Genomic DNA, 57,671 nt, shown 5'->3' with positions numbered 1-57,671 from the left:
CTACAGTCTTGCTTACTTCAACGAGAAACAAAATACTTGGGAAACTTTACCAACCAATCCTATAATCAACTCTATCTTATGGATATTCCCACCAGAAAATCCAACTCATAGGCAGACAATAGAACTATATTCCTCTGAGGTTCCAAACCGTCCCGGCAGGTACCGCATTTACAAATCGTTTAATCGTAATACTCGCACGGCTTACGCAGAGTTTGAACTTGTTGACATGAAAGGGGTAAAAAGAATCCGTAAACGGATTGATGATTATTGTGAAAGCAACAGAAAGTCACCCAATGACACTACAGCGTATAATATCCATTCCACTTGGATTGAAGGTGATGATGGGGATACCATTTATGTAGGCCTGATGAACAACACTCCCCACTTTCAAGAAATGTTCAGAAGGAAAGTTGTGAGCTATTCGGCTGTCACTCATGGCATCGTACATCAAGATGTACCTTTCTTCCAATCTGCGCCTTCTGATACATTACATGTAACCATGAAAACCGAACGGCCTGTTTATCCGGTAGGAACAGAAACGATATCCGTAGAACTGGTTAACGGAAATTCTCATAATCTGTTTTTTGGAGACCCATATAATGTAGTGCGCAAAGAGGGGAACCGTTGGATATTACTCCATGATGGTGGTGCTTGGAACGACATCGGTCATGGATTGGCTCAAGGAGGAACATTCCATTTTACGGCAAGACTTCATCCTCTTGTCAATGACAACAAGCCGGGTATTTACAAAGTTGTCAAACGTATCAAATTTAACGGTTCTATTCAAGAGTGGTATATGGGTGCCGAATTTAGAATTGAATAAAAGCCCAATCATGGAATCAATACAATCTATATTTCTTCTGTGCTTGTTTGTAATCACAAGCTATTCAAGCAAGCAACTGTTATTGGTGGAAACCGGGAACTCTGTCATGGCACCTCATTGTAACAATGAACTATCTGCCATCATTGAGAAACTTAATAGCGAGACAGACATTTCCCGTCAAGACAGCTTGAGAAAATTGGTCAACAAAAGACTTTGGACAGAGGCAAAAACTATCGAAGCGAGCCTTACTGATACGACATTCCTGAAAACAAAAGAAGAAATATCTTATTCTGCCATCGCCCCTATGAATAGGAATGGCTTTAATCCGTATTATGCCTATAATCAAGTGATTTATCTGAAAGCTTTGGACAGAGCCAAAAAAAGATTATCCGTTAAAGATAACCGCTTGCATTTCCCTTATAAAAACGGTATAGAACTGAATATATCGCATGACCTTTATCTTTTTATCTGTTCCTTATTCAAGGAGTGTAACCACTGGCTGGATTCCGGTAAATATGAAATAATCAAAGACGAGCAAGGCTTATATACGGTTGCTCTGAGTGGGAAAAAATCCGATTGACAGCAATAAACTTGATTTTTTAGTATTTTACAGCGACATTTTACATAGCAGACAAAACAGTTTATGCGTATGAAAGTTTTTTTTACTATCCTACTTTGGCTTGTTGTTCTACCAGTAAAGGCTACAGGACAGTGGGGCGATATAATTCGCTTGGAAGGAAAAGAATGGGTTCTGTTGGTAAAACCAATAGAAAGTGATACTATGCTGGGTAACCGGGTGAGAGCTTTCCTGCCAGATAATATCAGTTATTCAACTGGAAACTATAGTTGCTATACGGCTTCATGGGAAATACGTAACGGTTATCTTTGCCTACGACAGATAGAAGCCGATGTCTACGATGAAGCCAGCAATAAAGATTCTACACTAGTGTATGAGGGGAAAGATTTGCAGTCGCTTTTCCCTTCTTATTATAAAGATGGAGAAATTCAAGCCCGTTGGTTCAGTGGGGAGCTTCGAGCCGGAAAAGGAAATTTGGTGAGATACGTGCATGACGGTTTCGACCGTAACATGGAAACGGAACAGGTACTGACCGTCCGGAACGGTAAAGTGTTGAAAACAGAAACTTATCATAATTACCGGAGACCCGGTTTGAATTTGAAGAAAGCGCAAAAGGAGATTGCCTGTCGTTTTCCCTGGAAACGGTTTCCTGAATACCGAGGAGAACAGATCATTTTTGTAATAGGTGATTTCCAAATGACGGATGACGGTCACTTCGTGGATTGTGATGTGCATTTTTTCTTTCTGCGTTCTTCACGAAAAACGATAGAAGACAGGAATCATCCGCTGGCTCTCGCTTTTAAAGAAACGCTGAAATCCATTTATCCGTGGGAGGAGCTCTTTATCAACGGGAAGTACACTATGGAATATCGGAGTTTTACTATGCCTTTGAGGGGGGATATAACGCATGATAAGGGTGATTCTGCAAAATACACGATTGTGGGTCGGGTGTATGGTGAATCCGTCCGTCAACGTCCTCCTTATGATGTGGTACATGCTGTGCTTGTTGGCTCCAATTTGAGCATGGTTGAACAACCGTTTCAAGGATGGCTGACAGATTCCACCGGCTGCTTCCGGATAAAGGGGCTGGAGGCCGGAACTTATCATCTGAAAGCGGAATATGTGGGACTGGATCCTTGTGATACGGTAATAACTCTCCCTTCACAGCATAATGACACGCTGCGTATGGTACTTCCCTTATGGTATGATTATATTTTAAAATATGACTGTTCGCCGGAGTTGTCGAAAGAAAATATCCTCAAGGGGCATCCCAAGCTGCGCCTGGTAATACCGGAAGAACAGGAACAAAAAATCCGCACACACTTTTTCTGGAAAAAGTACGGCGTGAGTTATGACGTTTTTTATCCATTGAAGAAAGATGGGACACTGGACTGTTATCTGGGTGTTCCCAATCATCTGCTGACGACTTATAATCAGGTGGTTTTTGATTATCTAGATAAGAAGTTTGGCACTTCATGGCGCAAGGAGGCTCCGAAAGGAATATTTGGTCTGGATAAATCTTTAGATGAATTTCGTGACTATAAATGGTTTATCAATACTTTACATAAGGAAAGCAAGTATCCGGTAAAGTTGCTGAACAAGGGAAAAGAGTGTCTGCTACGCATTGAATATGCCGTGGACAGTAACGGATATATCGTGCAACCGAAAATCATTTCTTGCAGCAACTGCTCGTTTCGGAAAACAGTGTTGGATGCTTTTAAAAAGGTGATGAATGTTCCTACTTTATTGAAGGCAGGTAAAGATACACTTGTAGTTCAATATAAACTGGATTCTTCTGCTACTGTTAATCCAGATACTGATGTGCTGGTTATCGGCTATACACCGTGTGATAAACCGATACTGATGAAATAGATAAAAGGAATAATTGTTTTCATTAAAATGGAATGAATATGAGAAAAGAGATTGCATGTGTCATATTAATTTTGCTGGCGGCCTGTGTAAATAAGCCCGGACAGCCTGTACAGGAGGCTACCTCTACAGCTGTTATCGGAGGTGCGGACAGCATGACATCCATTGTGGTTGCTGATACTTGTGCTTCATTTCAAGATACAGTAACATACGAATTACGTCAGTGCCAACTTTGGTATACAAAAGATTTACCTGAAGAATATAACGGAGAAACCCGTCTGTGGACAGAATATGAAGTATATACAGAAAATGTGCCCGTGATTAATGTATTTGTAAGCAATCCGACGGACATTCCGTTGGAGTTCGGACGGGATATGCGTTTCTATTTGTGGAAAAATGATAAATGGTGTCCGCCGGAGCAAAGGGATACCTCCTATACGATTGTATGGAATAGTGATGCGTTTATGATAGAGAAGGCTCCTTTGCTGTATTGCTTCCGTTATAAACTGAATGAATATTGCATTCCAAAAGGGAAATACCGTGTTCAGAAATCATTTAGCAGAGGTGATGAGGATATTCTTTTGACAGACAGTTTTGAGGTTAAATAAAAATGTGTGGAGTATGAAAAGCTGGTATATTTATTTCGTGGCGATGATGGCAATATGCGGACTGGGATGCAATCGCACGGCATCAAAAAAGCAGGTTATGCAGATTGGACCTGCCGATGCACAATGCCTGAACTGTGATACGTTAGGGAATACTATGCGGATGAATATGATACAGAACCATTATCCGCTTGATACGAAGAATGTGTATGCTATCTTATTGAATCCTAAGCGTAAGTCGCTGATTTTTGGTGGTGACTGGACATTGCAGAAATGGGAAAACGGCTCGTGGATGGGGGCAAAGATGAATGGAATGTATGGCTTTGGAGATGTAGGTATGCAGTTAAACTTTGCTCCTGATTATTATTGTTTTAGTTATCCTGTCAGTTGCTATAGAATTACATCCGGAAAATATCGGATTATTCAATCATTCCATGACGGGAGGGAAGAAATTACAGTAAGTGCCGAGTTCTGGATTGATAGCATACCATAAAAACGACAATACGATAAAAAATAGCATCTTAAAAAGATAGGAATAAATGGATTTTAGATACTTTAGAAAACTTAGAAAAAAAATGTATACTTTTTTTTCTGCATCGCATCAAACCTCTTAATTTCCAAAGAAAGTGATTTCTTCAACTGACCAGCCATGAAGTCCAAGAATGGCTGATTGGTTTCCTCTTCTTGTGATTGTCGTAAGGCAGAAATATACTCTTCCCTATCTTCCTTAAATATCTTAGTCGGAAAGAGGTTATGGCAAAACTGGATGTAATTCATCAGCAGACGGGCAGTTCTTCCGTTGCCATCTACCCACGGATGAATAGTCACCAAGTTAAGATGAACATTGAAACTTAGTTCGTATCGTTCCCGAAATGTTCCCACTGTCTTTTGCTTTTCCTGTAATAAGGTGCAAAATTCATCTATTTTGGCAGGGACTTTCTGATAACTCATATAAGATCGTCCACCAATACCAGCCGTCACGCCACACAAGCGAAATTCACCTTTGGAAGAATCAAAAGAGCCACCCATAACATTATAAATACTGCCTGTCGTACGCATCAATGTCGAATTCAACTTTTGCAAAAACGCTGAATTAATTGGCTTCTTACATTTGGCTTCCTCTTTGGCAAACTCATAAGCTTTCTTTAAGTCCTCATTCATCAAATGATATACCAAAGGTTTCCCTTTAGCTGTCAATCCCTCATCGAAAAGCATTTGTGCCTCCGCTTCGGTGAGTGTAGAACCCTCAATTGCTGTAGAATGGGTAATAAGAGAATAGAGGTAGTACTTTTCAAAGTCCATCGCTTCACTAATACCAAGTTGCTGAAACTTCTGGTATAACTGTTCAATCTCTTGCCAAACACCTTGTTCCATTGACGTTTATTTAATTGGATTTATTTCTTTTCAAAGGTAGTGTATTTGTATTGTGTAGCCAAAGAAAATAATGATTTACTACTATATTTTTTGCGCCTGTGGGGAAAATGTGGGGAAAAATCAGGCAAACAAAAAGGCTAAGCGATTAATTGTTAATCGCTTAGCCTTTCATTCAGTACCCAGACCCGGTACAAGGCATAGAAATCATAGGAAGACAAAAGAACTTATCTCCTTTATTATCAATAGTTTGCATATTTCCTATTTTCTCCATTTTTGCCATATTTTGCCCGTTTTCTGTTATTCAGTACACTTTTAGTACACTTTGAAATATAATTTTCTTTTATACCTTTGCAATATCGGAAAACAAAAGAAAATCAACTATTTAGTAATTTTACCCGGTTACGGTACCTAAATCGGGATAAAACCTCTAAACAATGGCAAAGTTAGAAAATAAAACGAAAGAAAATCCGAAACTGGAACAAAATAAGCTTTCGGATGGTAGAATCAGCCTTTACTTGGAGTATTATTTAGGTAGAGAGGAAAAGCCCGTATTGGATGAAAGCGGCAATCAGGTGTATTACGAAAGCGGTAAGATGCAAGGAAAACCAAAGTTTACTGTCAAACATCACAGGCGAAAAGAAAACCTTAGCCTGTATCTGATAGACAAACCACGTACTCCTGCGGAACGACAACAGAACAAGGAAACATTAGAGCTTGCCACAAAGATACGTGCAGAACGTGAACAGGAATTTAAGGAAAGTATGCTTGGTTACCGCTTGAAGAAAGACAGAACGGTTAATTTCTTAGATTATTATCAAGCCTACATTAACAGCTACACGAAGAAAGACATTCGTATGGTGCAAATTGCGCTTAGTCGTTTCAAGGACTTTTTGAAAGAACAATATCCTGTGAATGAATTTAGCATCAAGCCCGAACTCATTACCAAAGAAATGATGGAACAATTTGTTGCTTACCTGCAATCCCGAAGTGTGGGCGAGGGTGCAAAAAGCATTTTCCAACGATTCAAGAAAGTTGTTCGATATGCCATAGACCATGATGTCATGCTGAAAGACCCATGTAAGGGTGTTACATGCAAAGTAGATAGCCAAATACTCCGGAAAGATGTACTTTCCCCCGAAGAAATACAGAAACTGATAGCTTGCCATTACGACAATGAAAATCCGACAGTCAGACGGGCTTTCATCTTCTGTCTGTACTGCGGCTTACGCTTCTGTGATGTGAAAGACCTTACTTATAAAAATGTGGACTATGCCAACCGACTATTGAAATTCGAGCAAAGCAAGACAAAAGGACATTCAGCCAGCAGCGGTGTAGTTATTCCACTGAACGATGGTTTGCTGTCTATCATTGGCGAAGCTCCGGCAGACAAGAATTGTCTGATATTCGATTTGCCCTCATACGAAAGTTGCTGTAAATCAGTAAAGCGTTGGGTTAAAAGAGCCGGAATAGACAAGCACATAAGCTGGCATTGTGCAAGACACTCCTTTGCCGTGAATATTTTGAACAATGGTGCGAATATCAAGACAGTAGCCAGTCTTTTAGGGCATAGCGGATTGAAGCATACGGAGAAATACACTCGTGCGGTGGATAAATTGAAAGAGGAAGCAATAAACAGCTTACCCGAATTAAAGTTTTAACCATAAAAGACTTATCTTTGTAACTATGGACTTTGAATCATTAGTAGAACATATCAGTACGATACAGAACACGTTGCAGGCACAAGCCGCACACGCAGTAAACCTCGCCCTTACCGCCCGTAACTGGCTTATGGGGTGCTATATCGTGGAGTTTGAGCAGAACGGAGAAGACCGTGCCGCATACGGCGAACAACTGTTGAAGAAGCTGGAACAACGGCTGAAAACAAAAGGTCTGAATGAACGTAGATTTCGTGAGTTTAGGCGGCTGTACCTTGTTTATCCACAACTGAAAGAACAAGTATTACACTATATCATGTCGGGAAATGAAATTCAGCACACACTGTCCGCCGAATTCACAGAGCCAATTCGGCACTCAGTGTGTGCCGAATTACAAACATCAGAAATACAACATAATAAATGGAGTATTCCTTCAGAAAGATTATTCAACAAGCTGCCATATTCTCACTTAAAATTCATATCTAAAATCGAAAGTCCTATAAAGCGTGCTTTCTATGAAATGGAAGCAATACGTGGCTGTTGGTCTGCAAGAGAACTGGAACGGCAAATAGCGTCTTTATACTATGAACGTAGCGGACTATCCAAAAACAAGGAAGCTCTTTCCGATTTAGTCCGGCAACAAGCAGCCTTATTGCAGCCTAAAGATGTTATCAACACCCCTGTTACTTTAGAATTTTTAGGATTGAATGAACGTGCCTTAGTAACAGAAAGCGACTTGGAGCAATCCATTCTTGACAACCTGCAACACTTCCTGCTGGAAATGGGACATGGATTCTGCTTTGAAGCCCGGCAAAAACGTATCCTGATTGATGAGGATTATTTCTTTGCTGACCTTGTATTCTATCACCGCATTTTGAAGTGCCATGTCATTGTGGAATTGAAGATAGACAAGTTTCGCCATGAGTATGCTTCACAACTCAATATGTACCTTAACCACTTTAAAGCGGAAGTGATGCAGCCGGACGATAATCCACCTATCGGAATCTTGCTTTGTACCGAAAAGGGAGATACATTAGTAAAATATGCCACTGCCGGATTAGACCCGAACATCTTCGTGCAGAAGTACATGATAGAACTTCCAAGTGAGGAAGAAATAAAGGAGTTTATCACTTCTGCAAACTGCCAATAATTCAATCAAACAAATACTGGCGAAAAGAAAAAGACTATTTCTCTTTTCGCCAGCATAAATATTTTGCTGCTAATAGAAATAGGTTTAGTTTGTTTTGGATATATACAAAGCCATAAACTAACCTTATTATAAAAAGCTAAAAGACATTCCGTATAGAAATTGACTTTAAGTAAATACATATTTCTTGCTGATTAGCCTATTGGTTTCAATTTATTTCACAGCATGAACATTATTTATGGTATTTCCAGATTCATTTTCTTCATATAGGCAGTATCAAGCTCCGCGCCTTTCCAGTTTATGTCAGGAGGAAACTGTTTCCATCCGTCTATGGGTGGCGCAAGTACCCATTTGGGAACAATGGTACTTAAGACATTCGCATTGCCCGGAAATACCGCAGAGAACATTATCAATGCGTATTTATGAGACACATCTGTATTATTAAATTTACTTGTTGTTGCGACATGTCTAATACTATCAACATAATAAATGAATCCTTTTTCTTGACTTGAACTTGAATTGATAACAAATCCATCTTTATAGTAAGTTCCAATTGTATAACGAATATTATTGTCATTAAAATAATAGAACTTATCCATAAAGTAGAATATAGGCAATTGCAATAAAACACAAATGCAAATAATCCTAAATATCCATTTCTTTTTTTGTGAGAGATTTATTTCCATAAATTTGATGAATAGCTTTGCCAAGTTAATGTTAATGAATTGCAAAAGAATGCCATTTAAGGATAGACCTCCCTTGCTAATAATGTTTTTTTACAAGATGCGAAATGACCATTGACAAAAACAAATAAATGAACACACAGCCTTGCATTAATATAAAGATGTCCGGTGCTATGGGTTTGCTGTTTGTGTAATATATGTATCCGAAACTGAATAAACAGGTCGCTACCAACATAATTACAGCCATTATACGAATTGCGTTGCAGTGCAACCATAAATCAGTTATGATAAACAAAAAAGAAACAAACAATTGCAAAATAAAGACACCAAGGAACATGCCAGAGATATATTCCGATTTTGGTATTGACTTTAAATAAAAACATGATAAATATATGTTTACACTAAATGCTGTAAAGAACAATATAATTGTTACTAATTGTCCTATTTGTTTTAACTTATTTCGCAACATGAACATTATTTAGGTATTTCCAGATTCATTTTCTTCATATAGGCGGTATCAAGCTCCGCGCCTTTCCAGTTTATGTCGGGAGGGAACTGTTTCCATCCGTCTTTGGGTGGAGCCAGAACCCATTTAGGAACAACTGTTTTTACAACAACTCCTGCTCCATGCATCTTTGTTGAATACTTAATAAGTAGTCTGTCTTCCTCAAGATTGTAATTGCTAAGAGTTGCTCTTGTGTAAGTATTATAGCTGTTTCCATTCACTTCATAAGAAAAATCATATTGTGTTTTTGGACTTTTTCCTACCAGAAAACTTGTATCCTTATACTTGGCTATGGTATAGCGTACATTTTCGGAATTATAAAAGTAATATTTATCAGAGAAATAGACGTAAATAATATTCATAGCCAGTAAGATACCAACTATTTTCCAACCGTTCTTTTTTATCCAATGTATAAATTTACCTGTCATACCACTTGATGCTTTTATTGCTTACCTGATAGTTTGAGGATAGTACAATTTTTCTTCCTTATTTAATTGAAAAATAGCCAATTGCTATTCCCAAGATAATGGCACATACAAGAATCCCCAATGCTATAAAGAGATAGTTGGGATAATGAAACTCAAGGTCCATATAAGGTATATGTTTTCGTTTCACATATTTACTCCATAGCCAAATAATATATTTGCCTATACTTTCCAGTCCTACAATATCAATCATTATTATCGTTTTTGAATATTCATTCCATAATTCGTTTTAGAAACAAACCGACCATTCATCGGTTTTCCGTTGGTCTCATAGGTCTTTGGTCAGTCTGAATAATGTATATCCTATTATGATGAATAATATTCCTACAATAATGCCAACTATCCAGAATAGTTTTATTGGATATTGAAATATAATATCTTCATATTTTATCTTTTTTTTCTGTGTATGATTATGCCAAATCCAAACTAAGAATTTCCCAATATGATAATATATACCTGGTGCACTCATTATTACTTATTGCTTTTGTTGTTTAATGTATCTATTGAAGTTTCATACCACTTAAAAATGTTCTTCTGAGGTATCATTCCAAAAGTTGAAAGTTTCTACCATGTCAATAAATGATTTACCTTCTTCACTCATTTTGAAACGTTGTTTAGCCTGCTGAAACATTTTTCCAGCCTCTTTTTGCCATCCGTGTCCTTTAGGCTTATAAAGATTTTGTTTATACATTGGAGATTTGACATAAGCATTATAGCCATTAAGACCACTTGTTATTTGACTGCAAGGTCCTAAAATTCTTAGTGCTCCTCCAATGAATGCAGTGGGAGCAAAGTCCATGAATGCTTGAGTTCTTTCTTGTGGTGTTTGAGAAAAACCTCCAAGTGTATGTCCTGTAATCCAAATTACAGGGGCATTAACCCCATCATAAAAGAATTTTGTGAATAACCTTAGCCCTTCTCCTAAAATGTTTGAAGAAGGAGAGTTTATGTCCATCTCAAAAGCTGCTAATCCTTTCAATTCTTTAATTTCACCATGGTAGACCTGTTCTGGTATATCTATAATTCTTCTTTCCGTTATGTCAATTATTAATAATCTTTGTCCTGTGGATATAGAATACTCACTTGACAGATCATTCCATCTTTTTAATTCCTCAACAGTAACGTCAAACATTTCTGCAATATATGCTAAGGTATCTCCTTCACAAACGACATACCTTGCGCATCCGTTTTTGTCAAACAGCCCTCTAAGGCTTTTTTTTATCATTTCCTTTGAGGTATCAATGCATTGGATTTGAACAATGTTAGGTATGCATATCTGGTATGATGGTATATTGTCGTTTATATCCATGACCGTTCCCTCCGTGTCCTCATAATAATTCTGATATTGCACAAAAGCATACCCTTCTCCTATGACAAATCCGGTATATGGGATTCCTTTTGCTTTATAATCCAGAAAATCGTCTCTGCTTATAAAAATATTATTGTATTGGCTCATAGATGGATATAATTAGAATTATGGTGTATTATTTCAAACGAATCTAATAAATTATTCGCAAATATCAAATAATTTTAGGTATTTTCTTACTATTTATTGTTATCAACCAAATGCAAGCTAAAACATCCCCCCCAGTCCATATATGATACTTCTAAACACTTTCCCTTTGTATTGCAAAACTTATATAGAAAATTGTTATGTTTTTTTTCAAATTTCTCCGATTCTATTTTATTCAGAGAGCATCTTAATACATTAACACTTAATTCATCAAAAGTACCAAGATAAACAGCACAACTGTCTGTATAAGATTTCATCTGCAAATCACAGTTGTTTCTTTCTAACAAAAACAAACTGACAAATAAGAACTTATCTGTTTTATCATGGTGCTTTTTAAAATACAATAAATCACTTGTCCCATTAGTATAAACTGATCCATCTGAATAACTTGCAGATTCTTCGTTCGTTATAAAAGAATTGACAGGATATTTACTATTATTCAATTCTTCTAATATCGAATGCAAGAGCATTTCATTATCAACAAAATTATTTATCAAGTAGGTGCAGCAACTATCTACACCTACATTATATATCTTAATATTATTGGTCGTTTGGATATTTTTTTCAATGACAACAAATCCAATAAGCACAATTGCAATTATAATAAATAATCGTTTTCGCATTTTACCTTGTTTCATAATATACATTCTATACACAATTCAACTTAGTATCAAGTTATTATGGAATTATATATTTATTAAAAAACAATTGGTCTGAATCTCTACTGTGTTTATCAAACATTGGAACAGGAACAGATAGTGTACCATAAATAGGAGCTAAATAACCAAGAAAAAACAGCCTAAAATAAAGTATATTATAATGTTGTAGCCTCTCTATGGATTCATTATCATTTTGGAATAAAGCAATATAATCATATCTATTAGTTTTTTTACTTGGATATATATAAATACTCTCAAGAACAGAATCTTTTCCTATTTCTAAAATAGACTGATAGCCTTTTCTTTCTATAAAAGGAGATAAAAAAGCTATTTTTGGAGCACGAGAAAAATCCTCCAATTTTTTATCTGAATTAAATTCTAATACATATACTGGATAATTTTTGTTATATGGTATTATACTATGAATTTCATCAGCATTAACTTGTCTAAATGAAAGCGGGATAATACGTGGTATTTGACATGTTCGATAATAGTTGTAAAGTTCATTTGCTGAATACAATAAAACTATCAAAACAACAATAATCCATAAGAAATGATATTTTCTTGTTTTAACTACATACCCAATAATACAAATAGAAGTAATACCAACAATCAAAAGACTAAATATAAGATATAAAATGCCCATATCCTTGACTAAATTTGCCAAAGCACATCACCTACTTTTACATTTTGATAATGCTTTGATTGAATGTAATGGACAATATTTATTTGGAAACACCTCATCAGCTACCTCTACATTAACCTTAGTGTACTCTTTATTAAATCTGAAAGAAAGAAAAATTTCTTCACTTTCATATAAATACTCTATAACAAGGTACATCTCACCATCTTCATTGAAATCCATTTCTGAGCCATAATCAGATGAGTATTTATTTTCAGCTACACCATTTACTCTCTTAATTTCATTTTTTAACTTATTATACGAGGTTAGTTCAAAATCAATTTTTATATCGTCTATTCGCTGAAAAACAAGAGTTTGACTTAATGTATCACAATTATAACAAAAAACTAATGTGTCTTTTGTTTTAGATTTTATATTCGTACTATCAATATTCAGGCAATTAGCATAAAATGGCATGAATATAAAGCCTAATATTGTCATGCTTATGTATAAAATAAATTTGCTCATAAAAATGATTATTATCGCGTTGATGAAACATCCAAACTTCTTCCTTTAAGATGATATTTAGGAAGATTATAATCAGGTGTAAACCCAATTGGATATCTATATGACTTCACTAATTTTGAAGAATTTGGAGATAAAGTAACAGCATCCCCTTGATTCCCTCCTAATAAGATAATTCGATGGTCGTCATTGATTCCTGCCACAAATCCAACATGAGAATAATTCATAATTGCTATTGCCCCATAAGCTGGTTTATTTAATTCTATTCCATAATGCAACCAAGAATATGCTAATGCGTTATTTGTCCCCACAATTCCAACTTGATATAAACACCAATTAACAAAACTGGAACACCAAGGTATCTCATCTTTATCAAAATTTGAATTAGTAACACTATGATATTCTATAATTCTTTCATTATGTTTCTTCCCTCTTACTTCTTGAACACCTAATTCTCCGATAGCAATATCCATCCAAGGAATTTTGTTGATCATTGGCATAGAAGCGATTATAGGAGTTTCTTGAAAATACCCAAATCCATTCGAAATGCCACAACATAGTTTTATTTCTTTTTGGGACAATAAACTCTTATAATCATAAGACTGTTTTAAACAAACTTCTAAATAATTTTGCATTTGGAAAAAATAAGCAGGAATTATATTTTTCAACATATCTAAGAATATTACCTCTTCAAAGTCCTCCTGTTTTAAAAATATCTTTAATAGGACATTGTAAGCCCAATATTCTTCAATATATAATCTTACCGTAGAGCCAAAATACCCTTTGTCTATTTTATTACCATCCTCATCTGCCCAATATGCTTTTAAATGAACTTTATTTAAAGTAGCACTTTTTTCTGAGTCTTTATAAAGACCAATAACCTTAACCATATAAAAATCCTCCAATTATAACAATTTTACATTTTTCACTTCTACTATACCTCTTGAATCAACGACACCTGAAAACCGTTTGAAAGTGCCATCATCAAATTCAAGTATAAAATTAACCTTATCACCTTCAGTTGCATGTTTTACTACAGCACATAAGGTAGCTATACCATTATGAGGAAATTCATTTATTCTTTGATGAGAATTTGCATCTTTCCAATAAACTTCAACAATTTCACCTACTGAACCCTCTTCTAAAACACGAGTAATTACTTTAAAGTTTTCTTCCTCCTTATATTCCTCCCACCAAAAGCCGTAAGTCGTGCTGACTCTCCTGTCCATTCTAACGGTTCTGTTTATATCCAACCGTGTAGGAGATATGAGGAAACGAGTAATCATAGGAGCATTTCCCTCCGCACTCATACTCTCCTCGTGAAAATAAAGGTACGCTTCATCAAAAGCGATTTCACGAAACATCATGTCATCCTTGGTATGAATTATCCGTCCGAACACAGGTATGGGTTCAGACCTTAAAAAGAAACTTTGAAGCGGTCTGTCCATATCGGCAAGCAGCATTTCCAATACATCATTACTGCTATCAGATTCCATCTCTACATAGATGTCTCCACCCAATATCCCAGTAGTAGGTCTACCTTTCCAATCAATGTTACGACAAAAGCCATATTCATACCTTAATATATTATGCTTGTAACTATTTATTTCTAAGGTTATTTCAGAATTCATACTCTTTACTTTTATATGTTTAACATCATCAATCCCAAATATATAAAAAATCAGGAAGAATGATATTATCTGAGCGGATTATCTCTGTTTATCTGTTCAAGAACATAAATATCTTTCTTCCTGATTATCAGTATTAACGGTTCTTCATCTTGTCAGCTTCCTTTTTCAACTGCTCGGCTTGTTCGTTGAGCAGTCTTGCACGCTCCAACGCTTCCGCCTGTTTCCGCAAGCGGTATTCAAAATCAATCACCGAATCCGTCAGGCTTCGGATAAAACGCTCATTTCTCTGCCATTTGAAATTGTTCTCCAGCAAATCAAGGGTCGTTCCATCTGCCTGTCCCTGCATCAGTAAATAGCGATATTTTATATCGTTGTCCTGTAACTGTTGTATTCGTGTAACCAAACGAATGTTCAAACATATGGAAGCGGAACAGAGAACCAGCACTGCCGAAAAGATAAACAATCCCGGACGAATCCAAGAAGTAACCTTGTTGTAAATCCGTTGATAAAACGGTAAGGGAATTACACTTTCTTTCTCTGTCCTGTAAGCGTTCAATGTATCAACCATTGTTTTGAAACAACGATAGGTTTCCAATGATATTTTCTTGGTGTCCTCAATATGCTGCTGCTGACCTTGTATCCTGTTCCGTACATCGTCAAGCTGACTTTGAATAGTCTGCAACTTCTCCACAGGAACAGCCGGGTTATTGTGCAGCCTCGACAATGCCTGTTCAATCGCTCCAAACCGTTCGAGAGTTTCCTCCCGACTGGCTGGGGTTATTTGTGCTTCCTGCTTCTCTTTCAGTTCAGTAACCATTGAGAGAAGCCCCTCTAAAATCAGATTATCGTCCATTCCGTTTACAATTTAAGTTGTCTTTTCTTTTTCTTCTTCTTTTTTAAGTAAGGATTATAAGGGTCTTCATTTGTCGGATTCGGAGAAAACAAGCCCCCACAACCTGAAAACAAAGATGTACCGCCGTTCTCCCGGACTGGAGCCTGTTCCCGGACTAGTGCACCAACTTGTTGCCCATTATGTTCAGCGACGGTTACCAACCCCGTATCTCCGAAAAATCCGTCCAATTTGGAGAAACTGAAACTGCGGTCTATCTCTGAACCCTTGAACGTATATTCTCCTTTGGTAAAGGATATGCCCTGTATCTCATCACTCTTTCCCTTATGCTTGAATTGGATGGTGATGTCCTTTTCCGCCAACCGCTTTTGTAGCTGCTGCCAGTTTCTGGATTTTCCGATTTCATTCTTCACAGCCGTGTAAATCTCGTATTTCGACTTGTCCGGCTCTTTCAATCGGTGTTGCTTTACCTGCTCCTTGCCACCTGCGAAATAAAGCCCGTGCTTGGCTTTTAGCTTCTTGCATACCTGCTCATTGCGGTACATATCGTTTCTGTCCGATATGGTCTTGCCGTTGTTGTCTATGCGGTTAAACACGATATGCACATGAGGGTGTTCCCTGTCCTGATGGCGCACGATGATGTACTGCGTATCGGTGATTTTCATTTCACGCATATACTCCTGTGCAAGCTGTACCATTTTCTCATCCGTCAGATTGGGCGCATCCACTACCGAATAGCTTAGCGCAATATGTCCGACCGGCTTTTTCAGACCGGGATTCATCCCTGCCTGTGTGCAGAAACTGCGGATTATATCTCCCCGGCTTTCCGTCAGTACCCCGTCCGCATGAAGCAAAGCCGCCTGTTCCTTGCCCAGCACATAGTTTACACACCCCTTAAAACCGCTTCCCTTTTTTATTTTTCCAATCATCGGACAACTGGTTTATGATTTCGACAATCCCGTTTTTGAGTTTTACCAACTCCACCGCTACAAGCGCAAACCCTCCTGCGTTTGCCCGATGTGCCAACTGGTTGAGGTTGTTGGCTTCTCCTGCCAGCTTGCGGATGGTGTCCGCATCCTGCCTGTTCAGACGTGGAACGACCTCTGCCGTAATAATAGCCTGCCGGACATATTCGCTGACCTTTACTCCGGCTTCTCCGGCTCGCCTTTTGACTGCGTAGTATTGCAGGTTTGTCAGCTTCGTACTGACTACCCTGTTCTGTCTTTCCAGTGTCTTTTTTACCGGGCGCCCCCCCGGCTTATCCTTTATCTCTGTCATACTTTTTCGTTTTAGATGATGTCTTAAAAATTGCGACCAACGGGAGAAATCTTCTTTGCGGTGAGCAAAGCAAGGTGGTTTCGGTCTACCGAAACATAACCTTGCTCTCCCTATGAAACCGTCTGCCGATGGTGTACTTGGCAAACTAAATGCCCCTGCCCCTTTTCTTTCTTGGTGCGGTACGTTGTCCGGTTTCCAGCATTGTTTCCTGCGTTTGGCTGGCACTGTTTTTCTGCTCCTGCTTCCTGCCGCACAGATAGTCGTTCAGGTCGGCATACCCCCTGTAATTGTGTGAAAAATCACGGGCACGGTAAGAAAATTCCGCCTCGATAGCCTTTGTTGCCCGAAACCCTGCCGTGTCGTTGTCAAGCATACAATGGATGCGCTCGTACTGGCTCAACACGTCAATGACTTTCGATACATTGGCGGTAGAATTAAGAATTACATAGTCCTGCTTGTCAAGGTCGGGCATGGTCGGACAGTTCTTCATGCGGAGCGTTAGGAAAGACAGGTAGTCCATAAACCCCTCGAATACCAGACATTTTTCTCTCGGTTCTCCCTGCTGCCGTATGTAAGTAATATCCTTTGGAGCGATACAGCCTTTGAAAAAGGAATTGCGTATCTCGTAACCTCCTGCCACGTTTGTAAAACCGATGGCAAAATAGGGCTTGCCGTTGTGGGTGAAGCGGAGTTCCCTGCATTCTCTTTTCGCCAGTTCCACGTCAATGCCCCGTCCCTGCAAGTAACGGAGCAATGCCGGGTGTGTCAAATCTCCGGCTTCCAAATACTGGAAACTCGGTTCGGCTCTCCGTTGGCGAAAAGAAAAACTGACCGGACGGATATGCGGTGCCTGTTCCGCTATCCGGTTTAACAGGTACGGCAGACTGTCGGAACAATAAAGTTCCTTTGCCAGTGCGATGATGTTACCGCCTTTACCTGCTCCATAGTCATACCATAGGTTGCGTTCCGTGTTCACCTTGAAGGATGCTTCGTGTTCCTCCCTTAGAGGTGATTTGTACCACAAGCCGTTACCCTGCTGCTTGACGGGCAAGTAACCCAAACTGTTCAGATAGTCCACAATGGATATTTTCTTTGTATCTTCGATGTTCATAACATTTTCTTTTGGGTGGTTAATGATAATTGAAAAGTGCACCAGTCCTGTTTAGTCCGTCATATATATACCCGTACCATACCAAATTTGGTTTTACGCTGGCATGGAAAACGGGAAGTCCGTTCCGCTTATATATACACCCGGACTAAACCAAACTGACTTTTAATAATGGAAGTCAGGATTGTAACGATACCCCTTCCCCTCTTTCACAATCATACGTTTGTTTACAAGAAATTTGTTAAGCGACACAAGGACATTGCGCCCACGCTCGTAACCTATGCTTGCATAGCCCTGTTTCAATGCCTGTATAACATTGGAATAGCCTTGTACGACACGTTTTCCGAAACCATTCTCCAACGCTTCACGGTGCTGCTTCTCCGTCAGTTCCGTAAGTGAAAAGCTTCTGTCCTGTTTGGGCTGCTGGAACACATACCCCTCCACGACTTCGGGCAATGCGCTGTCATTGATGCGAAATGCGAACGGATCAAACTCCCGGTCGCGTATGTGCATCGCCTTTACCTCGCTTATGTTACCGTCCTGCGTACTTTTAGTGATTTGCAGGACGGTTTCAGCCTTGTTGTTCAGTTCCGTACCGATATGCCCCCTCGTGTTATCATCCCCTTTGTTCAGATGCAGTACGGTATGGATATGCAGGTTATATCCGCTTGACCAGCGCATTAAAAGGTTTATCAGCTCGGTCGATTCGCTGGGGCTGTTGATGTCGTACATCAAATCACGGATTCCGTCAATGACAAGCAAGCCTACATCGGGCATATTCTCCAGCATATAGCCGATTATCTGCTTGCGCTTGTCGGGAGTCTGTTCCCTTAGCACGATGAAAACAAAATCCTCACTGTCCTTGTCGGTTGGTAGTCCGGCAAGGTGTAAAATACGCTTCATGACCTTATGACAGTGATATTTGCTCTGTTCGGTGTCCACATAAAGGATTTTCCGTTTGTTCGGTGGCAGGTATGCCGAATACTTCAATACCTCGTCATTCTTCAACGCTGCCGCAACGATGGCTGAGATATTGAATGTTTTTTTGCTCTTGGCTTTGCCTGTGGATGCACTGAAATTTCCCAGTGTACCGATGGTAGAACCGTTCACCCAAAGAATTTCGGGCGGCACTTCGTAAGTGTCCGTAACTTTCAGGTGAATGGTTCTCCAAATGGCTGCGAAGTCCTCCTTTTTCATAACGGCATACTGTTGCCCGGTTATGGGTGTTCTCTTGTCTTCCATAGCCTTTATTTCTTCAAGGGACGGTTAAGGATATACTTCTGCGCTTCCTGCTCTATCTGCGCTTTCGTCTTGACAGGGTTCTGACGTAGCCACGCTTCCAGTTCCGATTTCTCGAAATAGAGCATTTTCCCCTGTGGCTTGTAATGGGGTATAAGGTTACCTGCCGTCAGCTTGTACAGGTAACTCTTTGAGAGGTTCAAGAAAGTGCTTGCCTCGTCAAAACTTAGCACGTTCTTGGTCAGGAACAACATTCTTTCGAGTTCTTCCACTCGCATTTCCAAAGTCTTTTCCATATTGCTTGAAACTTTTTTGGTGAAACAATATGAAGGTGCGCACCCCCGTTGTTTTGTTAACGGGAGCAAAGTTAAGGACTTGAAAATGAAGTCTAATTGACCTTTGTTTGAGCGTTCAACCTATGCTCAACCTTTTTTCAGTTGTTTGATGTATTTGTCTATGATTTCGTATCCTTTCGGATAGATGCTTTTTGCTTGGTCTGTCGCACTTGACAGGTCTGTACGTGTAAGCGGTTCGCCTTTTAACTTCCCCAATACCAGTTTGTTGTGTGCAACAACGGACTGCCACTCATAAACTATGTAATTATGGCAGCTTAGCTGCATCATAAGGTAGGCGAACAACCGGGTATTATTGACTTTCAACACTCCGTCCAATTTACAGTTGAAAAAATCTGTAAGTATTTTAGGGCTGACAGTAGTGGTAAACATACGGGATTCGTTCAGGTATTCGGCTAACAATTTGAGTTCAGCAGGTTTTAGTTTGGACTGGAAAGGATTGGACTTACCCACAATCTTTTTCGTCTGAACTTCTTCTTTTGGCTGGATTATAAATTCTTCGGTAGTGTCAACAGGATAAAAGGCTTTTTCACTTTCTTGCAAGTAGTCCAAATACTTGGTTGATACCACAAAATCAACAATAATGGAAAAGTAAGGAAGTTGTTCATCATAGCAGACAGGCTCACGCAGGTATTCATCTATGTCAAATGACGAACACGGAAAATTGATATACTTTTTTCTTTCAACCGGAGTTAAATCCTCAAAGAAGGCACTTTCCCACAAGAAGTCAGGAATATACATATCCATTCTTACATTCCGCAACGCACGAAACTTCTGCTGCATAGCAACAAGGCTCTCGGTTACACGAAATATTTCCTGCCTTAAATATTCCCTCACTTGCCCTTTGGTAAAATATTCACGTTTCAATGTCAGGGCACGAATCATCTTGTCGTACTCGTATGCGATACAATCGTCCAACAGTTTCTGTATCTCTCTGAAATTTTTCTCCCTGCAATCTTCCATAGCCGTAATTGTCTAATCGTTATTTCGCAAAGATAGAAAAGTAGTCCGTCCAAACACAGAAAAGGGAAAGAAAAAGAAGGAAATAGGAAGATTTGCCAAGAGAAAGAGTTAATAAACAATAAATATCTCGGTTGCAAAACGATGAAAGTACACTTTTCTTTGTATTCGTCAGAAAGTACACATTTAGTACGCTTTTCAAAAATAGAAAACCCTGATAATCAGCCGATTATCAGGGTTTATTCGTACCCAGACCCGGGGTCGAACCGGGATGGATGTTACTCCACTGGTGTTTGAGACCAGCGCGTCTACCGATTCCGCCATCTGGGCAACTATCATCAGGAATATGTTTTTCCTTAATTGCGGTGCAAAGATATGAACATCTTTCTAATCTTCCAAATATTTCTCTCGTTTTTTCTCTCCACACTCAACATTTTGATATTTTTGTACCCTCCAAGTATATCTTTCACGAACGTTGACATACTGTTTTAAGATTTCTATGCAAAGCATAACGCGTACAGACATATGAGCAGATAGAACCCATAAGAAAAATTATTCCTGTAGAAACCATTATATTACCAAGACCTACCAATGGTGAAACAATTCCTCCAAAAGCAAATCCTAAAGCTCCCAATAATGCCGATGCCATTCCTGCATTATTGTGTTCGCAATCCATGGCCAATGTATTGGAAGCTGTAAAAGTAAGTCCAAGCATTGACAAAAGACCAATCAACAATAATTCATATATCCAAAAATTGCAATCTAAAACTAACGCTACTAAAAGCAATGCAGAAACGACGACCATTCCAGTGCTACCATAATGCAAAGCCTGTTCCAGCCGACGAAACTTGATAGCCGAAGCTGCTGATATAACAATGAATATGGCATTGATACCAAAACATATACTAAACATCAACGGAGAAAATCCGTAATGTTGTTGCATAATAAACGGTGCCGAAGCTATGTTAGCAAACAATACTCCTTGTGCAAAACCAAACTGTAACGTATAGCACACATAACTAGAATTGCGAAGAACATCGATGAAGCTACGAAAAACAGACCTCCAACTTTTCTCTTTTCTATCCTCAACCGGAAGCGACTCTTCAAAGTGTATACTACCCAAAAGCAATATTATCCCTAATACAAAAAGGCACCAGAAAATACCAGTCCAACCCACACTTCCAGCTAGAAATCCTCCTCCCATAGGTGCTGCTACAGGGGCTACCCCATTAATGGCACCAATCAAGGCAAGCATCTTTGCCAACTCACGTCCAGAGTATTTGTCAGCTGCAACTGAACGTGAAATAACAATACCTCCTGCTCCGGCTATACCTTGTATCAAGCGCCAACCAACAAACTGCATTATAGTATAAGAATATATACATCCAATAGTAGCAACAGCAAACAAAGTCATTGATATAATAAGTGGCAACCGACGACCATATTTATCGCTTAATGGTCCGAAAAGCAACTGTCCAGCAGCAAGTCCAATCATACTTGCCGTAAGACCTAACTGTACCATCGAAGAAGTTGTATGGAAATATTCAGACATAGCTGGTAAAGTAGGCAGATACATATCCGTAACAAATGGTCCAAATGCTGTAAGCATACCTAAAAACACTAGTATAAATACTTTTGAATTCTTTTTACCTTTCATTTTACTCTATTTTTTACCGCTGCAAAAATAAAGAACTTTTCAACATACATATCAGCGTTTTACAGCACAAAACCTATCAATTTAGGAACAAAGGCAGATTTTTCACCAACAAATTACTACATTTGCCTACATAAACAGAACACTATCATGATATCTTCTTTTCCTTCTGATACATCGATTATGCGATATGAAGAAACCGATCTATCTTCACTCACAAAACGCCCCTTTCGGTTTGAGTGTGGTATACAACTGCTTTGCATAAGCGGCAGAAGTATTATTTCTACAGGAGTAGAACAATATGATTTCTGTAAAACATCGGAACTGATTTTTCTAGCAGGAAGTCTTATCGAAGTCATCAAACCTTCTCCTGACTTTAAGGTAAGAATGTTGCTATTTCCTAAAAATATTTTTCTAAAAGCAGCCTTACCTATTGACACTTCTTACTTTAACTACATGAGTGAAGCGCCTTACTTTAACCATGCAGCAAACGATACAAGTTTAGCAAGCTGGAAACGAGTAAATCAATGGATGGATATGGCAGAACTTCTTTTCAGTCACCCTGCCAAATATTTTCGGGAGCAACTAGAACAAAATTTTCTACAAAGTTTGTTTATGTGGATATTCAATACGATTCCACAACAATATCTCTCCATACATAACAAGTATAGTAGAAAACAAATATTGTATCACCGTTTTATGGTCTTATTACGAGAGCATAGTACTCAGGAACATCAAATAAACTATTACGCTAACCAACTTTGTATTACACCGCGTTACCTGAACGAAGTCGTTATTCAATACTCTAATGGACGTACACCCAAACAGCTTATAGACGAACAGCTCACAGCCGAGTTAAAAGTACAATTAAGTAATCCTAGTCTGTCTATAATGGAAATAGCTCAGCTATTCAATTTTCAAGAGCCAGCCAATATGAGCCGCTTTTTCAAAAAGAACACAGGTATGTCACCCAAAGAATTTCGGAGTCGGAACAAGCTTTAAATATTTTATCCACGTTTTCTATTTATAATAGTATAGGGTAAATGAATCATAACATAACATATGCGATACAACAGATTTTTTTCACCCTCTCGAACTGGCATCGCATATCTTGCGCAGAGATATGCACAGACAGTTCCAGCCAGGAACAGCACTCCTGCCGTGTACATCATATCGCCTAAACCTACTAAAGGAGGGACTAATCCACCAAACAGAAAACCAATAGCTCCCAACAGAGCAGAAGCAATACCAGCATATCTGCGTTCGCAATCCATTGCCAAAGCATTTGATGCAGTATAACTCATACCCACCATAGCAAGTAAACAGAAAATCAATATTTCATATATCCAAAAGTTACAATTCAGTGAAAGACAAACAAGCAGACAAGCAGAAACGACCAGCATGCCATTACTACCGATATGCAAAGCATGTTCCATAGTAGGAAGCTTAACTGATATAGTAGAAGAAATAACCATAGCGATAGCATTGATTCCAAAACACAAGCTGAACATCATAGGAGATAATCCATAGTGCTGCTGCATAATAAAAGGAGCTGAAGCAATATTTACAAAAAGTACTCCCATCGTAAAGCCATATTGCAGAATATAAAATAAATATCGGCGGTTACTCAATACTGTACCAAAATTTCGGCATATACCTTTCCAATTCACTTCCGGGCGGCGATGTGCAGGTAACGATTCTTGCATACGAAAACTACAGCACAGCAATACGCCTCCCAACAAAAATAAAAACCAAAAGATGCCATGCCATCCTGCACCCTCTGCCAATACTCCTCCTGCTATCGGAGCAGCTACCGTAGCAATACCATTAATAGCTCCGATTATAGCTAACATAGTAGCCAATTCACGTGCTGAATATTTATCAGTAGCTATCGAACGAGAAAGAACTACGCCACCAGCTCCAGCTACTCCCTGTACAAAACGCAATACCACAAACTGCATGATATTTTGCGAAAAAATACATCCTACTGTAGAAAACAGAAACAAGAATAAAGCAATTATCAATGGACGTTGACGACCATATTTATCACTTAACGGACCAAAAATCAATTGACCAATAGCTAGTCCTACCATACTGGAAGTAAGTCCCAGCTGAACCATAGAGGAAGTTGTATGAAAATAATCGGACATAGCAGGCAATGTAGGCAGATACATATCCATAACAAAAGGACCAAATGCACTTAACATGCCTAAAAATATCAGTATAAATAGCTTTGAATCTTGTTTCTTCGTCGTTATCATCTTTTTTACCTTCATTTTTTCGACTGCAAAATTACGCCATTCTCACAGAACGATTTATTTCTTTAAAAGTACAAAACATTTCATTTTAGGAACATATGTATATTTCATCAGAGAATATAAGTATATTTGCGGTATAAAACAGAAGTCATTCATGCCATATTCATTACCGTCAGACACACGATATATTTTATACGAAGAAACTGATCTGGCCCAGCTCAAACAAAAGCCATGTCACTTTAAATGTGGTATCTATTTAATATGTACACACGGACAAGCGCTTATTTCGACTGGTGTACAACAATATATATTCGAAGAACAGACTGAGTTAATCTTTCTGACTGGCAGCCTGATACAAGTGGTACAATCATCGTACGACTTTAAAGCACGTATTCTGATGTTTCCACAAGAGGTTTTTCTAAAAGCAGTACTACCAATTGATACTCCCTATTATAATTATACACATGAACATCCCTGTTATCATCATACAGAGGACGAACGAAGCCAAAAGACATGGAAAGAAATAAATTTATGGATGGACATGGCACAAATGCAATTCATGGACAATACACCTCAATTCCGCCAACAGCAGGAATATAACTTTCTACAAAGTCTATTGATGTGGTTATTCAATACTATTCAGGAAAAACTGGCTGTGAAAAAACAATACAGTCGCAAACAGATTCTCTATTATCAGTTTCTGCAACTTGTAAGAGAATATAGTACACGAGAGCATCAGGTAGCTTTTTATGCCGACAAGCTATGTATCACATCACGATATTTGAATGAGATTATTGCTTTATATGTAAACGGAAGAACTCCCAAACAGTTGATCGATGAGCAATTAACAGCCGAAATCAAAGTGTTATTGGATGACCCACATTTATCGGTTACCGAAATAGCACAGCATTTCAACTTCCCCGATCAGTCATACTTAAGTCGCTTTTTCAAGAAAAATACAGGAATGTCACCCAAAGAATTTAGAAGTCAAGCAAGATAACAATATACACACAATAAAAGGGAACATACCTTTAAAGCCGTAAACGATATGTTCCCTTTCTTGCACTATTTTACAGGAATAGAGAAATTCGTATATAAGCCAAAACTGTGTGCTGGAACCTCCAAATGTGTAGCCGTAATGATTTCTGGCATTCCTTCTTTACAGAAGTTATACCATTCTCCCGTTACAGGGAATACATACTGCATATCAACAGGTCGGTCAGTAAAGTTACCTACGACAACAAGTTGTTTACCATCAACAGTTTCCAAACGGATATAGCGTCCGTCATTCCAATCATTATCAGAAACCCTCCATTCCTTAAAGGCATTTTGGCCAAAGACATCAGGATATGCCTTACGCAATGCTAACAACCGACTATAAGTGGTATATAATTCATTTCTTTCTGGTATATCTTTATAAGACCATAAAACAGGCTTAGGATCTGTCTTGTGATCTTCACCAGAAATAACTTCTCCTTGCTGGTTAGCATCTCTCGAAATATCATATCCCAATTCTCCGAATTGCCAGATCATTTTAGGTCCTGATACCATAAAGAAGAAAGCAGCATTTGCCTCTAGTTGTTGCATCTGTACAGACAAATCGGTTTGTAATAATCCATTTCCCCATTGGGTTTGTTTATAAGCACACCGCTCTTCGTCATGACTTTCCATGTAACCAACCCATCCACCTTCTTTCATAGTCGTATTAAAGGTAGTAAGTCCAGTAAAACCACTTCCTTCACTCCATCCCATTGCAGACTGACAATAAGCATTATTCATATTACGCCATAACTTCATTCCTATTTGTGACAATTCGCTTTCCTCCTCAATACCTGCCAAATGTTCGCAAATCATAATAGCGTCTGGATTGACTTCTTTAATAGCCAGATAATAATCCTTTAAAATGGCTACACGACTAGCATCATAATTTCCGGAAGTACCTTCATTACTTGTCTTATTTGTAAATCCCTTTGTTAAATCGAAACGGAATCCATCTATTTTATATTCATCCAAAAGAAATTTAAGATTGCGCTTTACAAAACGACGTGTTAACTCTGACTCGTGATTAAAATCATTGAAAACACTAAATGGATGTGGTGCTGCTTCGTTAAACCATGGATTATTGACCGCAGGACATCCTTTGGAATTGTTCCAATATAGTCTTGCATATGGCATATTTCCCGTGGCATGATTGTAAACGACATCAAACAAAACAGCTATTCCCCTAGAATGACATTCATCAATGAAACGTTTATACATTTCTTTTGTACCATAAGCCTTATCCAATGCAAAGAAAAAACAAGGATTATACCCCCAGCTATTGTTCCCATCAAACTCTTGTACAGGCATCAACTCAACGGCATTGATGCCTAAGGCCTGTAAGTAATCTAACTTTTGTATAGCTCCATTCAAATCACCACTTTCTGTAAAGTCACGTAACAACATTTCATAAATCATCAGATTATCAGCATCTTTTATCTTAAAATCTGTATTTATCCAGCTATATTCTTCTCGCTGTAGCTTAAAAACAGACACGATGCCTATGCCTTTATCAGGATATTGCCTTTCTGTAACCGGATAAGTAGATGCTGCAATATATTTATCGTTATCCGGATCCAGTATCTTTTCAGAATAAGGATCTGCCAGTCGCATGACATCACCTGTTAAAGTCCCTACATAATACTGAAAACGATACTCCTTTGCAGGATCTAAATCAGAAATTGTAATCCACCAGCATCCTGTTGCTTCATCACGATACATCTGGGATGTTTCATCATTAGCCAATGTCCACTCATTAAAATCTCCTACAACATACGCATAGTCTTTATGACTTCCATCAGTTGCTTTATCATACAGAACTAATGTCACGGTACAATTATCTATATCCAAATTAATTCCTTCCTGCACCCCTGAAGGAAGTGATTTCTCCTGAACCTTACCAGGAACGAATCCATGATATTTCATATCCGTAACATTCACAAACTGATCTTTGTCAATACCTTTTTTACTACCATCTGCACTACGAATGATAATTCCCAATTGTTCAACAGGAGTTGTACCGGAAGCAAACCATTCCCGAATAGACGGAGAAAGAGTAATGGTCCATACATTAGCCTCAGTTTGACTTTTAGTAAACTTACACTTTTCAATATTTTCATTCCAATCTGCAGGCACATACAGCCACACTCCCTCACTTACTATTCCTGTATGCAAGTATACATCACCAACATATCCATATAAAGCAGAAGTCGGTGACGCCTTAAATGTAATCGTGAGAGGCTGGTCAGCATCGGGAGTTTCCGGTAAATAAGTAAAGCCTTCTTTCAAATTATCTGTTACACCACCAGGCAAAGTATTCGAATCGGTATCACTACATGAAGTAATAAACCCCAGTGCTAACAATATATAAGTCAATATATAGTTTTTCATAGATAGAAGAAAAAAAGAGTGCGTACAATCTGGCAAAGCCCTATCGACGCACTCCTAATATTAATTTAATTATTTAGCTATCAATTCATAAGTATAATCCGGAGTCGAAAGATCTACTACCACTTGATAATCACCAGCCGTCACACTAATGTTATTTCCTTTTGGAGCCAATTTGCCTTCACTATCTCCTGCACCAAAATCTCCATTAGGAACATCCCACTGATCGTTTGCACGAAACTTAATCGTACCGTCTGTCAATGTCATATCTACTTTCAACTTTAGATCAGCTGGATCATAAACTAAATCGGTATCTTCATTCCAGCCACCAGGAGTAGCATCTCCAATAACACCAAAGTTTACAAGCTGAACTGTATATGTAAGCTCTTTGATATTAAAAGTAAGATAATAATACCCTTCTTCTGCAGTCAGGTTACCAGCATCCTCAGCTGTCGACAATGTTCCTTCAGTCGAACCTGCTCCATAATTAGGGCCACTCCAATTTTGCTGTGAAGTACATTTGTATTCACCGTTCAAATAAGCATATCCGGCATAATTACCCATAGCGTCTATTGGATAAAGTTTTCCTATAACAGCTGCATCTGGAGCCCAATTTTGGTGAGCACCAACCACATACAACTGTTCAGGCCCATCAACCGGAGCCTCAGGTTCCGGTTCATATGGAATAATTCGCCAGTTTTCATTATCTTCACAACTTACAAGCCCCAAAGCAAGCAATAAGGTCAATGCTATATATTTGAAATATGTTTTCATATGTTTCTTTATTCTATAAGGTTTTCTTTATTTTGAATATCCCGGATTTTGTGTCAAATTCTGATTGACAGCCAAAGTGTTAGCATGAATCGGGAACACTTGTAAATAAGCTTCTGTCTTAGGACGATCAGTTATAGCATCATTAAACTTACCAAAACGAACCAAATCCTGACGTCTCCATCCTTCCCATGCCAGTTCCAACATACGTTCTTTCAACAAATTACTTAAAGTAGCATCTGCATGAGGTGCTCCAACACGATTTCTGACTTCATCTAAATCAGCCTGTCCGCTTTGACCATTACGAATCAAAGCCTCAGCACGCATCAATACAACATCTGCATAACGGAACAATACCCAGTCGTTATGAGGACACTGTCCATCTTCGGTTGCAGTCGGATCATCTGCGTACTTATACATTCGTGCTCCAGCCATCTTCATGCTAGTATCACTCTTATCGAATTGAAGCCTGATTGCCATTGGTAAATATTCCAAAGGTTTTCCAGTTTCACTGTTAATAACTTCTTGCCCGTTTACAACAACCCGGCCTGTATAATAAGTTAATTCCAAACGAGGATCAGGAGTTGCAGTTCCGTACCCAAATGCTTTCATTGCTTCAATAGTAGCAGCAGATCCGTTCCAACCTCCATTACCAAATCCTAATGCTTTACCAACATCATAATGGCGTGAACGTACCAGATACATATTACGAGCTTTATACAAGGTTGGATCCATTGGAATAACAAAAATATTTTCCTTAGATCCTTCATTATTAACTACGAAGTTAGAAAGGAATCCATTTGTTCCCTGATTTAAAGAATATCCACACTCCTTGATTTTATCACAATAAGCGACGGTAGCTTCCCAGCAATTTTTTTCTGTGCCATCCACTGTAAATTTAATATTCTTTCCATCAGGACGAGATTGGTCTGTCCAGTCGTTATCAGTATAAACTTCAGCATTCAAAGCCAACTTAGCCATAAGGAAGTAAGCAACAGCCTTAGTCATACGCCCATAATACTCTCCCAGATCAGCACTTTTTTCGTCAGCTAACAATGGAATAGATTCTTCCAGCTCTTTCTTTACAAAATTGAAAACCTCACTGCGTTCTGACTGTTTGACATCCTTCATCTGAGTTAATGAAGATTCAACAATTGGTACACGTGCAAACATATCCAATAAATAATAATAATACATAGCACGAATTCCCCGGACTTCAGCCTTATAAATATCAAAATATTCATTGCTTGGATCCAACTCTTTCAATTCAGTCAATTTATCTATAGATTGATTGCACTGTACAATCACTCCATACAGATAGTCCCAAGTAGATATGATAAGTCCATTATTTACACCCCAGTTATGAGTGAACAGATCTCTCCACAATCCACCATCGTCCCAGTCACCACCTCTTGTCGGGAGGATAGCATCATCGGCACAAAATGTATTCAAGTCATAAAGTCCTCTGTCTGTTCCAGCCAAACCACTTCCTCCTGCATCTGCGCCAATCTTTGTATAAAGGTTAGCAACTGTATTTAAATAAATCATTTCCGGATTTTTATAGGCTTCACTTTCCGGCATCTGATCAACAGGATTTTCTTCCAAGAAAGAAGAACATCCACTAAAACTCATTGCAGCAGCAATAAAAAAGCTATATAATAATTTTCTTTTCATAGTAACGTTCATTTAAAAGTTAAGACTAAGTCCCAGTGAGTAAGTACGTGTAAGCGGATAGAAGCGCTTATCATCAACACCTAAATCACTTCCAACAGTAGAGCTATTAATCATTGGTGACAATCCTGAATAATTAGTAATAGTAGCCAAATTATTTACAGAGAATGTCAATCTTAACGAATTAATGTTCTTTAAATTCTTAGTATTCAGATTCCATCCTAATGTTACATAATCAATATGTACATAATCTCCTCTTTCCAACCAATAGTCAGTCACAGTCTGATCATGAATATTCTTTTCAGGAGCGCCTTTCATTACGTTGTAAGTAGGGAATAAGCTCATATTCATGTATGACAAAGAGGTTCCATTATAAATTTTATGCCCAAACGCACCACTGAACTGAGTCTGGATATCAAACTGTTTGTAACGGAAACTAATATTACCACCCAAATAGAACTTCGGCATAGCTTGTCCTGCTACATAGCGGTCCTTTCCATCAGAAAGATCTATACCTTCTTGACCATCAATGTCAAGAATATGATAAGTATACTCACCATTACCATTCATATCAATGAGACCATCACATTTAGGTAAATAGAATACGCCCAAGGGTTGTCCTACCATCTGATAAATAACCTGATTATTTCCTCCGATAAATCCAGCGCCATTCATTCCTCCCAAATTCATGTATTCCTTAGCACTCAATGATTGTCCCATATAAGAGCCACTCAAAGACAGCAATTTATTCTTTTGCCATGAGAAGTTTGCAGAAATAGTCAACTCCATATCTTTAGTTTTTACAGGAACACCTGTCACTGCAACTTCAATACCGGTATTTTCCATTTCTCCCAAATTAGCCAACAAAGTATTGAATGCAAAAGGAGGAACAGGTACGGCATAATTATATAACAAATCGCTAGTCTTTGAATAATAATAATCTAATGTTCCAGTCAAACGATCCTCGAAAAATCCTGCATCAATACCAATATCAAACATGCGTTTTACTTCCCACTTCAAGTCAGGGTTATCATTACGATTGATTCCGTATGTAACAACAGGCTTGCCATTTACTGTAGTTACACCTGTCGGGCTCATCAACTTCAATGAGTTATATGCACTAATGGCATCCTGATTACCAGTAAGACCATAACCAGTCCTTATTTTTAAATTGGAAACAACATCTACATCTTTCAAGAAACTTTCTTCCTTCAAAACCCAAGCCAATGATGCAGAAGGGAAAAATCCCCATTTATTATTTGCTCCTAATTTAGAAGAACCATCGGCACGCATATTTACAGTTGCAATATATTTATCAGCAAAACTATAATTGAAACGTCCCATAAATGAAGCTATTGAATAACCATTAGAGTATGAGCTGACATCTCCATATTTAACTTCTCCACCTGCGCCTAAATTATTATACTCGAAGAAGTTAGTACCAAACTGCTTTGATTTAGCACCAAAACCAGTATATTTATAATCTTGTAACTCAGCAAGTCCTAAAATATCAATATAATGCTTTCCAAATGCTTTCTTATAATTTGCAGTAAAGTTGCCTAACAACACACCACTCTTGTTATCAGACTTTTCAGCAATACCACTCTGTCCTTGTCCTGCTTTAATATTGTTTGGAGTATATTTTGAATTTTCTTTTACATTATAAGTATATGAACCAAAAGCACTCAATTTTAATCCGTCAATTACAGTCCATGTTATACGCGCATTTGTATTAATGTAGCTATTTGATTCTATATCCTTTATTGTCAAACGTCCCAAAGGATTCTGTGTTTCATTTGCATTAGGATCCTCCGGCCATGATCCATCTTCATTCGCAAAATCAGGGAAAGTAGGATTAAATGCAGCTGCAGAATAGAATGTCTTCTGATAATCATTCAAGTAACGTTTATCGACTTTAGAACCAAACATTCCAAATTCAATTTTTACCTTATCATTAAACATTGTTTGCGAAGCATCCAGTTTAGCTGTATAGTTGCGCATATAATTATCCTTAATGATACCCCTTTGATCAATAACACCAATAGAAGCACGATAATTAGACGACTCTGTACTACCTCCAAAAGAAAGACGATGATTCTGAGTATAACCTGTCTGCTGCATTGCTTCAATAAAATTAGTATCATATCCCATATCTAAAGCATTGGCATATCCTCTATCAGCCACAACCTGACGATATGTATTGGCATCCAGCATTTCCAAGTTCTTATAAACGGTTTCCACACCAAAGCTGCCATCATAACTTAAAGTCTTAACACCATTTTTACCTTTAATTGTAGTAACTACAATTACTCCACTAGCACCTCTTGAACCATACTGAGCTGTTTCTGAAGCATCTTTCAAAACTGTAAAACTTTCAATATCAGCAGGAGAGATAGCATTCAACATACTCAAATCTCCAAAAACTCCATCAATAATAACCAATGGATCATTACCACCAGACAAAGAAGTTGTACCACGTACACGAATAGAAGCTGATGCAGTCGGGTCACCACCAGATTTCTGAATATTTACACCAGCCACTTTACCCTTTATGGCCTGCAATGGATTCGTTACAACGCCAGCATTCATATCTTCACGTCCGACACGCTGGATTGCACCAGAAACAGTACGCTGGCTTCCCGTAGCATAACCAATAACAATAACGTCATCCAAGACTTCGGTATCTTCATGAAGAACGATCTTCATATTAGCAGCAGCAGGAAGCTCCTGATTTTTATAACCGATAAAAGAGAAAACTAAGATATCACCTTTTTTAGCCTCCAAAGTAAAATTACCATCAAAATCAGTAATTGAACCATTGGTTGTACCCTTCACCAAAATATTAGCTCCGATAATAGCCTCTCCGTTTTTGTCTACAACACTCCCTTTAACCGCCAAGTTTTGGGCTAATACTTGGAAGGAAATAAGCATACCTACTATCGTCAATAGTAGACACTTTCCTGTGTGTTTAATAAATAGATTCTTGTTCATATTATTAATTTTAAAGTTAAGAAAATTCTCTTGGCTACAATCTATAAACGTACAGATTGAACTATATATTAAATACCTACTGGAAACAATTATCTTTTTATCTTAAAGATTGTATAATATATCAGAGAAGGAAAATAACCTCTCTGATATATTACAATAAAACAATGCCTGATATCACTTGATCTCTTTAATAGAGATAGCGTAACCACCTCCAATTCCAGCTTTCAGAGTCATTTTGCTCTTGCTGGTAACCTTTTTCTTTGTAATGGTATATGCTTGAGGATTCTTGTCCCAACTTGCATCTTTAGCATCTGCATAAATAATTGCTTCATACTTCTTATCCGGATCAAGGAAGTCGAATGATAATTTTGACACATGACCGTTATAGCCAGCTGTACAGCCCACATACCAATCATTAGTATTCTTAGCACGACGAGCAATTGTTATATATTCTCCCGGCTCAGCTTCCAGATATTTTGTCTCATCCCAATCAACAGCTACATCTTTAATAAATTGGAAAGCATCCATAAAACGTTCATAATTTTCAGGAACATCAGCAGCCATTTGCAATGGACTGTACATAGTTACATAAAGAGCCAGCTGACGTGCCAGAGTTGTACGTGCATGCGACTTATTATTCGGATTCATCTTACTGCAATCAGGTTCAAAAATTCCCGGAGTATAATCCATCGGACCACCAATAAGACGAGTAAACGGCAAAATTGTTGTATGATTTACATTGTTTCCACCAAAAGATTCATATTCAGTTCCGCGAGCTGATTCATTGCCAATCAGATTAGGATAAGTACGGCAAAGTCCTGTAGGACGTACTGCTTCGTGAGCATTAACCATAATTTTATAATCAGCAGCTTTCTTTACAGCATACAAATAGTGATCAACCATCCACTGACCGTAGTGATGTTCTCCTCTCGGAATAATATCACCTACATAACCACTCTTTACAGAATGATAACCATTATCTACCATGAATTGATAAGCTTTATCCATATGGCGTTCATAATTGCGGACAGAAGATGAAGTTTCATGATGCATCATCATTTCAATACCTTTACTTGCCGCATAACGATGAATTTCTTCTACATCAAAATCTGGATAAGGAGTCACGAAATCGAACACATAATCTTTGCTCTTACCAAACCAGTCTTCCCATCCTTGATTCCATCCTTCCACCAGTACAGCATCAAAACCATGTTTAGCAGCAAAATCAATATAACGTTTTACATTTGCCGTATTAGCAGAATGCTTTCCATTTGGCTTAGTCTGTGAGTAATCAGTTTGTCCCAATTTTACACTTGGCAATTCATCTGTATATGCCCATGTACCTTTATTGGTAATCATATCCCACCATACGCCAATATATTTCACAGGATGAATCCAAGAAGTATCTTCTATCTTACATGGTTCATTCAGGTTCAAGGTAATTCGCGAAGCCAGAATGTTACGGGCATCATCGCTTACGATAATCGTACGCCAAGGCGAATTACATGGAGTCTGCATATATCCTTTATCTCCCTTTGCATCAGGAGTCAGCCATGATTCAAAAATCATATTCTTATCATCCAAGTTCAAACTCATACAAGAATAATCTTTCAATGCAGCTTCATGCAAGTTTATATAAAGCCCATCATCAGTCTTCATCATCAATGCTGTTTGAACACCTGTCTGTGAGAATACATACTGTGAAGAATTTTCTGTTACAGCCGCACTCATCTTTCCACGTATTTCAGATAAGCGTGAAGTTGTGTAATCGTATTCTTGTGTATCATAATCTCCCGGAATCCAGAATGCTGTATGATCTCCCGTCATAGCAAACTGAGTATGCTCTTCTTTGATAACAAAATAATTCAGATTTTTTTGCTGAGGGAACTCGTAGCGGAAACCTAAACCATCATTGAACAAACGAAAACGGATAATGATATAACGATCATTTTCAGGCTGGTCAAGTGTGACTTCCAGTTCGTTGTAATGATTACGGATTTCACTTTCTTCTCCCCACACCGGACGCCAAACTTCATCGAAAGTAGAAGTACGTGTATCTTTAATCTTAAATCCAGTCATCAGATTCATTTTTTCATCTACGCGTTCCTTATCTTTGCGTTCTGTCCATTCAAATCCGATTCTCTTTTCTGGATCTTCTCTCTTCAGTTCAAGGCCAAGAGTACTAGGCTTTATCACAGCTTTATCTTTAAAGAAAAGCTCATATACAGGAGCCCCGTTACTGTTTAAACTAAAGTTCATTTTTAAATTACCATCTGGTGAAGTCAGATTTTGTGCACTCAATGCAAACGCACAGTAGCACATAGCTACAAAGGCAAAGGTTCTTTTTAGATTCATAGTTTTATAAGGTATTATGATTAATAATTTTTTAGGTCATAAGCAAAATTAAATGCGTTATCAGTTTGTTATTTCTTTCATATGAAAAATACAAATCTACAAAACATTTAATTAATTATATTTCAGATAATTGACTCATAAGACAGGAGCAATAAATATAAATCCATTAGAAACAGAGAATCAAAATTTCACGTTCTTTCAGAGATAATTTATCTGTCAAAGCCACATGCTTCCCACTCAAGAAATCTATGCTTTCCGGCTGTGGCAATATCTCCTGATAAGGTTTTAAACTCAATTCCTGCGGACTATCCGTACCATTCATTATTACAACAACAGACTTGCCATTATACACTCGTTGATAAACATAGGTACCCTGACTGATAGAATAATGTTTTAGTGTACCATGAGAAAGTACTTTATTTCCCTTACGCCAATTCAACAATTTACGAGTAAAATCGAATGCTTCATTCTGCAATGCTGTACGTCCATCTGGTACGAAGCAATTTATTTTATCTTCTTGCCAGCCCCCAGGAAAGTCCTTTCTTAATTCTCCATCTCCATTTCCCTTGTCACCAGTCATCAAAATCTCTGTACCATAATATATCTGCGGTATTCCGCGTGTAGTAAGCAAAAATGTTATGGTCTGTTTATACCTCGTCAAGTTATCAGCCTTCTCATCAGTTGTAGCAAAACGAGAAGTATCATGGTTATCGAAGAATACCAGCAGGTTCATCGGATCAGCATATACGATATCTTGTGTCAGATAGTCGTACAATTTATACAGTCCTCCTCCCCACTCTCCAGTTTCTTCATCAAAAGCTTGGTTCATCAAACTTTGTAAAGGGAAATCCATTACTGTCGGTAAATTGGAATTTCGTGGAGCTGCCAGTTTGCTATCCTTCTGCCAATAAGAAACTAAGACATTACTATTTAACCATGTTTCACCTACGATATTAAAATAAGGATACTCTTCAAGTACTTCCTTACACCATTCACTCATAAAATCAAAATCGGCATACGGATGAGTATCCTGACGAATCCCATTAATGCCAGTGTACTCAATCCACCAGATACTATTTTGAATAAGATAACGTGCTACATGACGATTACGCTGATTCCAGTCAGGCATAACTGAAGTAAACCATCCATCAGTAGCAATCTTACGTTCATACTCACTGGCATGTACATCCATTACGCTAGCTGTTTTAAATGAAGTCTGCACATATTCCGAGTGAAAATTAAACCATTCTTTAGAGGGTTTATCTTTAAACAGGTAATTTTCACTACCACAATGGTTGAAAATCATGTCCATCACAACCTTCAACCCTTTCTGATGTGCCTTTTCAACCAATGTCTTAAATTCCTCATTACTTCCTAAACGACGATCCAGCTGATAATAATCTGTAATGGCATAACCATGATACGATCCCTCTTTCATATCGTTCTCCTGAGTTGGATTCAGCCAAATAGCTGTTACCCCCAAATCTGCAATATAATCCAGATAATCAGCAATGCCTTGTAAATCACCTCCATGCCGAGCAAAAGAGTCATTACGGTCTACTCTATTTTCGAGCATTCCTTCAACAATATCATTATCTGGATTCCCATTAGCAAAGCGATCAGGCATAATCAAATAAAGGACATCTTCAGAAGTAAAGCCTTTTACATCTTCTCCTTTACGTACACGTGGCTTCAGCTCATAAGGTATCGTAAGTTTCTTTTTACCATCTTTTAATGCAATATTAAAGGTTTGCGCTTCAGCTTCAGACAAATCAATATACAATAGTAAATAATTCGGATTATCTTGTTTAACGACCTCTTTTAATATAACCCCTTTACCAGATAAAGACACTTCAGAAGAAGAGATATGGTTGCCATATAATAGAATCTGCAACTCAGGATTCTTCATATCAGCCCACCAGTAGCTCGGAGCAATCTTATCTACCTTTATAGTCGCAGCAGCACGGCAAATACCGCAAAAACTAAAGATAACCATAAATAAAAGCCGTGTATGTTTCATGATATTTAAGATTAATATGATTTGAAATGTTTTTCGATGCAAAAGTATACCTTTGACAATATTTTTATTATATTTGGAAAATAAATATAAACGCCTTGTGAACATAAAATACAGAAAACAAAGAACTTAACCTAATACAACCATATCAATTATATAAATAGTTTTAGCACTAAATTTTGTATTATGATACACTTTTAAACATAGCTATAGCACCAAATGAAACAAAATATCCGTATTTTCATAGCAAGATATAAATTCATCTGGCTATTAACCAGTATGATTTTATTAACCCTGTCTGCTCAAGCACAACAAGCTAATCATGAAAAAGTTTTGCAGCAACTCGATGAAGTCATTACTAAGAAAGCTTCTTTTCGCACTGAACGAGAAACAACAATATCTCAACTTAAACAGCAACTACATTACGCAACAACAGAAGAAGACAAGTATAAACTATGTAATGAATTACTCGGACTATATTTACATTATCAAGCAGACTCAGCTCTGTATTATATAAACAAAAAATCGGAATATGCACTATTATTAAATAAGCCGGAGTTACATGACGAAATCATTATCAATCGTGCAGAAGTCATGGGAGTCATGGGTATGTACAATGAAGCATTAACAGAGTTACAACAAATATCTCCCAGTAAATTAGACAAGAAAAACTTAATATACTATTACTTTACAGCACGTACATGCTACGGATGGTTAGCCGACTACACTATAGGACATGATGCTAAACAAAAATATTTACATCTGACAGATTTATATCGTGATTCGATAATGAATAGTATCGATTCCGGAGTAGATCGCAATATTGTTTTAGCAGAGAGATTCATTCTTTCTGCACAACCGGATAAAGCCCTTCCCATGCTTAATCAAATGCTTACTACGTCCCTTGATTTAAGGCAAAAGGCATATATATATTATACATTATCAATGGCATATGAGGTAAAAAACGAACCTGATATGCAAATCTATTATCTGGCGCAAACTGCAATCATTGATTTAAGCACATCTGTCAGAGAATATGCCTCGCTACAAAAACTGGCACGACTCATCTATCGTCATGGCGATTTAAAAAGAGCATATAGCTACTTAAGTTGTTCTATGGAAGATGCCGTAGCCTGCAACGCTCGTCTGCGTTTTGCCGAAGTTACAGAATTTTATCCAATTATCGACCATGCATATTCTCAAAAAGAAGCTCAAGAAAAAAGAATGGTTGTCATACTCTTAGTATGCATGGGAATATTAGCCGTTCTATTAATTATCCTAGCATCATACTTGTATTATGGTCTGAAAAAATTATCTATCACACGAAAACATTTATACCTTTCCAACAAAGAACTGCAAGCAGCCAACGAAAGTTTGGCCCAAACCGGAAAGATTAAAGAAGTATACATAGCACGGTATCTGGATCGTTGTGTCAGTTATCTTGAAAAGCTTGAGCAATATCGCCGTTCGTTGGAAAAACTTGCAATGGCTTCACGTATTGATGATCTATTCAAAGCTATACGTTCTGAACAGTTCCTTCGTGACGAACGGAAGAATTTCTATAATGAATTCGATAAATCATTTTTAGAGTTGTTCCCTAACTTTATAGAGGACTTCAATAAATTACTAACAGATGAAGGGAAAATATACCCTAAACCGGGTGAAATACTAAACACAGAACTCCGTATTTTCGCTTTAATACGTTTGGGAGTAACCGATGCCAATCGTATCGCCCATTTTTTGGGTTATTCACTAGCGACTGTTTACAACTATCGCAGCAAAATACGCAATAGAGCGAAAGGTGACAAAGATCATTTCGAACAAGAAGTAATGAATCTATAGCAAATCGATCACCAGCCTTGTTTTAATGGAAAATATATAAAACAAATAGCCCCTCATAAAATTCATTTTTGAGAGGCTATTTGATTTTTGCACATATTAAAAACTTAATCCCGCAACAAAATAAAGCCCTTCCGTAGAAGGATTCCATATTGCTTTAGCAAAAAGAGGCAATGACCAACTTTCCGAAATCTTTATTTCTTTCGAAGCCTCTATACCTACTTCACAAACAGCAAAACCATTTATCATATCTTTCGAATAACTGGAATTTTCTCCTCCTGTATAGAAATCATTTTCCCAAGGAGTTGCTCCAGCCTCTACAGTCCAGTCTAGTCCTCCCAAAACAAAAGGAACAGAAACTGAAAAATAGGAAGCATAAGCTTTACTTCCATCTGCTTTATAACCGATATTTCCAGCAAAGTTCGTAAACCAGTCCACCGATAAGAAGCCAAAGTCATATCCAATCTGCGCTTCAAATGTATGACTCGTATTATGTGCCCCATAGTGGAAGTATCCCGGTCCACCATTAGTCCAATAATCAGTTACAGAGCAACTGAATCCTTTCACTTCATAACCTAAGGTCAGATCAAACTCTTTTATATCATCTTTATCAAATCCAACAGTTCCCCATCCTGTAAGAGAAAAACCTTTGTAAGCCAACGACACTTCTGGCTGAATGCTGACATTTCCCAAATCCTGACCACGCCAAATATAGCCACTTACTAAATCCATACCAACACTTGCATCGAACTTGTCTTGAGCTTTCATTCCAACCGGATAACAAATAAGTACGCCCCAAAGTAATAATATTGCATTTCGGACTGTTTTCATCATCATAATCTACACTTATTAATAACCATTAATTAAAAAACGGCTGCAAAGTTAGAAAATAAAACTTCCTCAAACACCATTAAATTTATTATCATTCTTATTTTTGCAAATACATAAATAAGAGAATCATGATATCTCAAGAAAATCTCATAGAAAAAGAAACGATTATCTTCAAAGACTTATCAGATATATTAGGCCCCAATGTGCACGAACAATCATTTGTATTCAAAGGATTCATTTTCGGTATTTGCACGAAGGGATATATTAAGCTTAAGATAAACTATAATACCCATCATATCTGTCAAAATGGAATATTTATTATTATTCCCCAACACATCATTCATATCAAAGAATGTTCGTCCGACTTCGAAATGAAAGTGATGCACATATTACCCGACTTTCTATGTGCGCTACCTATTACCCCCGATTTTAACCTGTTAAAACAAACAGCCTCAACACCTTGCCTACAACTTCAAGAGAAAGACTCAGAAGAAATAATAACCCATTCTTTCTCTAAACACAAGTACACTCAGTTACTTACAAGAAACAATGCATTTAATTTCTGAGAGTTTAGAACAGTTCCGTTTCTATAAGAGTGGTATAATCAGTCATTTGTGCAATTTTTTATTACTACAAATAACAGATATACTATGCCAGAATAATCAGGAAGTATCAATTTGCATCAAGCGCACCGACGAGATATTTCGTAATTTCAAAAAACTTTCAAGTCATAATTACAGAAAGCACCATGACATACTATTTTATGCAAACAATTTAAACATCTCAACAACCTATCTATCCAGAATCGTAAAGAACATTACAGGACATACAGTTCACTTTCATATATCAGAACTTCTCTGCACAGAAGCTAAAAGACTATTAGATACTACTGATATGGGGATAAAGGAAATAGCAGATGAACTAGACTTTTCTGATCAGTCTGTCTTTGGAAAGTTTTTCGTAAAAGCAACAGGAGTTTCTCCACTCAAATATCGTAAAAGATAACTTGTGACAAGTAACTCTAACCTGTAAAAAACAGCTTTATTACCTCTTTAAAATTATCTTCTTATGTTTCAATAAAATAAAATGGTATGTGAAAAAGAGAATAAAAGAATTCTATTTGCACATACCATTTTTTACAATCTACATCAAACTACTTATTTATACGATTGTCTATAGATATTCAAAACTTCATCATCAGTCAACGGACGTGGATCTAATGTAAATAATCCGCCCATTGTATCACGAGCATTCTGAACCATCTTCGGAAGGTCTTCTTCTTTCAGCCCCCACTCGCTCAATTTTATATTGTCCACATGACATTCCTTTTTCATACGAGCCAATGCATCAATAAAGTCACTTGGACGATTACTCTTCTGCTGCGTCATTACATCTGCCATTTTCATGTAACGCTTCATACAATCATTACGGAAAGTTTCGAAATATGCTTCACTAAGCGCTATCAGTCCAGCACCATGAGGCAACTGTGGATAATATGCACTCATTGCGTGCTCCATAGAATGTTCAGAAGTACAACTGGAAGTTGCTTCTACCAATCCGGCAAGCGTACTAGCCCAAGCAACTTTTGCACGTGCCTTTAAATTCTTACCGTCGTTTACAGCTACTGGAAGATATTTATAAAGCAAACGTATAGCCTCTAAAGCATAAAGATCGCTAATTGGAGTAGCACAATTTGCAATAAAACCTTCAGCAGCATGGAAGAAAGCATCAAAACCTTGATAAGCTGTTAAATGCGGAGGTATCGAAATCATCAATTCCGGATCAATGATAGAAAGAGCCGGGAAAGTAAGACTGCATCCAAAACCGATCTTTTCTTGTTTTTCTTCATTTGTAATTACAGCCCACGGATCAGCCTCCGTACCCGTTCCGGCAGTAGTAGGGATAGCAATAATTGGAAGAGCTTTTGTTACCGGACGTCCTTTACCACTTCCACCTGTTACATAATTCCAGAAATCTCCATCATTACATGCCATCACAGCAATAGCCTTAGCAGAATCGATGGTACTTCCTCCACCTAATCCTATAATAAAATCACATCCTTGTTCCCGACAGATCGCCGCAGCTTCCATTACATGCGATTTAATAGGATTGGGAAGTATTTTATCATAAACAACAGATGCTACATCATTTTCTGTCAAGAAGCCGATTACCTTATCTAAATATCCGTATTTTCTCATTGAAGTTCCACCGGAAATAATAATCATCGCCTTTTTTCCGGGAAGTGTTTCGGTTGCCAACTTCTTTATCTCACCACATCCAAACAAGATTCTTGTTGGGATATGCAAACTGAAAACTGGATTTGCGTTCATAATATTCAGGTTTTTAAAGTTTGTATATGTTCAAATATACGAATAAAACTGTATGATATAATACGTAGAATGTTAAATTATATAACAAACATATATTTATAGACCATCACTGATTAGAAAATATGAAAAATAAAAAAGTTTCGGCTTGTTTAGGAAAATCCACAAACAAGCCGAAACTTTTTTACGTATATTTCAAACCGAGATTATTCTTCTACCGGCTGGAAATCTTCTTTTCCGACACCACAAACCGGGCAAACCCAATCTTCCGGAATATCCTCAAATGCTGTTCCCGGTGCAATGCCACCTTCAGGATCTCCAACTTCAGGATCATAAACCCAATCGCATACTGTGCAAATGTACTTCTTCATAATTTTATCGTTTTATTCTAAGTTAGTATTAATTATTTCTTTAATATGAAAACAAATATAGAAAGAAATTGTTTACGCTGTTTCATTTAGTAACATCTTTTTAAGTTCACACATTCCTTCGGAGGCTCCCTTGCGAATAACATTTACATGCCTGCCCGAAGTTATGGCAACTTCTTTCGGATCTATAAGATAAACCGAGACATGGGCTGGAACATAATTTAACAGTCCTGCTGCCGGATACACATTCAGAGATGTTCCGATAATGACAAAAATATCAGCTTGCTCCGCGTAGTCAATGGCAGTTTCTATCATTGGGACAGCCTCACCAAACCAAACGATAAACGGGCGTAACTGAGAACCATCGGCCGCCGTATCTCCCATTTTCACCTCATATTCTTCCGGTTTTAGTTCTTTTATATATTTCGGGTTATTCGGTTGCCAACTAGATGTAACCTTTGTCAGTTCCCCATGCAAATGAATAACATGATGACTGCCTGCACGTTCATGCAAGTTATCAACATTCTGTGTAACAACAGTTACATCAAAAAAATTCTCCAACTCAGCTATCAGCTCATGCCCCCTGTTAGGCTTGACTGTAAGCAATTGTTTACGGCGTTCATTATAAAAATCTATTACCAGCTTCGGGTTAGCAGCATATCCTTCGGGAGTAGCTACTTGTTCTACCGGATAACGATCCCACAGACCTCCCGAATCGCGGAATGTACTAATGCCACTTTCAGCACTCATCCCTGCTCCAGTCAGTATCACCAGCTTTTTCATAGGCAGATATTTTCTTTTCATTTTATATACAGTCACAAAAATAAGAATTTTTAATCGCTCAAAAAGCCTCATATTCAAAGAAAAAAGATACCTTTGCCGTGCTTTTAAAGAATATTACACACTAATAAATATAATCACATGGACAAATTCAGTTACGCCATTGGTCTGGGTATAGGCCAAAACCTGCTGAGCATGGGTGCTCGCGGCATTGAAGTAAACGACTTTGCACAGGCTATCAAAGACGTATTAGAGGGAAACCAAACAGCAATCACTCACACCGAAGCTCGTGAAATCGTGAATAAATATTTCACTGAGTTGGAAGAAAAAATGAATGCTGAAAACATAGCAAAAGGAAAGCAGTTCCTCGAAGAAAACAAGAAAAACCCTAAAGTAGTAACTTTACCTAGCGGACTGCAATATGAAGTTATAACCGAAGGTAACGGCAAACAGCCTAAAGCAACTGACCGCGTACGTTGTCACTATGAAGGTACATTAATAGACGGAACATTGTTCGACAGTTCTATCAAGCGTGGTGAACCTGCCGTATTTGGAGTAAACCAAGTTATCAAAGGTTGGGTTGAAGCATTGCAGTTGATGTCGGAAGGTGCAAAATGGAAACTTTATATCCCTTCTGAACTGGCATACGGAGCACAGGGAGCTGGTGAAATGATCCCTCCTCACAGCACACTTATCTTCGAAGTTGAATTAATAGAGGTGCTCTAATACACAAAAGCAAATCAGTAAAATTATAATTTAAAATATAAAGTAAATGAAAAAAAGTTCTTTAATCATGATGTTTGCAGCCGCAACTGGACTGGCATCATGTACAGCTCAGAGCCCAAAGGCAAACATGAAAAGCGATGTTGATACTCTTTCTTATATGATGGGTGTCAGCAACACACAAGGATTGCAAGAATACGCTATGGGACGTCTGGGTATCGATTCTACTCACATGGCAGACTTCATCAGAGGTATTGAAGAAGGTTTGAAACAGACAGATGCAAAACAGAAAGCTTACATGGCTGGTATCCAGATCGGACAGCAAGTAAGTGGTGATATGTTCGACGCTATCAACGATCGTATCTTCAACGGCGACTCTACACAGAACTTAAGCAAAGAAAACTTCTTGGCTGGTTTCGTTTCTGCTGTAAAGAAGCAGGCACTCGTTGCTCCTGATTCTGCTGCTGTATATGTAAATGCTAAGGCAGAAGCTATTAAAGAAAAAGCTTTGGAAACAAAATATGCTGACTATAAAAAACAGAACGAAGACTTCCTGGCTACTAACAAGAGCAAAGAAGGAGTAAAAGTAACTGCAAGTGGTCTGCAATATAAAGTAATCACTGAGGGTAAAGGTGAAATTCCTGGAGAAACAGCAAGAGTTAAAGTTAATTATAAAGGTACTTTAATCGACGGAACTCAGTTCGACAGCTCTTACGACCGTAAAGAACCAACTACTTTCCGTGCAAACCAGGTAATCAAAGGATGGACAGAAGCTCTGACTATGATGCCGGTAGGATCTAAATGGGAATTGTATATTCCTCAGGAACTGGCTTATGGCTCACGTGAAACTGGTAAAATCAAACCGTTCTCTACATTGATTTTTGAAGTAGAATTGGTTAGCATCGAAAAAGAAGATAAGAAATAATAACTGATTATTTCATCTTATAAAACACAGGTATGGACATGATTATCAGTCTGTACCTGTGTTTTTTATTTTCCATGCCTATATTCATGAGGTGTCTTACCCGTCAGTCTCCGGAAATATTTGCAGAAGAAAGATGCATTCGGAAAGTTCAATTCATCAGCTATCTGATAAACCAGTTTATCAGAATGACGAAGTAACAATTTTGCTTCTTGCACTACAGCCTCATTCACCCAGTCCATCACTGTACGGCCACTTGTCTGTTTTATCAATGTACTCAGATAACGGGAAGTCAGGTACAGCCTGTCGGCATAAAACACTACACTTCTTTCGTGTATGGCATACTTATTAACAAGCGACAAAAATCTGTTGAAAACTTCTTCCTGACGCGTGAGCCGACCGCTTTCTTCCGATATTTCCCTCATACGATATATATTTATCTGATGAAACAAAGCCGAAATAAGACTTCTTACCATATCTCGAGGGAAAGGCTTATCGTGTACGATATCCCACAATAAATCGAAAAAGGCAGCAATCCGTTTTTCTTCCTTTTCCGGTAAATCAAGCTGTACATAAAGTCTTCCTTGCAAAAAGGTCTGCAACAATACTTCTTTTTGCCAACCTTCCATGAGGCCATTGGTAAAGGCAAACATCTCCAATTCACAACCTTTCGATATTTCAATTACCTGAAGTATTGTACCTGGTGAAGCTACAATCAACTGATGAGGTTTAAGCGTCAATTCTATAAGATTCGCTCGCACACGAATACACCCGGCATGCATAAACAAGACACGACCTTCCGTCAGACGATAAGGCTGGCCGAAAGCAAATATCTGCTCTGAAATTTCCAATACTCCTCTCATTGAACGGACAAAACCCAGTTCGGCAGAAACAAACCGATATTTATTACAAGGTATAGCGGAAAGTTCAAATATCTGCTTTAAAGCTAAGAGTAAAAGATTATTCTGTTCCATGATAACATTCTCATTTCCCGCAAAGATAATAATATAGCCCTATAAGAAGCTATTTTTCGCACATTATCGAACAATTAGGACATTTACAACAACCAATGGAGCCTTATGTATATACTGAAAGCATTTAACTTTGTATCAGAACAATAAAAACGACAAACAATGAAACGGATTCTTTTCTTCATTATGTTTTTTACAGTTGCCATATCCACAAGGGCACAAGTTACACTAGACGAATGCAGGCATGCTGCACAAGAGAATTATCCCCTGGTCAGACAATATAACCTCATTCAACTTGCTGAACAATATAATCTTTCGAACGCATCCAAAGGTAACCTTCCACAAATCAATATCAGCGGCAAAGCATCTTACCAGAGCGATGCAACTACATTCTCGATAGATATTCCGGGAATAGGTATCAAAGGATTGCCCAAAGACCAGTATCAGGCACTGATAGAAGTTCAGCAAAACATTTGGGACGGCGGACAGATTCATCACCAGAAAAAAGAGATCAAAGCCGTTTCGCAAGAAAATAAGTATCAACTGGACGTAAGCATGTATGCACTGAACGAACAAGTCAATCAGGTATTCTTCGGGATATTACTCTTAAACGAACAGTTGCATCAGAACGCTCTGCTCCATGATAACTTACAAAGAAACTTAAAGAATATAGAAGCTTACCGAAATAACGGTATAGCCAATGATGCCGATGTGGATGCTGTAAAAGTAGAAATACTAAACACAAAGCAACAGCGTATACAACTCTCAGAAAACCCTTGCTCTTGGACTGCTCATATCGTGCATCACCCACACGCAGGTAGCTGCCCTGCTAGCCTCGGCAATGGTACTGATGATACCTACTATCATTTTATCAGGAATCATTTTCCCGATAGAAAGTATGCCAGCTATACTGCAATGGATCTCCTGTGCCATTCCTGCCCGCTGGTATGTATCACTGGTAAGACAACTGATGATAGAAGGAGTACCGCTATCTTATGTATGGAAAGAAGTATGTGTACTCCTGTTTATGGCTGTGATACTAATAGGTATTACCTCTAAAATATTTAAAAACCGCTTAGAGTAAATAAAGAATATGATATTACGATACCTCATAGAAAAAGAGTTCAAGCATCTTATACGGAACAGTTTCCTGCCCCGCCTGATTCTGATATTCCCATGTATGATCATGCTGGTGATGCCATGGGCTGCTACGCTGGAAATAGAAGACTTACGTATAGCATAGACAATGACCATACCCCTTCTTCTCTCCGACTGACACACCGGATAGAATCTTCTCCCTATTTCAAGTTAGTTGCACTTCCGGATACTTATCACAAAGCGGTGGAATGCATCGAAAGAAATCAGGCTGACATGTTATTGGAAATTCCTAAAGGATTTGAAAAAGAACAAGTCAACGGACGTCCGGCATCGGCTTTGGTAGCCATTAATGCCGTAAATGGAACAAAAGGAGGATTAGGGAATACATATCTGCAACAGATACTTAACCCACAATCTACATCGGTAACTTCAATCCGGTACCGTTTCAATCCACATCTGGACTATAAAACCTTTATGGTTCCTGCCCTGATGACTATGCTGCTGGTTATGCTTTGCGGATTTCTGCCTGCCTTGAATGTAGTTGGTGAAAAAGAAGCCGGTACCATTGAGCAAATTAATGTCACTCCGGTAAGCCGCTTTACCTTTACTCTTTCCAAGCTGCTTCCTTATTGGCTTATAGGCTTTATTGTATTGAATCTGTGCATGCTGCTTGCATGGGCCGTATATGGCCTGACACCTGCAGGAAGCATATTCACCATCTATCTGGCAACACTCATATTTGTACTGGTCATGTCAGGACTCGGACTGGTCATTTCCAATTATTCGTCTACCATGTAACAGGCTATGTTCGTCATGTGGTTCTGCATGCTTATTTTTATTCTGATGAGTGGCCTGTTCACACCCATCAGCAGTATGCCCGACTGGGCACAGTACATCACTTATATCAATCCGCTACGCTACTTCATGGAAATGATGCGTATGGTATATCTAAAAGGGAGCGGTATCGGCGATATCGTGCAACAACTTTGTGTATTATCCTGCTTTGCAACAATCTTATACAGCTGGGCGATACATAGTTACCGCAAACAACAGTAGTCAAACAATCTCTTTCGACAGATATCAAGAATAAGTCGCGGAAACTACAAGAAAACCATGCTGAAATCTTGCTCATTTTTTGTACAAATCTCCTGAGTATTCGTACAAAAAATTAAAAAACATCGAGAAGTTTTAATGAAAAATTGCTGAATTATTTTTATAACAATAGTCTAGAGTAAAAAAAGGGCATCTCCACGTTCTGAAAAACATGCAGATGCCCTTTATATATAGCCTGTTCTATTTATTTTCTCAAGTTTTTTTCTCCTTTACATCAGAATGTGCTTCTACCACATTCACTACATAATCGCCCAGCTTTTCACATTCACCGATAATGTCCATATAGTGGATACCCATCTGATAGCTATATTCTTTATTGTTCACATCGACTATGTTCTGATTCTTCAGCTGATTGCGGTAGTTATTGATTTCATTCTCCAGATTAAATGATTTGTTCACATCTACGATATGATGCACATCTTCCACCAGCTTTATCATCTGCGTCAGTGCATTGTCAGTCAAAGCAAACATCTGATGAATATGCTCATATTGCTTTTCTGTAAAATCAATATTTCCTCTGCGCTTACGGTTAATAGTTCTTGCCAGGTTGTAACAGCTATCACCAATACTTTCTATTTCTGTTACTTCACGGAGCATTTCACGTATCTGAAGTTTACTTTCCGAACTCAAACGACCTTCAGAAACCTGATTCAGATAGTTGGCAATCTCTACCTCCATATTGTCACTGATATTCTCGTATTTCTCTATACGGCTGAACAATTTATTAAAATCATTCTCATTTTCCGTATGTAACAAATCACGAACCATACGGAACATCCGCTGGATGCGCTCTGCAAAAAGGTTGATTTCTTTACGAGCCTGCAAAACAGAAAGTTCGGCTGTCGACAACATACCACCAGTAATAAATTGCAGGCGATACTCTTCTTCCTGTTCCTTTTGAGGAATAAGCTTGCAGACTGTTTTTTCTATCAGCTTAACGAACCATATCAGAATCAGCACATTGCATACATTGAAGCAAGTATGGAACGCCGATAATTTAAATGAAACAGCAGCACCGTCAGCTTCACTGATATTCATAAAGTCAGAAATTATCCAGTCTACCATCGACAGGAACGGCTTAAACAATATCAAAACCCAGATTACACCAAATATATTAAACATCAGGTGAGCCATAGCAGCTCGTCTGGCCTGAGTATTGGCAGTCAGAGCAGCAAGATTTGCCGTAATGGTAGTACCGATATTCTCTCCCAGCACCAGTGCTGCTCCCAGCTCAAAGCTGATCCATCCGTTAGCACACATGATAAGCGTTATCGCCATCGTTGCCGCAGACGCCTGTACAATCATGGTCAGGATAGTACCGATAAAGACAAACAAAAGTACGGAAATGAATCCCATATCGGTATAGTTCTGGACGAAAGCCAACATATCAGGGTTGGCGCTCAAGTCTGGAGCATTGGTTTTCAGTAAGTTCAATCCCATAAACAGGAAAGCAAAACCGAAAATAAACTCACCGATAGACTTACGGGAACTCTTTTGAGAAAATAAAAGCGGAATACCAAAAGCCAGAAGAGGTAAAGAGAATAAAGAAATATCGACTTTAAAGCCGAGAGCGGAAATAATCCAAGCGGTAACGGTAGTACCAATATTGGCTCCCATAATTACACCTATGGATTGTGAAAGGGTCAGCAATCCTGCATTGACAAAGCTGACCACCATAACTGTCGTAGCAGAAGAAGATTGAATTAAGGCCGTAATAAGCACACCAGTCAATACACCGGTCACTCTGTTGGTCGTCATAGCGGTCAGGATACTACGAAGTCTGTCACCGGCAAACTTCTGAAGCCCCTCACTCATGATTTTCATTCCATAAAGGAAAAGCGCTAACGAACCGAGCAACGCTAAAAAATCATAAAAAGTATATTCCATTTGTAATTAATTAAGTCGGAGGTAGGCTCTTAATTGTTTAATGTGTAAATTAATTGCCAAATCACCGAGTTAGTAACACATATTACAATTATGCTACAAATATATTGCAAAAATAACAATTTAACAAAAGATTTCCCCGAGGGAAGCACGCTTTTGGATATTTATAATGGTTTTAATTTAGAAATGCCCTACGGACCTGTCAGTGCGAAAGTTAACAATAAGGTAGAAGGGCTCAACTTTAAGGTATATTACAATAAAGATATTGAGTTTCTTGATATAACTAATCCGTCGGGCATGCGTACCTATTTCCGATCGCTTTGTTTCATCCTTGTCAAAGCAGTAGAAGAGCTTTATCCGCAGGGAAGCATTTCCCTGGAACATCCCGTATCGAAGGGTTATTACTGTACGCTGCATCTGGACCGTTCCATTGGTTTGGATGATGTTACACGTATCAAGCAGAAAATGCAGGAAATAATTACCGACAACATTCCTTTCCAACGTATAGAGTGCCATACAGAACAGGCCGTCGAATTATTCACCCAAAGAGGAATGATGGACAAAGCAAAACTGCTGAAGACTTCCGGACAGTTATATACTTTCTATTACAGATTAGGAGATACCATCGACTATTATTATGGCAGTCTGGTTCCAAGTACAGGATACATCAAACTGTTCGATATAGTAAAATACTATGACGGATTGTTGCTGCGTATTCCAAACAGAAAGAACCCGCAAAAACTGGAGGAACTTGTAAAACAAGAAAAGATGCTGGAGGTATTTCAGGAATATCACCGCTGGAACCAGATATTGGGAATCAGTACGGTTGGGGATTTCAACATAGCCTGCAACAACGGGCATGCTACCGACCTGATAAATGTATCGGAAGCATTGCAAGAAAAGAAAATTGCACATATAGCCGACGAAATCACTCACCGGAACCAAAATGGAGAAAGAGTGAAACTGGTATTGATTTCCGGACCGTCATCTTCGGGAAAGACAACGTTCAGCAAACGTCTCAGTATTCAGTTAATGACTAATGGACTGAAGCCTTATCCGATTTCACTGGACGATTATTTTGTAAACAGAGAAGATACTCCACTCGATGAAAACGGTGAACACGATTTCGAGTCACTGTACGCGCTGGATCTTCCTTTCTTCGAAGCCCAGTTAAAGGAGTTGTTAGATGGTAAGGAAATTGAATTACCCCGATTTAATTTTACAACGGGCAAACGCGAGAACAGTGGCAAGAAATTACGTATTGACGAAAATATGATATTGATACTGGAAGGGATACATGCGCTGAATCCGGCACTGACCCCCAATATTCCGGCAGCCAATAAATATAAGATATATGTATCTGCCCTGACTACAATCTCACTCGACAACCATAATTATATTCCTACCACCGACAACCGGTTGCTACGCCGAATCATACGCGATTACCGATACCGCAATTACTCGGCAGAAGCGACAATTTCTCGATGGGAAAGTGTCCGTGCAGGGGAAGACAAATGGATATTCCCTTATCAGGAATATGCAGATGCAATGTTCAACTCGGCTCTGCTCTTCGAACTTGCCGTGTTAAAGGACTATGCAGAACCCATTTTACGAAAGGTACCCAATAACTGTCCGGCATACTCGGAAGCTCACCGCCTTCTGCGTTTCCTTGCCTATTTTGTTTCAGTACAAGACAATGAACTTCCGCCGACTTCCTTGTTGCGCGAGTTTTTGGGAGGAAGCAGTTTCAGATATTAAATTCCACAGATATTGGTAGAGAAGTTGGTTGTCCACATAAAATAAAATTAAGTGAAAACCATATAATCCGTATCTAATTGTTTATTTTTGCAGCGAAAAAATCAAATTCATTTTTATGGCTATAAATTCACGTCAAGTACAAACTCAGGCCCAGCAGCAGGTTCAGACTTTATCTCCACAGCAGATATTGGCAGTCAAATTATTAGAGCTGCCTACTGTAGAATTGGAAGAACGTATTCATTCTGAACTTTTGGACAATCCTGCTCTAGAAGAAGGCAAAGAACATACTGAAGAGGCTGAGGGACATGAAGATGACTATCCTGCCGATGAAAATGAAGAATCCGGAACCGACTATAATGATGATTTGTCGTTGGGAGATTATCGCACAGAGGATGACATTCCCGATTATAAGCTTCAGGAGAACAACCGTTCTAAGGGAGAAACTCCCGAAGAGATCCCTTTTTCGGACAGTGTTTCATTTTACGAAACGCTGAAAGAGCAGCTTGACATGCAAGATCTTACTCCCGAAGAAAAACAGTTAGGCGAGTATCTTATCGGCTCTTTGGATGATGACGGTTTATTGAGAAAAACAACAGAAGCCCTGATGGACGAACTTGCCATCTATCAGGGTATTTATACAACTCCTGAACAACTGGAGCATATCTTGTCTATCATACAGGATTTTGATCCTGCGGGAATAGGAGCACGAAGCCTTCAGGAATGCCTCTTGCTGCAAATCAAGCGGAAAGAAAACTCTCCGCTGAAACAAATAGAATATGATATCATCAACAAATGTTGCGATGATTTCACCAAGAAAAATAAAGATAAAATATTACAAAAGTTAGGGATAACTGAAGAACAATATAATGCAGCCGTAGTGGAACTGACCAAGCTGAATCCGCGTCCGGGAAGTTCCATGGGAGAAACAATCGGTAAAAACTTGCAGCAAATTATTCCTGATTTTATTGTTGAGACAGAAGAAGACGGTACTATTCATCTTAGCCTCAACAACCGGAATGTTCCTGAACTGCGCTTAAGCCGTGAATTTACTGAAATGCTTGATGAGCATACACGCAATAAAGCTAATCAAAGTAAGGAATCGAAAAACGCATTATTATTCCTCAAGCAAAAGGTAGATGCAGCTCAGGGATTTATCAATGCTGTTAAACAACGCCAGCAGACATTGCTCAGTACGATGCAGGCTATTATAGACTTGCAACGACCGTTCTTCCAGGATGGTGATGAGTCTTCACTCCGACCTATGATACTGAAAGATGTGGCCGAACGTGCACAACTGGATATTTCAACAATTTCACGAGTGAGCAACAGCAAATATATACAGACTAACTTCGGAATATATCCACTCAAGTTTTTCTTCAGCGACGGATATGTAACAGAAAACGGAGAAGAATTGTCTGTGCGTGAAATCAAACAGTTCCTGAAAGAGTGTATCGACAAGGAAAATAAGGATAAACCTTACACCGATGACGAACTGGCCGACATGCTAAAAGAAAAAGGATATCCGATAGCACGACGTACGGTTGCCAAATACCGCCAGCAGCTTAACATTCCAGTCGCACGACTAAGAAGATAAACCAAACGACAAAAAACAATCATAACACAAGGATGGAAGAAACTAATATTCCCGATCAGTTAACATATCATGCTCCTTCTCAGGAAACAACAAAAGAGCCTAAAGATGCACTATTTATGGCAGCACGTATCATCTCTGCCATATTTACACCTTTTATGGTTCCTTTTGTAGCGTTTTTGCTGCTTTTCTTTTTTACATATTTACGAATACTCCCCCTGCAATATAAACTGACAGTTCTGATCATGGTATATTGCTTTACCATTCTCCTTCCGATGCTTGGTATATACCTTCTTCAGAAAATCAATGGCTGGACGTTACGGGAGCTGGGGAAGAGAGAGAAACGCTTTCTGCCATACCTGATTACGATCATGAGTTATACAGGATGTTTTCTGACCATGTACCGGATTCATCTTCCACGCTATATGAGCGGAATAATCATAGCTACTCTGCTTTGTATGGTTATCTGTACCAGTATCAACTTGAAATGGAAAATCAGCACTCACATGGCCAGCTGTGGTATGATTATCGGAGGATTACTTTCATACAGTTTCATTTTCCAGTTCAATCCTATCTGGTGGCTCTGCGGTTTTATTTTACTGGCAGGAATGTTAGGTTCCGCACGAATCATCGTCCGCCAACATACTTTAAACGAAGTTGGAGGAGGTTTTTTAGTCGGTTTGTTTTGCGGTATCACTGGAATTTTGTTTATTTGAAACATAATTATATTAACCTCTAAAATACTAAGATTATGAATTTCCCAACTAATGTAAAGTACACGAACGAACACGAATGGATTCGTCTGGAAGGTGATGAAGCTTATGTAGGAATTACAGATTATGCACAAGAACAATTGGGCGACATCGTCTTTGTAGATGTAACGACCGAAGGTGAAACTCTAGAAAAAGGTGAAGTATTCGGAACCATTGAAGTTGTAAAAACTGTATCCGACCTTTTCCTTCCCATTGGTGGCGAAGTACTTGAAATCAATCCAGAGCTGGAAGAACATCCGGAACTGGTAAACAAAGATCCATATGGTGACGGCTGGCTAATCAAGATCAAACCAACTGACACTACAGAAATGGATGAACTGCTGGATGCTGAAGCATACAAACAGATCATTAATGAATAAAACTAAATAAACAGACATGAAACCAATTGTAAGTATCATCATGGGTAGTACGTCCGATCTTCCTGTTATGGAGAAAGCGGCGAAACTGCTCGACGAAATGCAAGTTCCTTTCGAAATGAATGCTCTTTCGGCACACCGTACACCTGCTGAAGTGGAAAAATTCGCAAAAGAAGCTGCCGGACGAGGTATTAAAGTCATTATTGCAGCAGCAGGAATGGCTGCAGCTTTGCCAGGCGTGATTGCAGCGAATACTACACTTCCTGTTATCGGAGTTCCCGTAAAAGGTTCTGTGCTCGATGGAGTGGATGCGCTTTATTCTATCATCCAGATGCCTCCCGGCATACCTGTAGCAACAGTTGCTATCAATGGTGCTATGAATGCAGCTATCCTTGCAGTACAAATGTTGGCATTATCTGATGAAGGACTCGCCGAAAAATTTGCAGCTTACAAGGAAGGTCTGAAAAATAAGATAGTCAAAGCTAACGAAGAATTGAAAGAAGTAAAATACGCTTATAAAACAAATTAATGGATTACTTCAACTATTCACGCCGAGAGGCAAATGAGGTATATGTTGGTGCCACTCCTATGGGTGGCACTAATCCTATCCGTATACAAAGTATGACCAATACGGTCACAATGGATACTGAGGCCTGTGTAGAACAAGCTAAACGCATCATTGAAGCAGGAGGTGAATATGTACGCCTCACTACTCAGGGAGTACGTGAAGCTGAAAACTTAAAGAATATCAATATCGGACTGCGTTCACAAGGGTACGACACTCCGCTGATAGCCGATGTACACTTTAATCCCAAAGTGGCAGAAGTAGCAGCATTGTATGCTGAAGGAGTACGCATCAATCCGGGAAATTATGTAGATGCCGCGCGCACTTTCAAGAAACTGGAATATACGGATGAAGAATATGCTCAGGAAATTCAGAAGATACGTGACCGCTTCATTCCATTCCTAAATACCTGTAAAGAGAATCATACTGCTATCCGTATTGGAGTAAATCACGGTTCATTGTCCGACCGTATCATGTCACGTTATGGTGATACTCCTGAAGGTATGGTAGAATCGTGTATGGAATTTCTCCGTATCTGTGTAGATGAACAGTTCATGAACGTCGTTATTTCCATCAAAGCCTCCAATACGGTCGTAATGGTCAAGACAGTCCGACTGCTGGCAGAACAGATGGAAAAGGAAGGTATGTCATTCCCTCTTCATCTGGGAGTTACCGAAGCTGGTGATGGAGAAGACGGACGTATCAAATCGGCATTAGGTATCGGCGCTTTGTTGTGTGACGGATTAGGAGATACTATCCGCGTTTCACTGAGTGAAGCTCCTGAAGCAGAAATCCCAGTAGCCCGCAAACTGGTGGATTATGTACTCCAACGCGAGAATCATCCCTATATACCAGGAGCAGAAGCAGCCGAATTTAACTATACCAATCCAAACCGACGCCATACAACAGCTGTTGAAAATATTGGAGGTGAACATGTACCGGTTGTTATATCTGCCCGTCTTGACGGTAATATGCAAATCAATGAGCAGTTCTGTCCGGACTACATCTATTGCGGACAGCAGCTTCCTGAAATGCGTCGTACCAATATCGGCTACATTGTAGATGCAAACATATGGAAAGGAGAAGAGGGGACTTATCCTGCCTTCAATTACCAGCAACTGGTTGAGTTGCACCACTGCAATGCAAAAGTCAAATTCTTATTCACTCCATATATGGGACTGAATGAAGAAGCTACAGCTTGTCTGCGCATGCATCCAGAAGTTGTTATCATTGCCCAAAGTAATCATCCGAATCGTCTCGGCGAATTTCGGGGAATCGCACATCAACTGATGAATCAAGGTTTAACCAATCCATTGGTATTCTTCCAATTTTATCAGGAAAACAATACAGAAGATTTGCAGATCAAATCGGCAGTCGATATGGGAGCATTGATATTTGATGGTTTCTGCGACGGTATTTTACTATATAATCACGGAAATGCTATTACTGATGAGAAAGTAGATGAAATTGCATTCGGCATTCTACAAGCAGGCAGAGCGCGTACATCGAAGACAGAATATATTTCCTGTCCCGGCTGTGGACGTACGCTATACGATCTGGAAGCTACCATCGCTCGTATCAAAGCTGCGACCTCGCACCTGAAAGGGCTCAAGATCGGTATCATGGGCTGTATTGTCAATGGTCCCGGTGAAATGGCAGATGCAGACTATGGTTATGTAGGGGCCGGACGAGGCAAAATCAGCCTGTACAAGAAAAAAGAATGTATTGAAAAGAATATTCCGGAAGAGCAGGCAGTAGAAAAGCTGATTGAACTAATTAAGGCGAACGGAGATTACAAGGAAAAATAAACTGCAATCTCAAGCAAAAAATCAGTATTCTGTACTATCAAATGTAATATTACAGAATAGATTTCAAAGAATGGAGCTGCCTCAAAATAAAACTGTGAAAGTAAAAATCTTATAGATTAAAACTTAAAAATAAAAATCTCCTGCTTTAGTCTTTGCTCATTTCGATATAGGGCTAAAAGCAGGAGTTTTTATGTTATAACTTATAGATTATTAGTATCTGATAAACATATTCAATAGACTGATTATTAATATCGTTTTATAGACAAACCCTCTGTTTAAGTTATTGTTCAAATTCATATATATCAATGAGTCATTGATGGCTTGAAAAGTGTTATCGGAGAAACAATGATAGATTATAAA

50 protein-coding genes, 1 tRNA gene and 3 pseudogenes (1 of these 54 only partly in view) are annotated in these 57,671 nt (G+C 38.5%); 23 read left to right on the top strand and 31 right to left on the bottom strand.

Annotation, left to right across the window (positions count from 1 at the left end):
* From ACDG22_RS04350 to ACDG22_RS04330, 5 genes are all read left to right on the top strand, one after another.
* Positions 1-823, top strand: partial view of an immunoglobulin-like domain-containing protein gene (locus ACDG22_RS04350; RefSeq protein ID WP_235300412.1) — the 3' portion only. It extends 677 nt beyond the left edge of the window; only the last 823 of its 1,500 coding nucleotides appear in the window; the start codon falls outside the window, past its left edge; it ends in the stop codon at positions 821-823.
* 10 nt (positions 824-833) lie between these two features.
* Complete coding sequence (locus ACDG22_RS04345) at positions 834-1,403, top strand: hypothetical protein (RefSeq protein ID WP_270672843.1); 570 nt, start codon at positions 834-836, stop codon at positions 1,401-1,403.
* A gap of 69 nt (positions 1,404-1,472) precedes the next feature.
* A complete protein-coding gene (locus ACDG22_RS04340; protein ID WP_270672845.1) occupies positions 1,473-3,272 on the top strand; it encodes an FEKKY domain-containing protein in 1,800 nt (599 codons plus the stop codon).
* 38 nt (positions 3,273-3,310) lie between these two features.
* On the top strand, positions 3,311-3,877 hold the full coding sequence (locus ACDG22_RS04335; protein ID WP_270672847.1) for an immunoglobulin-like domain-containing protein: 567 nt from the start codon (positions 3,311-3,313) through the stop codon (positions 3,875-3,877).
* Positions 3,878-3,890: 13 nt separating this feature from the next.
* Entirely contained in the window at positions 3,891-4,367 is a 477-nt protein-coding gene (locus tag ACDG22_RS04330; protein WP_270672849.1) for an immunoglobulin-like domain-containing protein, read from the top strand.
* Between the two features lie 71 nt (positions 4,368-4,438).
* Here the strand turns inward: ACDG22_RS04330 and ACDG22_RS04325 are convergent, their stop codons facing one another.
* A complete protein-coding gene (locus ACDG22_RS04325) occupies positions 4,439-5,248 on the bottom strand; it encodes a Fic family protein (RefSeq protein WP_022339230.1) in 810 nt (269 codons plus the stop codon).
* A gap of 434 nt (positions 5,249-5,682) precedes the next feature.
* Here ACDG22_RS04325 and ACDG22_RS04320 point away from each other — a divergent pair, with 434 nt between their 5' ends.
* Both ACDG22_RS04320 and ACDG22_RS04315 read left to right on the top strand, forming a co-directional pair.
* Positions 5,683-6,906 (top strand): site-specific integrase, encoded by a 1,224-nt coding sequence (locus tag ACDG22_RS04320; RefSeq protein WP_149965228.1) that lies wholly within the window; start codon positions 5,683-5,685, stop codon positions 6,904-6,906.
* 25 nt (positions 6,907-6,931) lie between these two features.
* Positions 6,932-8,053, top strand: a complete 1,122-nt coding sequence (locus tag ACDG22_RS04315) for a PDDEXK nuclease domain-containing protein (RefSeq protein ID WP_149965227.1) — start codon at positions 6,932-6,934, stop codon at positions 8,051-8,053.
* Positions 8,054-8,286: 233 nt separating this feature from the next.
* Here the strand turns inward: ACDG22_RS04315 and ACDG22_RS04310 are convergent, their stop codons facing one another.
* The 17 genes from ACDG22_RS04310 to ACDG22_RS04230 all read right to left on the bottom strand — a co-directional run bounded on the left by ACDG22_RS04310 (position 8,287) and on the right by ACDG22_RS04230 (position 22,118).
* On the bottom strand, positions 8,287-8,649 hold the full coding sequence (locus ACDG22_RS04310; RefSeq protein ID WP_270603028.1) for a hypothetical protein: 363 nt from the start codon (positions 8,647-8,649) through the stop codon (positions 8,287-8,289).
* A gap of 558 nt (positions 8,650-9,207) precedes the next feature.
* Positions 9,208-9,666, bottom strand: a complete 459-nt coding sequence (locus tag ACDG22_RS04305; RefSeq protein ID WP_270603026.1) for a hypothetical protein — start codon at positions 9,664-9,666, stop codon at positions 9,208-9,210.
* Between the two features lie 577 nt (positions 9,667-10,243).
* Entirely contained in the window at positions 10,244-11,179 is a 936-nt protein-coding gene (locus ACDG22_RS04300) for a LysM peptidoglycan-binding domain-containing protein (RefSeq protein ID WP_149965222.1), read from the bottom strand.
* Positions 11,180-11,268: 89 nt separating this feature from the next.
* On the bottom strand, positions 11,269-11,874 hold the full coding sequence (locus ACDG22_RS04295; RefSeq protein ID WP_240058706.1) for a hypothetical protein: 606 nt from the start codon (positions 11,872-11,874) through the stop codon (positions 11,269-11,271).
* 40 nt (positions 11,875-11,914) lie between these two features.
* Complete coding sequence (locus ACDG22_RS04290; RefSeq protein ID WP_147331563.1) at positions 11,915-12,562, bottom strand: hypothetical protein; 648 nt, start codon at positions 12,560-12,562, stop codon at positions 11,915-11,917.
* Between the two features lie 6 nt (positions 12,563-12,568).
* Positions 12,569-13,045, bottom strand: a complete 477-nt coding sequence (locus ACDG22_RS04285; RefSeq protein ID WP_013618436.1) for a hypothetical protein — start codon at positions 13,043-13,045, stop codon at positions 12,569-12,571.
* An 11-nt stretch (positions 13,046-13,056) separates the two neighbouring features.
* Complete coding sequence (locus tag ACDG22_RS04280; protein ID WP_370858792.1) at positions 13,057-13,932, bottom strand: TIGR02594 family protein; 876 nt, start codon at positions 13,930-13,932, stop codon at positions 13,057-13,059.
* 15 nt (positions 13,933-13,947) lie between these two features.
* Complete coding sequence (tssD, locus tag ACDG22_RS04275; protein ID WP_149965221.1) at positions 13,948-14,673, bottom strand: type VI secretion system tube protein TssD; 726 nt, start codon at positions 14,671-14,673, stop codon at positions 13,948-13,950.
* A gap of 133 nt (positions 14,674-14,806) precedes the next feature.
* Positions 14,807-15,526 (bottom strand): hypothetical protein, encoded by a 720-nt coding sequence (locus tag ACDG22_RS04270; protein WP_149965220.1) that lies wholly within the window; start codon positions 15,524-15,526, stop codon positions 14,807-14,809.
* Positions 15,527-15,531: 5 nt separating this feature from the next.
* A complete protein-coding gene (locus ACDG22_RS04265) occupies positions 15,532-16,452 on the bottom strand; it encodes a relaxase/mobilization nuclease domain-containing protein (RefSeq protein ID WP_013618440.1) in 921 nt (306 codons plus the stop codon).
* Entirely contained in the window at positions 16,418-16,801 is a 384-nt protein-coding gene (locus tag ACDG22_RS04260; RefSeq protein ID WP_370858791.1) for a MobC family plasmid mobilization relaxosome protein, read from the bottom strand. Before ACDG22_RS04260 ends, ACDG22_RS04265 begins: the two co-directional genes overlap by 35 nt.
* 145 nt (positions 16,802-16,946) lie before the next feature.
* Positions 16,947-17,912: a toprim domain-containing protein gene (locus tag ACDG22_RS04255; protein ID WP_149965218.1), complete on the bottom strand. Its 966-nt coding sequence runs from the start codon at positions 17,910-17,912 to the stop codon at positions 16,947-16,949.
* Positions 17,913-18,074: 162 nt separating this feature from the next.
* A complete protein-coding gene (locus ACDG22_RS04250; protein ID WP_149965217.1) occupies positions 18,075-19,151 on the bottom strand; it encodes an AAA family ATPase in 1,077 nt (358 codons plus the stop codon).
* A 5-nt stretch (positions 19,152-19,156) separates the two neighbouring features.
* Positions 19,157-19,444, bottom strand: coding sequence for a helix-turn-helix domain-containing protein (locus ACDG22_RS04245; RefSeq protein ID WP_087248579.1), 288 nt, complete (start codon positions 19,442-19,444; stop codon positions 19,157-19,159).
* A gap of 126 nt (positions 19,445-19,570) precedes the next feature.
* Positions 19,571-20,464 carry a hypothetical protein gene (locus ACDG22_RS04240; protein WP_149965216.1) on the bottom strand — a complete coding sequence of 298 codons (894 nt, stop codon included), beginning with the start codon at positions 20,462-20,464 and terminating at the stop codon, positions 19,571-19,573.
* Between the two features lie 243 nt (positions 20,465-20,707).
* Positions 20,708-20,791 (bottom strand) — tRNA-Leu (locus ACDG22_RS04235).
* Positions 20,792-20,927: 136 nt separating this feature from the next.
* A complete protein-coding gene (locus ACDG22_RS04230) occupies positions 20,928-22,118 on the bottom strand; it encodes a multidrug effflux MFS transporter (protein ID WP_022125130.1) in 1,191 nt (396 codons plus the stop codon).
* Between the two features lie 147 nt (positions 22,119-22,265).
* Here ACDG22_RS04230 and ACDG22_RS04225 point away from each other — a divergent pair, with 147 nt between their 5' ends.
* The gene (locus tag ACDG22_RS04225; protein WP_022125131.1) at positions 22,266-23,117 is read left to right on the top strand and encodes a helix-turn-helix domain-containing protein; all 852 of its coding nucleotides are present in this window, start codon (positions 22,266-22,268) and stop codon (positions 23,115-23,117) included.
* A gap of 5 nt (positions 23,118-23,122) precedes the next feature.
* Here ACDG22_RS04225 and ACDG22_RS04220 read toward each other — a convergent pair whose 3' ends face one another.
* The gene (locus ACDG22_RS04220) at positions 23,123-24,376 is read right to left on the bottom strand and encodes a multidrug effflux MFS transporter (RefSeq protein WP_270230469.1); all 1,254 of its coding nucleotides are present in this window, start codon (positions 24,374-24,376) and stop codon (positions 23,123-23,125) included.
* A gap of 151 nt (positions 24,377-24,527) precedes the next feature.
* Here ACDG22_RS04220 and ACDG22_RS04215 point away from each other — a divergent pair, with 151 nt between their 5' ends.
* Positions 24,528-25,373 (top strand): helix-turn-helix domain-containing protein, encoded by an 846-nt coding sequence (locus ACDG22_RS04215; RefSeq protein WP_007570372.1) that lies wholly within the window; start codon positions 24,528-24,530, stop codon positions 25,371-25,373.
* Between the two features lie 65 nt (positions 25,374-25,438).
* Here the strand turns inward: ACDG22_RS04215 and ACDG22_RS04210 are convergent, their stop codons facing one another.
* The 6 genes from ACDG22_RS04210 to ACDG22_RS04185 all read right to left on the bottom strand — a co-directional run bounded on the left by ACDG22_RS04210 (position 25,439) and on the right by ACDG22_RS04185 (position 37,607).
* Positions 25,439-27,802, bottom strand: coding sequence for an alpha-amylase family glycosyl hydrolase (locus ACDG22_RS04210; RefSeq protein ID WP_007570371.1), 2,364 nt, complete (start codon positions 27,800-27,802; stop codon positions 25,439-25,441).
* Between the two features lie 69 nt (positions 27,803-27,871).
* Positions 27,872-28,573, bottom strand: coding sequence for a cadherin repeat domain-containing protein (locus tag ACDG22_RS04205; protein ID WP_007570370.1), 702 nt, complete (start codon positions 28,571-28,573; stop codon positions 27,872-27,874).
* 27 nt (positions 28,574-28,600) lie between these two features.
* Positions 28,601-30,244: a RagB/SusD family nutrient uptake outer membrane protein gene (locus ACDG22_RS04200; RefSeq protein ID WP_040312114.1), complete on the bottom strand. Its 1,644-nt coding sequence runs from the start codon at positions 30,242-30,244 to the stop codon at positions 28,601-28,603.
* Positions 30,245-30,256: 12 nt separating this feature from the next.
* Entirely contained in the window at positions 30,257-33,172 is a 2,916-nt protein-coding gene (locus tag ACDG22_RS04195; RefSeq protein WP_370858852.1) for a SusC/RagA family TonB-linked outer membrane protein, read from the bottom strand.
* A gap of 234 nt (positions 33,173-33,406) precedes the next feature.
* The gene (locus ACDG22_RS04190) at positions 33,407-35,587 is read right to left on the bottom strand and encodes a glycoside hydrolase family 97 protein (protein ID WP_007570365.1); all 2,181 of its coding nucleotides are present in this window, start codon (positions 35,585-35,587) and stop codon (positions 33,407-33,409) included.
* A 166-nt stretch (positions 35,588-35,753) separates the two neighbouring features.
* Positions 35,754-37,607, bottom strand: coding sequence for a glycoside hydrolase family 13 protein (locus ACDG22_RS04185; RefSeq protein WP_040312113.1), 1,854 nt, complete (start codon positions 37,605-37,607; stop codon positions 35,754-35,756).
* Between the two features lie 216 nt (positions 37,608-37,823).
* Between ACDG22_RS04185 and ACDG22_RS04180 the strand changes: the two genes are divergently transcribed.
* Positions 37,824-39,446, top strand: a complete 1,623-nt coding sequence (locus ACDG22_RS04180; RefSeq protein WP_007570361.1) for a DUF6377 domain-containing protein — start codon at positions 37,824-37,826, stop codon at positions 39,444-39,446.
* Between the two features lie 96 nt (positions 39,447-39,542).
* On the opposite strand, the gene ACDG22_RS04175 is transcribed toward ACDG22_RS04180, so the two are convergent.
* On the bottom strand, positions 39,543-40,280 hold the full coding sequence (locus ACDG22_RS04175) for a hypothetical protein (RefSeq protein ID WP_007570359.1): 738 nt from the start codon (positions 40,278-40,280) through the stop codon (positions 39,543-39,545).
* A 122-nt stretch (positions 40,281-40,402) separates the two neighbouring features.
* Between ACDG22_RS04175 and ACDG22_RS04170 the strand changes: the two genes are divergently transcribed.
* Both ACDG22_RS04170 and ACDG22_RS04165 read left to right on the top strand, forming a co-directional pair.
* On the top strand, positions 40,403-40,840 hold the full coding sequence (locus ACDG22_RS04170; protein ID WP_007570357.1) for a hypothetical protein: 438 nt from the start codon (positions 40,403-40,405) through the stop codon (positions 40,838-40,840).
* Positions 40,824-41,279 (top strand): helix-turn-helix domain-containing protein, encoded by a 456-nt coding sequence (locus tag ACDG22_RS04165; RefSeq protein WP_007570355.1) that lies wholly within the window; start codon positions 40,824-40,826, stop codon positions 41,277-41,279. The genes ACDG22_RS04170 and ACDG22_RS04165 overlap by 17 nt, the downstream gene beginning before the upstream one ends.
* Before the next feature lie 152 nt (positions 41,280-41,431).
* Here ACDG22_RS04165 and ACDG22_RS04160 read toward each other — a convergent pair whose 3' ends face one another.
* The 3 genes from ACDG22_RS04160 to ACDG22_RS04150 form a co-directional block, all read right to left on the bottom strand.
* The gene (locus ACDG22_RS04160) at positions 41,432-42,604 is read right to left on the bottom strand and encodes an iron-containing alcohol dehydrogenase (RefSeq protein WP_007570353.1); all 1,173 of its coding nucleotides are present in this window, start codon (positions 42,602-42,604) and stop codon (positions 41,432-41,434) included.
* 203 nt (positions 42,605-42,807) lie between these two features.
* Positions 42,808-42,972 (bottom strand): rubredoxin, encoded by a 165-nt coding sequence (gene rd, locus ACDG22_RS04155; RefSeq protein ID WP_007570351.1) that lies wholly within the window; start codon positions 42,970-42,972, stop codon positions 42,808-42,810.
* Between the two features lie 72 nt (positions 42,973-43,044).
* Positions 43,045-43,752: an NAD-dependent deacylase gene (locus ACDG22_RS04150; RefSeq protein ID WP_040312120.1), complete on the bottom strand. Its 708-nt coding sequence runs from the start codon at positions 43,750-43,752 to the stop codon at positions 43,045-43,047.
* A gap of 138 nt (positions 43,753-43,890) precedes the next feature.
* Between ACDG22_RS04150 and ACDG22_RS04145 the strand changes: the two genes are divergently transcribed.
* Positions 43,891-44,475 (top strand): FKBP-type peptidyl-prolyl cis-trans isomerase, encoded by a 585-nt coding sequence (locus ACDG22_RS04145; protein WP_007570347.1) that lies wholly within the window; start codon positions 43,891-43,893, stop codon positions 44,473-44,475.
* A 46-nt stretch (positions 44,476-44,521) separates the two neighbouring features.
* A complete protein-coding gene (locus tag ACDG22_RS04140) occupies positions 44,522-45,397 on the top strand; it encodes an FKBP-type peptidyl-prolyl cis-trans isomerase (RefSeq protein ID WP_007570345.1) in 876 nt (291 codons plus the stop codon).
* Positions 45,398-45,462: 65 nt separating this feature from the next.
* Here the strand turns inward: ACDG22_RS04140 and ACDG22_RS04135 are convergent, their stop codons facing one another.
* Positions 45,463-46,368, bottom strand: a complete 906-nt coding sequence (locus ACDG22_RS04135) for a helix-turn-helix transcriptional regulator (RefSeq protein WP_270244148.1) — start codon at positions 46,366-46,368, stop codon at positions 45,463-45,465.
* A 159-nt stretch (positions 46,369-46,527) separates the two neighbouring features.
* Between ACDG22_RS04135 and ACDG22_RS04130 the strand changes: the two are divergent.
* From ACDG22_RS04130 to ACDG22_RS04120, 3 pseudogenes are all read left to right on the top strand, one after another.
* Positions 46,528-47,118 (top strand): annotated as a pseudogene (locus ACDG22_RS04130) (TolC family protein); the annotation flags it as partial.
* A 19-nt stretch (positions 47,119-47,137) separates the two neighbouring features.
* Positions 47,138-47,449: pseudogene (locus ACDG22_RS04125) on the top strand (ABC transporter permease); the annotation flags it as partial.
* A gap of 12 nt (positions 47,450-47,461) precedes the next feature.
* A pseudogene (locus ACDG22_RS04120) lies at positions 47,462-48,519 on the top strand (ABC transporter permease).
* Positions 48,520-48,768: 249 nt separating this feature from the next.
* Here the strand turns inward: ACDG22_RS04120 and ACDG22_RS04115 are convergent.
* Positions 48,769-50,463: a Na/Pi cotransporter family protein gene (locus tag ACDG22_RS04115; RefSeq protein ID WP_270244149.1), complete on the bottom strand. Its 1,695-nt coding sequence runs from the start codon at positions 50,461-50,463 to the stop codon at positions 48,769-48,771.
* Positions 50,464-50,544: 81 nt separating this feature from the next.
* Here ACDG22_RS04115 and ACDG22_RS04110 point away from each other — a divergent pair, with 81 nt between their 5' ends.
* The 6 genes from ACDG22_RS04110 to ACDG22_RS04085 all read left to right on the top strand — a co-directional run bounded on the left by ACDG22_RS04110 (position 50,545) and on the right by ACDG22_RS04085 (position 57,311).
* Positions 50,545-52,218, top strand: coding sequence for a nucleoside kinase (locus tag ACDG22_RS04110; RefSeq protein WP_302774950.1), 1,674 nt, complete (start codon positions 50,545-50,547; stop codon positions 52,216-52,218).
* Positions 52,219-52,333: 115 nt separating this feature from the next.
* The gene (gene rpoN / locus ACDG22_RS04105) at positions 52,334-53,812 is read left to right on the top strand and encodes an RNA polymerase factor sigma-54 (RefSeq protein ID WP_022125158.1); all 1,479 of its coding nucleotides are present in this window, start codon (positions 52,334-52,336) and stop codon (positions 53,810-53,812) included.
* Between the two features lie 116 nt (positions 53,813-53,928).
* Positions 53,929-54,525 (top strand): hypothetical protein, encoded by a 597-nt coding sequence (locus ACDG22_RS04100; RefSeq protein ID WP_050756974.1) that lies wholly within the window; start codon positions 53,929-53,931, stop codon positions 54,523-54,525.
* A 35-nt stretch (positions 54,526-54,560) separates the two neighbouring features.
* A complete protein-coding gene (gcvH, locus tag ACDG22_RS04095; RefSeq protein ID WP_007570330.1) occupies positions 54,561-54,941 on the top strand; it encodes a glycine cleavage system protein GcvH in 381 nt (126 codons plus the stop codon).
* Between the two features lie 16 nt (positions 54,942-54,957).
* On the top strand, positions 54,958-55,467 hold the full coding sequence (purE, locus tag ACDG22_RS04090) for a 5-(carboxyamino)imidazole ribonucleotide mutase (protein ID WP_007570328.1): 510 nt from the start codon (positions 54,958-54,960) through the stop codon (positions 55,465-55,467).
* Positions 55,467-57,311 (top strand): 4-hydroxy-3-methylbut-2-en-1-yl diphosphate synthase, encoded by a 1,845-nt coding sequence (locus ACDG22_RS04085; RefSeq protein ID WP_370858790.1) that lies wholly within the window; start codon positions 55,467-55,469, stop codon positions 57,309-57,311. Before purE ends, ACDG22_RS04085 begins: the two co-directional genes overlap by 1 nt.
* The last annotated feature ends 360 nt before the right edge of the window (positions 57,312-57,671 follow it).

Source organism: Phocaeicola coprocola (genome assembly GCF_041333015.1).
GTDB lineage: Bacteria > Bacteroidota > Bacteroidia > Bacteroidales > Bacteroidaceae > Phocaeicola > Phocaeicola coprocola.
The sequence above is the reverse complement of the archived record's forward strand: the minus strand, read 5'-3'. Positions and strand labels throughout refer to the sequence as shown.

Coding starts and splice junctions, on each gene's coding strand:
- ACDG22_RS04345 (WP_270672843.1), top strand. CDS start 834: ATGGAATCAATACAATCTATATTTCTTCTGTGCTTGTTTGTAATCACA.
- ACDG22_RS04340 (WP_270672845.1), top strand. CDS start 1,473: ATGAAAGTTTTTTTTACTATCCTACTTTGGCTTGTTGTTCTACCAGTA.
- ACDG22_RS04335 (WP_270672847.1), top strand. CDS start 3,311: ATGAGAAAAGAGATTGCATGTGTCATATTAATTTTGCTGGCGGCCTGT.
- ACDG22_RS04330 (WP_270672849.1), top strand. CDS start 3,891: ATGAAAAGCTGGTATATTTATTTCGTGGCGATGATGGCAATATGCGGA.
- ACDG22_RS04325 (WP_022339230.1), bottom strand. CDS start 5,248: ATGGAACAAGGTGTTTGGCAAGAGATTGAACAGTTATACCAGAAGTTT.
- ACDG22_RS04320 (WP_149965228.1), top strand. CDS start 5,683: ATGGCAAAGTTAGAAAATAAAACGAAAGAAAATCCGAAACTGGAACAA.
- ACDG22_RS04315 (WP_149965227.1), top strand. CDS start 6,932: ATGGACTTTGAATCATTAGTAGAACATATCAGTACGATACAGAACACG.
- ACDG22_RS04310 (WP_270603028.1), bottom strand. CDS start 8,649: ATGGATAAGTTCTATTATTTTAATGACAATAATATTCGTTATACAATT.
- ACDG22_RS04305 (WP_270603026.1), bottom strand. CDS start 9,666: ATGACAGGTAAATTTATACATTGGATAAAAAAGAACGGTTGGAAAATA.
- ACDG22_RS04300 (WP_149965222.1), bottom strand. CDS start 11,179: ATGAGCCAATACAATAATATTTTTATAAGCAGAGACGATTTTCTGGAT.
- ACDG22_RS04295 (WP_240058706.1), bottom strand. CDS start 11,874: ATGAAACAAGGTAAAATGCGAAAACGATTATTTATTATAATTGCAATT.
- ACDG22_RS04285 (WP_013618436.1), bottom strand. CDS start 13,045: ATGAGCAAATTTATTTTATACATAAGCATGACAATATTAGGCTTTATA.
- ACDG22_RS04280 (WP_370858792.1), bottom strand. CDS start 13,932: ATGGTTAAGGTTATTGGTCTTTATAAAGACTCAGAAAAAAGTGCTACT.
- tssD (WP_149965221.1), bottom strand. CDS start 14,673: ATGAATTCTGAAATAACCTTAGAAATAAATAGTTACAAGCATAATATA.
- ACDG22_RS04270 (WP_149965220.1), bottom strand. CDS start 15,526: ATGGACGATAATCTGATTTTAGAGGGGCTTCTCTCAATGGTTACTGAA.
- ACDG22_RS04265 (WP_013618440.1), bottom strand. CDS start 16,452: ATGATTGGAAAAATAAAAAAGGGAAGCGGTTTTAAGGGGTGTGTAAAC.
- ACDG22_RS04260 (WP_370858791.1), bottom strand. CDS start 16,801: ATGACAGAGATAAAGGATAAGCCGGGGGGGCGCCCGGTAAAAAAGACA.
- ACDG22_RS04255 (WP_149965218.1), bottom strand. CDS start 17,912: ATGAACATCGAAGATACAAAGAAAATATCCATTGTGGACTATCTGAAC.
- ACDG22_RS04250 (WP_149965217.1), bottom strand. CDS start 19,151: ATGGAAGACAAGAGAACACCCATAACCGGGCAACAGTATGCCGTTATG.
- ACDG22_RS04245 (WP_087248579.1), bottom strand. CDS start 19,444: ATGGAAAAGACTTTGGAAATGCGAGTGGAAGAACTCGAAAGAATGTTG.
- ACDG22_RS04240 (WP_149965216.1), bottom strand. CDS start 20,464: ATGGAAGATTGCAGGGAGAAAAATTTCAGAGAGATACAGAAACTGTTG.
- ACDG22_RS04230 (WP_022125130.1), bottom strand. CDS start 22,118: ATGAAAGGTAAAAAGAATTCAAAAGTATTTATACTAGTGTTTTTAGGT.
- ACDG22_RS04225 (WP_022125131.1), top strand. CDS start 22,266: ATGATATCTTCTTTTCCTTCTGATACATCGATTATGCGATATGAAGAA.
- ACDG22_RS04220 (WP_270230469.1), bottom strand. CDS start 24,376: ATGATAACGACGAAGAAACAAGATTCAAAGCTATTTATACTGATATTT.
- ACDG22_RS04215 (WP_007570372.1), top strand. CDS start 24,528: ATGCCATATTCATTACCGTCAGACACACGATATATTTTATACGAAGAA.
- ACDG22_RS04210 (WP_007570371.1), bottom strand. CDS start 27,802: ATGAAAAACTATATATTGACTTATATATTGTTAGCACTGGGGTTTATT.
- ACDG22_RS04205 (WP_007570370.1), bottom strand. CDS start 28,573: ATGAAAACATATTTCAAATATATAGCATTGACCTTATTGCTTGCTTTG.
- ACDG22_RS04200 (WP_040312114.1), bottom strand. CDS start 30,244: ATGAAAAGAAAATTATTATATAGCTTTTTTATTGCTGCTGCAATGAGT.
- ACDG22_RS04195 (WP_370858852.1), bottom strand. CDS start 33,172: ATGCTTATTTCCTTCCAAGTATTAGCCCAAAACTTGGCGGTTAAAGGG.
- ACDG22_RS04190 (WP_007570365.1), bottom strand. CDS start 35,587: ATGAATCTAAAAAGAACCTTTGCCTTTGTAGCTATGTGCTACTGTGCG.
- ACDG22_RS04185 (WP_040312113.1), bottom strand. CDS start 37,607: ATGAAACATACACGGCTTTTATTTATGGTTATCTTTAGTTTTTGCGGT.
- ACDG22_RS04180 (WP_007570361.1), top strand. CDS start 37,824: ATGAAACAAAATATCCGTATTTTCATAGCAAGATATAAATTCATCTGG.
- ACDG22_RS04175 (WP_007570359.1), bottom strand. CDS start 40,280: ATGATGATGAAAACAGTCCGAAATGCAATATTATTACTTTGGGGCGTA.
- ACDG22_RS04170 (WP_007570357.1), top strand. CDS start 40,403: ATGATATCTCAAGAAAATCTCATAGAAAAAGAAACGATTATCTTCAAA.
- ACDG22_RS04165 (WP_007570355.1), top strand. CDS start 40,824: ATGCATTTAATTTCTGAGAGTTTAGAACAGTTCCGTTTCTATAAGAGT.
- ACDG22_RS04160 (WP_007570353.1), bottom strand. CDS start 42,604: ATGAACGCAAATCCAGTTTTCAGTTTGCATATCCCAACAAGAATCTTG.
- rd (WP_007570351.1), bottom strand. CDS start 42,972: ATGAAGAAGTACATTTGCACAGTATGCGATTGGGTTTATGATCCTGAA.
- ACDG22_RS04150 (WP_040312120.1), bottom strand. CDS start 43,752: ATGAAAAAGCTGGTGATACTGACTGGAGCAGGGATGAGTGCTGAAAGT.
- ACDG22_RS04145 (WP_007570347.1), top strand. CDS start 43,891: ATGGACAAATTCAGTTACGCCATTGGTCTGGGTATAGGCCAAAACCTG.
- ACDG22_RS04140 (WP_007570345.1), top strand. CDS start 44,522: ATGAAAAAAAGTTCTTTAATCATGATGTTTGCAGCCGCAACTGGACTG.
- ACDG22_RS04135 (WP_270244148.1), bottom strand. CDS start 46,368: ATGGAACAGAATAATCTTTTACTCTTAGCTTTAAAGCAGATATTTGAA.
- ACDG22_RS04115 (WP_270244149.1), bottom strand. CDS start 50,463: ATGGAATATACTTTTTATGATTTTTTAGCGTTGCTCGGTTCGTTAGCG.
- rpoN (WP_022125158.1), top strand. CDS start 52,334: ATGGCTATAAATTCACGTCAAGTACAAACTCAGGCCCAGCAGCAGGTT.
- ACDG22_RS04100 (WP_050756974.1), top strand. CDS start 53,929: ATGGCAGCACGTATCATCTCTGCCATATTTACACCTTTTATGGTTCCT.
- gcvH (WP_007570330.1), top strand. CDS start 54,561: ATGAATTTCCCAACTAATGTAAAGTACACGAACGAACACGAATGGATT.
- purE (WP_007570328.1), top strand. CDS start 54,958: ATGAAACCAATTGTAAGTATCATCATGGGTAGTACGTCCGATCTTCCT.
- ACDG22_RS04085 (WP_370858790.1), top strand. CDS start 55,467: ATGGATTACTTCAACTATTCACGCCGAGAGGCAAATGAGGTATATGTT.